61 protein-coding genes (2 of these 61 cut by a window edge) are annotated in these 57,671 nt (G+C 27.3%); 9 read left to right on the top strand and 52 right to left on the bottom strand.

Annotated features, from left to right (window positions below):
- The 6 genes from H8923_RS05805 to H8923_RS05780 all read right to left on the bottom strand — a co-directional run.
- On the bottom strand, positions 1-279 hold the 5' portion of the coding sequence (locus tag H8923_RS05805; protein ID WP_153972092.1) for a PTS sugar transporter subunit IIA. Its footprint begins 234 nt before the window's first position; 279 of the gene's 513 nt are visible here — the first part of the coding sequence; its start codon is at positions 277-279; the stop codon falls past the left edge of the window.
- 23 nt (positions 280-302) lie between these two features.
- A complete protein-coding gene (locus tag H8923_RS05800) occupies positions 303-1,268 on the bottom strand; it encodes a carbohydrate kinase family protein (RefSeq protein ID WP_153972093.1) in 966 nt (321 codons plus the stop codon).
- Positions 1,261-2,736 carry a glycoside hydrolase family 32 protein gene (locus H8923_RS05795; RefSeq protein WP_153972094.1) on the bottom strand — a complete coding sequence of 492 codons (1,476 nt, stop codon included), beginning with the start codon at positions 2,734-2,736 and terminating at the stop codon, positions 1,261-1,263. Before H8923_RS05795 ends, H8923_RS05800 begins: the two co-directional genes overlap by 8 nt.
- A 49-nt stretch (positions 2,737-2,785) precedes the next feature.
- Positions 2,786-4,168 (bottom strand): PTS transporter subunit EIIC, encoded by a 1,383-nt coding sequence (locus H8923_RS05790; protein WP_153972095.1) that lies wholly within the window; start codon positions 4,166-4,168, stop codon positions 2,786-2,788.
- Positions 4,169-4,747: 579 nt separating this feature from the next.
- Positions 4,748-5,743, bottom strand: a complete 996-nt coding sequence (locus H8923_RS05785) for a LacI family DNA-binding transcriptional regulator (protein WP_153972096.1) — start codon at positions 5,741-5,743, stop codon at positions 4,748-4,750.
- Positions 5,744-5,960: 217 nt separating this feature from the next.
- Complete coding sequence (locus H8923_RS05780; protein ID WP_153972097.1) at positions 5,961-6,662, bottom strand: M15 family metallopeptidase; 702 nt, start codon at positions 6,660-6,662, stop codon at positions 5,961-5,963.
- 288 nt (positions 6,663-6,950) lie between these two features.
- Between H8923_RS05780 and H8923_RS05775 the strand changes: the two genes are divergently transcribed.
- Positions 6,951-7,259, top strand: coding sequence for a DUF1540 domain-containing protein (locus H8923_RS05775; RefSeq protein WP_153972098.1), 309 nt, complete (start codon positions 6,951-6,953; stop codon positions 7,257-7,259).
- Between the two features lie 96 nt (positions 7,260-7,355).
- On the opposite strand, the gene H8923_RS05770 is transcribed toward H8923_RS05775, so the two are convergent.
- The 3 genes from H8923_RS05770 to galT form a co-directional block, all read right to left on the bottom strand.
- Positions 7,356-7,682: a hypothetical protein gene (locus tag H8923_RS05770; RefSeq protein WP_153972099.1), complete on the bottom strand. Its 327-nt coding sequence runs from the start codon at positions 7,680-7,682 to the stop codon at positions 7,356-7,358.
- 177 nt (positions 7,683-7,859) lie between these two features.
- Positions 7,860-8,612: an exodeoxyribonuclease III gene (locus H8923_RS05765; RefSeq protein ID WP_153972100.1), complete on the bottom strand. Its 753-nt coding sequence runs from the start codon at positions 8,610-8,612 to the stop codon at positions 7,860-7,862.
- 214 nt (positions 8,613-8,826) lie between these two features.
- Entirely contained in the window at positions 8,827-9,783 is a 957-nt protein-coding gene (gene galT / locus H8923_RS05760) for a galactose-1-phosphate uridylyltransferase (protein WP_153972101.1), read from the bottom strand.
- A gap of 248 nt (positions 9,784-10,031) precedes the next feature.
- Here galT and H8923_RS05755 point away from each other — a divergent pair, with 248 nt between their 5' ends.
- Entirely contained in the window at positions 10,032-11,267 is a 1,236-nt protein-coding gene (locus H8923_RS05755) for a pyridoxal phosphate-dependent aminotransferase (protein ID WP_153972102.1), read from the top strand.
- A gap of 184 nt (positions 11,268-11,451) precedes the next feature.
- On the opposite strand, the gene H8923_RS05750 is transcribed toward H8923_RS05755, so the two are convergent.
- From H8923_RS05750 to H8923_RS05700, 11 genes are all read right to left on the bottom strand, one after another.
- On the bottom strand, positions 11,452-11,904 hold the full coding sequence (locus H8923_RS05750) for a MarR family winged helix-turn-helix transcriptional regulator (protein WP_153972103.1): 453 nt from the start codon (positions 11,902-11,904) through the stop codon (positions 11,452-11,454).
- 188 nt (positions 11,905-12,092) lie between these two features.
- Complete coding sequence (gene yjeM, locus H8923_RS05745; protein WP_153972104.1) at positions 12,093-13,604, bottom strand: glutamate/gamma-aminobutyrate family transporter YjeM; 1,512 nt, start codon at positions 13,602-13,604, stop codon at positions 12,093-12,095.
- Positions 13,605-13,790: 186 nt separating this feature from the next.
- On the bottom strand, positions 13,791-14,555 hold the full coding sequence (locus H8923_RS05740; RefSeq protein WP_187127859.1) for an ABC transporter ATP-binding protein: 765 nt from the start codon (positions 14,553-14,555) through the stop codon (positions 13,791-13,793).
- A 5-nt stretch (positions 14,556-14,560) separates the two neighbouring features.
- Entirely contained in the window at positions 14,561-15,577 is a 1,017-nt protein-coding gene (locus H8923_RS05735) for a FecCD family ABC transporter permease (RefSeq protein ID WP_153972105.1), read from the bottom strand.
- The gene (locus H8923_RS05730) at positions 15,567-16,472 is read right to left on the bottom strand and encodes an ABC transporter substrate-binding protein (protein ID WP_243139956.1); all 906 of its coding nucleotides are present in this window, start codon (positions 16,470-16,472) and stop codon (positions 15,567-15,569) included. Before H8923_RS05730 ends, H8923_RS05735 begins: the two co-directional genes overlap by 11 nt.
- 279 nt (positions 16,473-16,751) lie before the next feature.
- The gene (locus H8923_RS05725) at positions 16,752-18,242 is read right to left on the bottom strand and encodes a hypothetical protein (RefSeq protein WP_153972107.1); all 1,491 of its coding nucleotides are present in this window, start codon (positions 18,240-18,242) and stop codon (positions 16,752-16,754) included.
- 261 nt (positions 18,243-18,503) lie between these two features.
- Positions 18,504-19,946: an adenylosuccinate lyase gene (gene purB / locus H8923_RS05720; RefSeq protein ID WP_153972108.1), complete on the bottom strand. Its 1,443-nt coding sequence runs from the start codon at positions 19,944-19,946 to the stop codon at positions 18,504-18,506.
- A gap of 217 nt (positions 19,947-20,163) precedes the next feature.
- The gene (locus tag H8923_RS05715) at positions 20,164-21,507 is read right to left on the bottom strand and encodes an MATE family efflux transporter (protein ID WP_153972109.1); all 1,344 of its coding nucleotides are present in this window, start codon (positions 21,505-21,507) and stop codon (positions 20,164-20,166) included.
- A gap of 166 nt (positions 21,508-21,673) precedes the next feature.
- Complete coding sequence (locus tag H8923_RS05710; protein WP_153972110.1) at positions 21,674-23,104, bottom strand: YfcC family protein; 1,431 nt, start codon at positions 23,102-23,104, stop codon at positions 21,674-21,676.
- Between the two features lie 235 nt (positions 23,105-23,339).
- Positions 23,340-23,732 carry an arsenic metallochaperone ArsD family protein gene (locus tag H8923_RS05705; RefSeq protein WP_153972111.1) on the bottom strand — a complete coding sequence of 131 codons (393 nt, stop codon included), beginning with the start codon at positions 23,730-23,732 and terminating at the stop codon, positions 23,340-23,342.
- Between the two features lie 619 nt (positions 23,733-24,351).
- Positions 24,352-25,260, bottom strand: a complete 909-nt coding sequence (locus tag H8923_RS05700; protein ID WP_153972112.1) for a tyrosine-type recombinase/integrase — start codon at positions 25,258-25,260, stop codon at positions 24,352-24,354.
- Between the two features lie 146 nt (positions 25,261-25,406).
- Between H8923_RS05700 and H8923_RS05695 the strand changes: the two genes are divergently transcribed.
- Positions 25,407-26,219 carry an undecaprenyl-diphosphate phosphatase gene (locus H8923_RS05695; RefSeq protein ID WP_153972113.1) on the top strand — a complete coding sequence of 271 codons (813 nt, stop codon included), beginning with the start codon at positions 25,407-25,409 and terminating at the stop codon, positions 26,217-26,219.
- 89 nt (positions 26,220-26,308) lie between these two features.
- Here the strand turns inward: H8923_RS05695 and H8923_RS05690 are convergent, their stop codons facing one another.
- The 4 genes from H8923_RS05690 to H8923_RS05675 form a co-directional block, all read right to left on the bottom strand.
- Positions 26,309-28,096 carry a UvrD-helicase domain-containing protein gene (locus H8923_RS05690; protein ID WP_187127858.1) on the bottom strand — a complete coding sequence of 596 codons (1,788 nt, stop codon included), beginning with the start codon at positions 28,094-28,096 and terminating at the stop codon, positions 26,309-26,311.
- 159 nt (positions 28,097-28,255) lie between these two features.
- Positions 28,256-28,540, bottom strand: a complete 285-nt coding sequence (locus tag H8923_RS05685) for a hypothetical protein (protein ID WP_153972114.1) — start codon at positions 28,538-28,540, stop codon at positions 28,256-28,258.
- A 203-nt stretch (positions 28,541-28,743) separates the two neighbouring features.
- Positions 28,744-29,661, bottom strand: coding sequence for a SufB/SufD family protein (locus H8923_RS05680; RefSeq protein ID WP_153972115.1), 918 nt, complete (start codon positions 29,659-29,661; stop codon positions 28,744-28,746).
- Positions 29,645-30,397 (bottom strand): ABC transporter ATP-binding protein, encoded by a 753-nt coding sequence (locus tag H8923_RS05675; RefSeq protein WP_153972116.1) that lies wholly within the window; start codon positions 30,395-30,397, stop codon positions 29,645-29,647. Before H8923_RS05675 ends, H8923_RS05680 begins: the two co-directional genes overlap by 17 nt.
- A gap of 249 nt (positions 30,398-30,646) precedes the next feature.
- Between H8923_RS05675 and H8923_RS05670 the strand changes: the two genes are divergently transcribed.
- The gene (locus H8923_RS05670; protein WP_153972117.1) at positions 30,647-30,802 is read left to right on the top strand and encodes a hypothetical protein; all 156 of its coding nucleotides are present in this window, start codon (positions 30,647-30,649) and stop codon (positions 30,800-30,802) included.
- 156 nt (positions 30,803-30,958) lie between these two features.
- Here the strand turns inward: H8923_RS05670 and H8923_RS05665 are convergent, their stop codons facing one another.
- The 9 genes from H8923_RS05665 to H8923_RS05625 form a co-directional block, all read right to left on the bottom strand.
- A complete protein-coding gene (locus H8923_RS05665; RefSeq protein ID WP_153972118.1) occupies positions 30,959-31,792 on the bottom strand; it encodes a CPBP family intramembrane glutamic endopeptidase in 834 nt (277 codons plus the stop codon).
- 33 nt (positions 31,793-31,825) lie between these two features.
- Positions 31,826-32,347, bottom strand: a complete 522-nt coding sequence (locus H8923_RS05660) for a GNAT family N-acetyltransferase (protein ID WP_153972119.1) — start codon at positions 32,345-32,347, stop codon at positions 31,826-31,828.
- 237 nt (positions 32,348-32,584) lie between these two features.
- A complete protein-coding gene (locus tag H8923_RS05655) occupies positions 32,585-33,700 on the bottom strand; it encodes a 4-hydroxybutyrate dehydrogenase (protein WP_330596617.1) in 1,116 nt (371 codons plus the stop codon).
- Positions 33,701-33,876: 176 nt separating this feature from the next.
- Positions 33,877-34,650, bottom strand: coding sequence for a YdcF family protein (locus H8923_RS05650; protein WP_153972121.1), 774 nt, complete (start codon positions 34,648-34,650; stop codon positions 33,877-33,879).
- Positions 34,651-35,180: 530 nt separating this feature from the next.
- Complete coding sequence (locus tag H8923_RS05645; protein ID WP_153972122.1) at positions 35,181-35,513, bottom strand: flavodoxin domain-containing protein; 333 nt, start codon at positions 35,511-35,513, stop codon at positions 35,181-35,183.
- Between the two features lie 149 nt (positions 35,514-35,662).
- Positions 35,663-36,130 carry a hypothetical protein gene (locus tag H8923_RS05640; protein WP_153972123.1) on the bottom strand — a complete coding sequence of 156 codons (468 nt, stop codon included), beginning with the start codon at positions 36,128-36,130 and terminating at the stop codon, positions 35,663-35,665.
- A gap of 67 nt (positions 36,131-36,197) precedes the next feature.
- A complete protein-coding gene (locus H8923_RS05635; RefSeq protein ID WP_243139957.1) occupies positions 36,198-36,953 on the bottom strand; it encodes a TatD family hydrolase in 756 nt (251 codons plus the stop codon).
- A 50-nt stretch (positions 36,954-37,003) separates the two neighbouring features.
- The gene (locus H8923_RS05630) at positions 37,004-37,666 is read right to left on the bottom strand and encodes a TIGR00266 family protein (protein WP_153972124.1); all 663 of its coding nucleotides are present in this window, start codon (positions 37,664-37,666) and stop codon (positions 37,004-37,006) included.
- 224 nt (positions 37,667-37,890) lie between these two features.
- Positions 37,891-38,649 (bottom strand): MerR family transcriptional regulator, encoded by a 759-nt coding sequence (locus H8923_RS05625; protein WP_153972125.1) that lies wholly within the window; start codon positions 38,647-38,649, stop codon positions 37,891-37,893.
- 179 nt (positions 38,650-38,828) lie between these two features.
- On the opposite strand from H8923_RS05625, the gene H8923_RS05620 reads away from it, so the two are divergent.
- Positions 38,829-39,080 carry a YdeI/OmpD-associated family protein gene (locus tag H8923_RS05620; RefSeq protein ID WP_172976736.1) on the top strand — a complete coding sequence of 84 codons (252 nt, stop codon included), beginning with the start codon at positions 38,829-38,831 and terminating at the stop codon, positions 39,078-39,080.
- Between the two features lie 268 nt (positions 39,081-39,348).
- Positions 39,349-40,140, top strand: a complete 792-nt coding sequence (locus tag H8923_RS05615; RefSeq protein WP_153972127.1) for a hypothetical protein — start codon at positions 39,349-39,351, stop codon at positions 40,138-40,140.
- Positions 40,141-40,594: 454 nt separating this feature from the next.
- Here the strand turns inward: H8923_RS05615 and H8923_RS05610 are convergent, their stop codons facing one another.
- From H8923_RS05610 to H8923_RS05575, 8 genes are all read right to left on the bottom strand, one after another.
- Complete coding sequence (locus H8923_RS05610; protein ID WP_153972128.1) at positions 40,595-43,219, bottom strand: cation-translocating P-type ATPase; 2,625 nt, start codon at positions 43,217-43,219, stop codon at positions 40,595-40,597.
- A 245-nt stretch (positions 43,220-43,464) separates the two neighbouring features.
- Entirely contained in the window at positions 43,465-43,935 is a 471-nt protein-coding gene (locus tag H8923_RS05605) for a hypothetical protein (RefSeq protein ID WP_153972129.1), read from the bottom strand.
- A 55-nt stretch (positions 43,936-43,990) separates the two neighbouring features.
- Positions 43,991-44,302: a hypothetical protein gene (locus H8923_RS05600; protein WP_153972130.1), complete on the bottom strand. Its 312-nt coding sequence runs from the start codon at positions 44,300-44,302 to the stop codon at positions 43,991-43,993.
- 75 nt (positions 44,303-44,377) lie between these two features.
- Positions 44,378-44,893 carry a hypothetical protein gene (locus tag H8923_RS05595; protein ID WP_153972131.1) on the bottom strand — a complete coding sequence of 172 codons (516 nt, stop codon included), beginning with the start codon at positions 44,891-44,893 and terminating at the stop codon, positions 44,378-44,380.
- A 31-nt stretch (positions 44,894-44,924) separates the two neighbouring features.
- Positions 44,925-45,377 (bottom strand): hypothetical protein, encoded by a 453-nt coding sequence (locus H8923_RS05590; RefSeq protein WP_153972132.1) that lies wholly within the window; start codon positions 45,375-45,377, stop codon positions 44,925-44,927.
- Between the two features lie 22 nt (positions 45,378-45,399).
- A complete protein-coding gene (locus tag H8923_RS05585; protein WP_153972133.1) occupies positions 45,400-45,612 on the bottom strand; it encodes a helix-turn-helix domain-containing protein in 213 nt (70 codons plus the stop codon).
- An 11-nt stretch (positions 45,613-45,623) separates the two neighbouring features.
- On the bottom strand, positions 45,624-46,118 hold the full coding sequence (locus H8923_RS05580; RefSeq protein WP_153972134.1) for a DUF2975 domain-containing protein: 495 nt from the start codon (positions 46,116-46,118) through the stop codon (positions 45,624-45,626).
- A 231-nt stretch (positions 46,119-46,349) separates the two neighbouring features.
- Complete coding sequence (locus H8923_RS05575) at positions 46,350-46,733, bottom strand: VOC family protein (protein WP_153972135.1); 384 nt, start codon at positions 46,731-46,733, stop codon at positions 46,350-46,352.
- Positions 46,734-47,390: 657 nt separating this feature from the next.
- Here H8923_RS05575 and H8923_RS05570 point away from each other — a divergent pair.
- Together H8923_RS05570 and H8923_RS05565 are read left to right on the top strand one after the other, a co-directional pair.
- On the top strand, positions 47,391-47,600 hold the full coding sequence (locus H8923_RS05570; protein WP_153972136.1) for a 4Fe-4S dicluster domain-containing protein: 210 nt from the start codon (positions 47,391-47,393) through the stop codon (positions 47,598-47,600).
- Positions 47,601-47,602: 2 nt separating this feature from the next.
- Positions 47,603-48,175, top strand: coding sequence for a 4Fe-4S binding protein (locus tag H8923_RS05565; RefSeq protein WP_153972137.1), 573 nt, complete (start codon positions 47,603-47,605; stop codon positions 48,173-48,175).
- A gap of 191 nt (positions 48,176-48,366) precedes the next feature.
- Here H8923_RS05565 and H8923_RS05560 read toward each other — a convergent pair whose 3' ends face one another.
- The 4 genes from H8923_RS05560 to H8923_RS17740 all read right to left on the bottom strand — a co-directional run bounded on the left by H8923_RS05560 (position 48,367) and on the right by H8923_RS17740 (position 52,001).
- Positions 48,367-48,747 (bottom strand): DUF1667 domain-containing protein, encoded by a 381-nt coding sequence (locus H8923_RS05560; RefSeq protein ID WP_153972138.1) that lies wholly within the window; start codon positions 48,745-48,747, stop codon positions 48,367-48,369.
- Between the two features lie 2 nt (positions 48,748-48,749).
- On the bottom strand, positions 48,750-49,994 hold the full coding sequence (locus tag H8923_RS05555) for an NAD(P)/FAD-dependent oxidoreductase (RefSeq protein WP_153972139.1): 1,245 nt from the start codon (positions 49,992-49,994) through the stop codon (positions 48,750-48,752).
- Positions 49,984-51,444, bottom strand: a complete 1,461-nt coding sequence (locus tag H8923_RS05550; protein ID WP_153972140.1) for an NAD(P)/FAD-dependent oxidoreductase — start codon at positions 51,442-51,444, stop codon at positions 49,984-49,986. Before H8923_RS05550 ends, H8923_RS05555 begins: the two co-directional genes overlap by 11 nt.
- Positions 51,445-51,743: 299 nt before the next feature.
- Positions 51,744-52,001 carry an MgtC/SapB family protein gene (locus tag H8923_RS17740; RefSeq protein ID WP_408639059.1) on the bottom strand — a complete coding sequence of 86 codons (258 nt, stop codon included), beginning with the start codon at positions 51,999-52,001 and terminating at the stop codon, positions 51,744-51,746.
- 457 nt (positions 52,002-52,458) lie between these two features.
- Here H8923_RS17740 and H8923_RS05540 point away from each other — a divergent pair, with 457 nt between their 5' ends.
- Positions 52,459-53,205 carry a glycerophosphodiester phosphodiesterase gene (locus tag H8923_RS05540; protein ID WP_153972141.1) on the top strand — a complete coding sequence of 249 codons (747 nt, stop codon included), beginning with the start codon at positions 52,459-52,461 and terminating at the stop codon, positions 53,203-53,205.
- Positions 53,206-53,300: 95 nt separating this feature from the next.
- Here H8923_RS05540 and H8923_RS05535 read toward each other — a convergent pair whose 3' ends face one another.
- The 7 genes from H8923_RS05535 to H8923_RS05505 form a co-directional block, all read right to left on the bottom strand.
- A complete protein-coding gene (locus H8923_RS05535) occupies positions 53,301-53,471 on the bottom strand; it encodes a hypothetical protein (RefSeq protein ID WP_153972142.1) in 171 nt (56 codons plus the stop codon).
- 115 nt (positions 53,472-53,586) lie between these two features.
- Positions 53,587-54,378, bottom strand: coding sequence for a hypothetical protein (locus tag H8923_RS05530; RefSeq protein WP_153972143.1), 792 nt, complete (start codon positions 54,376-54,378; stop codon positions 53,587-53,589).
- Positions 54,371-55,255 carry an ATP-binding cassette domain-containing protein gene (locus tag H8923_RS05525; RefSeq protein WP_153972144.1) on the bottom strand — a complete coding sequence of 295 codons (885 nt, stop codon included), beginning with the start codon at positions 55,253-55,255 and terminating at the stop codon, positions 54,371-54,373. Before H8923_RS05525 ends, H8923_RS05530 begins: the two co-directional genes overlap by 8 nt.
- A gap of 4 nt (positions 55,256-55,259) precedes the next feature.
- On the bottom strand, positions 55,260-55,625 hold the full coding sequence (locus H8923_RS05520; protein ID WP_153972145.1) for a GntR family transcriptional regulator: 366 nt from the start codon (positions 55,623-55,625) through the stop codon (positions 55,260-55,262).
- Between the two features lie 223 nt (positions 55,626-55,848).
- On the bottom strand, positions 55,849-56,673 hold the full coding sequence (locus H8923_RS05515; RefSeq protein ID WP_172976737.1) for an anti-sigma factor domain-containing protein: 825 nt from the start codon (positions 56,671-56,673) through the stop codon (positions 55,849-55,851).
- A 9-nt stretch (positions 56,674-56,682) separates the two neighbouring features.
- The gene (locus H8923_RS05510; RefSeq protein ID WP_153972147.1) at positions 56,683-57,339 is read right to left on the bottom strand and encodes an RNA polymerase subunit sigma; all 657 of its coding nucleotides are present in this window, start codon (positions 57,337-57,339) and stop codon (positions 56,683-56,685) included.
- Positions 57,340-57,423: 84 nt separating this feature from the next.
- Positions 57,424-57,671 carry the 3' portion of a hypothetical protein gene (locus H8923_RS05505; protein ID WP_153972148.1) on the bottom strand. It continues 232 nt past the right edge of the window, so 248 of the gene's 480 nt are visible here — the last part of the coding sequence; its start codon lies off the right edge, out of view; its stop codon occupies positions 57,424-57,426.

Below are 57,671 nucleotides of genomic sequence, written 5' to 3'. Positions count from 1 at the left end.
ATGTACTAGTATTTCTATATTATCATTACTTCTTAATCCTATTGCATGTTTTGTATCAAATATCATCTCTACTGTTCCACTTACTGGTGATACAAATATACCATCATTACTCTTTACAGCAAAACCATCTCCCATCATTTTTTGAGAGAACACTTCATCTGGTACTTCTGATAACTCTAAAATTTCTCCATTTGTTGGACATACTATCCCTTTTAACTCTACTTTATTACATTCTTCTACTGTTTCTTTTTTCTTTTTAAAAAAATCGAATAATCCCATAATTTTCTCTCCTATATAACATGTTATTTTATTTCATCTATTGTACACATTGCTGCGATTGCACCCTTTTTAGTTGTTGTATCTGCAGCATATTTATTACTAAAATCTAGCATTTCTTTTACTAAATTATAATCTAGATTATCTAAGTCTTCTATTATTATATTTTTTTGACTTAATTGATATAAAAATGATCCTATAAAAGAATCTCCAGCTCCCGTAGTATCTACTACATTTACCTTTAAACCTTTACTTTCTATAAATCTCATAGTCTCTTTATTCTTTGTTATAAATATTGCTCCATCTTCACCTTTTGTATAAATTACTACTTTTACATTGCCTTTGAATAAACTTTTTAAAGCATCATTTTCATCTTTTATCCCAGTTATAAACTCTAACTCTTCATCAGATATTTTAAGTATATTGGCTAGTGGTAAAAACTCTAATATTACATCCCTACAATCATTTTCATATTTCCATAGTGGTAATCTAACATTTGGGTCAAAGCTTATTATTGATTTATTTTTACTTGCATACTCAATAGCTTTTTTGTGTGTATACTTCATTGGTGATTCAACTAGATCTACAGAACAAAAATGTAGTATTCCACAATTTTCAAACCAATTTTCTTCAAGCATATTATCTTCAAGTAATAAATCTGCACTTGGATTCCTATAAAAAGAAAAATCTCTATTTCCATCTTCTTTTAAGGAAACAAACGCTAATCCTGTATTTGCCTTATCCGTCCTCATTATATAATCTGTATTAACATTAGCATCTCTTAATACATCAATGATATGGTCTCCAAAAGCATCTTCTCCTAATTGAGAAATAAAATAAGCATTACCCGATAGTTTAGCAACTGCTGCTGCAACATTAGCTGGTGCTCCTCCTGCAATTCTTTCAAATCCACTAACTTCTTTTAACTTACATCCTTTTTCATTTGGGATAAAATCTATTAATGCCTCCCCAATTGTTATTACCTTATACATATTTATATTCTCCTAGCTCATATAGATTTATTTTCACATCATCTAAATTACCTTTCATACTTATCTTATCATCAAAATCATAACAATACATACGACTTGTAAATACCTCTTCTCCATAGTTTACAAATACTTCTATACTAGATGTATCTACAAATATTCGTAAAGCCTCTAGATTTCCAATCTTTACAGCTCTTTTACATCTTCCATATCCACTTTTACCAAGATTTAATCTTAATACTTTAGCCTCTTTAGAATAGTTAATAATGCAGTCTGATTTTAAACTTAACTCAAAGTTATCTATTTCATTATTAAACTTTATTTCTAATTCATAAATACTACCTTTTAACTTATCATATTCTTTAACACTTTCTAAGTGTATAGTTAATTTATTCCTTCTTAATTTTTCAATTTCCTTTATTGGTAACTGATGTAATTTACCATTTACAAGTATCAACTGTCTAGGCATAGTTAATGCATGCATCCATCCATTTTTGTATGTTGGATTTATATAGTAATCTTCTTCAATATCTGGAAGTCCCATCCACCCTATTAATATAGTTCTTCCCTTTTCATCAACAAAACTTTGAGGTGCATAAAAATCAAATCCTCTATCTAGTTCTATAAATTCATCAAATATAAATTCACCATTTTCAAAATCCATATCACCTAAGAAATATCCGCTTTGATATATATTGTTATACTTATATCCATCTTCCTTTATACCTTGCGGTGATACTAAAAGCATATATTTAACTTCTTGTGTTTCTATATCTTTTAACTGTATTAAATCAGGACATTCCCACATATATCCAAATTTCTCTATTGTGCTAATTGTATTAACATAAATCCAATCATTTAAATCATTAGATTTATATAATAATATACAACCTTTATCACTTTTATCTCTAGCTCCTAGAATCATATAATACGTAGCATCTTTTTTTAATATTTTAGGATCTCTTACATGACATGTCATATTATCGGGATAATCAATATTTTCTAAAATAACCTTCTTCTCACTAAAACCTACCCCATCTTCACTAGTAAGCATCATGGTATTATGACCTCTTCCCGAATATATATAATCATGATTTCCTAAATGTTTTACATTACCAGTGTAAAAAAAATATACTTTATCATCTTCAACAAATGCGCTACCTGAATAAACACCATGAATGTCGAAAATTGTATCAGGAAAAATAACTGCTCCCCTATCTTCCCAGTTCACTAAATCCTTAGAAACATATAGACCCCATAATTTTAATCCTCCATTTACATCAAATGGTGAGTACTGATAAAATATATAATAGTCTCCTTTAAATTGGCAAAGACCGTTTGGATCATTTAACCAACCTATTGGAGGCATTAAATGATATTTTAGTCTATACGGATCATTATTAATTTTTTTTCCTTCTACACTTTTACAAATGTCGATCAGTCTTGTGAATTCTTTTTCAATAATGCTCATCTATAACCTCCTTTTGAATTCGTAATGAAATTTATTAATTATCTATTTCTTAACCTTCTTTTATTCCAAATACAATAGTTAGTAACAATGATACTAAAAATGCTATTGCAAATAAAATCATATATTGAATTGGTGTATGTAAAGTAAGAAGTATTCCAAATATACCTGTAACACCTGTACCTGTTGCTCCAAGCCCTACTATTGCTGCATAAAGTGATGCACATGCTGATCCAATAGCCGCTGCTACAAATGGTCGTCCATATCTTAAATTAATCCCAAATATAGCTGGTTCTGTTATTCCTAAAAGAGCACTTAAAGCCGCTGGTAAAGCTAAAGTCTTTGTTTTTGCACTTTTAGTTTTTAAGGCTACACCTAATGCTGCTCCACCTTGAGATATGTTTGCTGCACAAGCTATTGGTACAAAATAACTAAATCCAAACTGTGCTAATTGACCAAAATCGATTATATTATACATATGGTGAACTCCTGCAACAACTGTAGCACTATATATTCCACCCATAATAAATCCACCAATTCCATAAGGAACTTGTATTAGCCACTGAACTGCGTCTAATATACCATTTTCAAGCACAACGAAAACAGGTCCTATTACTGTTAGAGCTAAATATCCTGTCAAAAATACTGTAACTAATGGAGTTACAAATAAGTCTAGCATTGATGGTACTATTTTACGAAGTTTCTTTTCTATAAAGCTCATCACAAAAACAGAAATCATTATTGGTATTACATGACCTTGATAGCCTATCATTTTTATATTATAAAGACCAAACCATACTGGCTGAGTAGAAAGAACACCCTCACTTGCAACAGTCCAAGCATTCTGTAAGTTTGGATGTATCATTATCATTGCTATTACAGCACCTAAATAAACATTGCCTCCAAATACTTTTGCTGCACTAAATCCTATTAATATTGGTAAAAATGTATATGCTGCACTACTAAATAAATCTAACATCACAAATAATGAGCTTGTTATGTCTATACTTACATATCCACCTGATGATAAAAATTTAATAGCTTCAACAAATCCCATCATTAGACCACATGATACTATTGCAGGTAATATAGGAACAAATATATCCCCTAATGTACGAATTGCTCTTTGCAGTGGATTCGATTTCTTAACTGAAGCTTGCTTAACTTCTTCTTTTGTAGCTGCTTTTATATTTGCAATCTTTGCAAATTCCTCAAAAACTTTATTTACTATTCCTGTTCCAAATATTATTTGAAGCTGACCAGCTGTAATAAAAACTCCTTTAACTCCATTTATACATTGTATTGCCTCTTTATTTATTAGTTCTTCATCTTTTACTACTATGCGAAGTCTAGTTGCACAATGAGTTGCGGATTCTATATTACCTCCCCCCCCAATATTAACTAAAATATTTTTTGCTGTTTCATCATAATTCATTTTCCCCATCTCCTTTTATATATTAATTATATTTTCATATTTCAGGTATTAGTTTTTTAAGAGGTATCGTTCCCACAATAATTTTAAGGGAACGTTCCCTCATTTTTCAATTTTATTGGCTAAATTTAAAATTTTAATTAATACTTATTAAAATCTTAAATTAGCCTCAAATTCCCTAATTATAAATTATATAACACACTTTAATCTCTTGAGTTAAGAATTTTCACTTTATAAAATTATTACACTAAGAATTTTTATCTAGTGTAACCTAAAAACTCACCCCTAATTAAGCTTACCCATAAAGCTTTTAATGTTATATTCATTTATATTCCCCCATTATGTTAAAATATAATTCTTACAGCTTAAATCTGACTTATAACTTATGTAATTGAAAGGATATGTTAAGCAATAATGATTAGTTATAAATATTTAATATTAATTCAAATAGTTTATCATTTTAAGTTATTATGATACGAAAAACTTCAACTAACAACTAAATTATTTAACACTCCTATATATTTAAATTATATATTCTATAATCAATTCTGTAAACATTTTCATAAATAATAATTATATCTATTATAGCACTTTTACACTTTCTCTTTTTAAAAAGTTATATCCTAATTTTATATATTTTAAATTTTCCTTGTTACAGTTGCCTTTTAGTATATCAATTAGCATACGACTACTCTTTATTCCACTTTCTTTGTAATAATATTGAATAGTCGTAAGGGTCGGATGTATCAAGTTCGAAAACCTAGAATCACCTATAGCACATAAGCTTACATCCTCTGGTATTTTTATGTTATTTTCTCTCATGTACTCTAACACTCCCAAAGACATATTATAAGTTGCACAGAATATTGCATCTATATCATTTCTAGACTCTAACAATTCTTTTGCTTTCTCATACCCACCTTCTTGTGAAAAGTTAGCATCTTTTATTAAATTCTTATCGTATTTTAATTTATTATCTTGCAAACATTTAATGAATCCTTCTTTTCTATTAATACCTGCAGATATATCTTCATCATTAGTACCTATGTATGCAATATTTTTATGATTATTTCTTATTAAAAAGTTTGTCATTTCATATGCAGCTTCATAATCACTATGATATACACAAGGATATCCTTCTACCTTTTGGCCTACAATAACAATAGGTACCTTCATTTGTTTAATTATTTCTAGATGTTTTTCAGTTATTATAGTAGCTACAAAAATTACCCCATCAACATTTTTATTTCTAAATATTTTTAAGTATTGGATTTCTTTTTCTATACTTAAATCAGTATTACCAAGAATTATATTATAATTTTCTTTAGAAATTTCCTCGCTTACTCCATCTACAATTTTACTAATGGTTTCTGAACTTATCTTTGGAAGTATTATACCTATTAAATTAGTTTTCTTTGTACGTAAGGTTTTCCCATGATTCGATGGAACAAAACCCGTTTTATCAATTACATCTTGTATTTTTTTTCTACTTTCTTCACTTACATAACCATCATTTAAGTATCTAGATACAGTTGATTTAGATACTCCTGCAAGCTTAGCTATATCAATAATATTCATAAATACCGCTCCCTAATTACTTCTTTATTAGTTTTATTTATTATAGCATAAATAGTTTATATACTACAAAATATTCAATAAAGCTTTGTTAATAGTTTTTTATTTCATTCTTATATTTATATAAGTATTTTCTGACTTTTGCACGATATTAATTTATACAATAAATAATAAAAAAACTATTAAAAGGCTATCTCTAGTTCCTTTTAATAGTTTTTTATTATTTATCTAAACCTAAATATTCCTCTAAGGTTAAATTATTCATCGCAAAATTCCTACTATGCTCCTCACCTACATATCTATAATGCCAAGACTCATATTGGTAGCCAGTAATCTCTTCTTTCCCCTCTGGATATCTAATAATAAACCCATACTTGTACGCATTTTCATATAGCCATTTAGCTTGAATTGTATCTGTAAACCATTCACCTACAGACTTTGATGTATCACTGGTTGTAAAATCAAATGCTAGACCAGTTTGATGCTCACTGTAACCTGGTACTGCTGAATATTTATCAGCGGCTTCTTTTCCATCTCGTCTAACATAATTATTATACAAAGTAGACTGAATACTATAAGATCTGTATCCACTTCTTATTTTTATTACTATGCCATCTTCTTGAGCAGCTTTCATCATTCTATTGGCAGCATCTATTGCATCCTTTTCCAATTCTTCTGTTGCTCTATAATTTTGTGGTAATCCATATTTTTTATTCACTACTACTATATCATCTACATACAACGGTTGTATTCCTTCTATGTATTCTTTATTCTCAGATATACTATCGTCATTTTTGTAAATAGAGTTACTCATGTTAAAAGTGTTATTCTCTGCTTTAATATTATTTTTCTTAGTTACTATAAATACTGATCCAATAATAGAAAAACTTACAATAGCTAAAACTATTATTCTTTTACTCATATTTTCCCCCAATTAAGCTATTATGCTACGTTGTCATTTGATTCGAAAAATACCATGAAGTATTTTTACTATTATAATTATATTTTTATAGATATCGTAAAAATATTTAAAATTATTTTTCTTATTTTGTTATCTCATTTCTGAGTACTAAATAAGTTTAACATATTAATTAATATAATGGTATGATTTTCTAAAGTGTATATTTTATAAAATCATACCATGTTTTCCCGAATAACTTTGTTATTCTTTCACATACTATTTGTATATCATGTTCAGGAGGTATTTTTTATGGCTAATACTAATTTAGGTTGTTCTGCTATAAACTGTGTATATAATACTTCAGGTGAGTGTTATTCCGGAAGTATAAAAGTAGATGGAAGACAAGCTACTACAACTTCACATACTTGTTGTTCTACATTTAGAGATCAAGACACTTGTGGTTTTACAAATTCTGCAGATGAATGTGATTGTGTAAAAACATCAAACATAGATTGTAAAGCTTGCAACTGTAAATATAATGAAAATGAGAATTGTACTGCACCAAGTGTAAAAATAAATTCTGTCAATGCTAGCTGTGAAACATTCTGCTGTAAATAGTATATACTCATATGTAACTATCTATTAAATACACAAAGAAACTATCTTTAAATATAAAATTTATTTAAAAATAGTTTCTTTACTAAACATATAAATTTATATATTTATAAAAATCATTTTTACAAGTTCATACTGTGCAAATTCTACAGATTCTATACTCTTAATGGAACTTCTATTTATAGAGTTTTCAGAAATAAAAACTTCTATATCTCCAACAGTGGCATATATTTCATTTAATATCCCTAAAAGATTATCAACCTTTATAGTTTCTTCCTTTGATTTCAATAAAACAACACTTTTATCCTCTTGGTTCTTATATACAGAATCTATTCCAGATATAATATTATCTTCTTTTATGTACACCACTTCTCCCTCTAATAACTTACCTTTTTCTAATTTGCTTTTTAAGTCTAATAAATTCATTTATCTATCCCCCTAAAAATATATAATTATTTACATAGTTTGGTTTCAATTAATTTTATGATTATAAATTCAGTTTTATTACATATTAAATATAATAAATATTTATTATATTTAATATATAAAAATAGACTCCATTTAAGGAGTCTACTTTAAATTTTATATTATTATAATTCTTAACTATTTAATAACAAGCTCTACTGGACAGTGATCTGATCCAAGTATTTCCGTATGTATATCAGCACTAATTAATCTATCCTCTAATTTTTTTGATGCACAGAAGTAGTCAATTCTCCATCCTGCATTCTTTTCCCTCGCCTTAAATCGATATGACCACCAAGAATAAATATCTGTTTTGTCTGGATTAAAGAATCTGTAGGTATCAATGAAGCCAGAAGCTAAGAAATCAGTAAATTTGCCTCTTTCCTCATCAGTAAATCCAGCATTTTTTCTATTAGTTTTTGGATTTTTTAAATCTATCTCATTATGTGCAACATTTAAATCACCACACATTATAACAGGCTTTTTATTGTCTAACTTTAATAAGTATTCTCTAAAATCATCTTCCCACTTCATTCTATACTCTAGTCTCTTTAATTCACTCTGAGAATTCGGAGTATAAACTGTTACAAAGTAAAAATCCTCAAACTCTAAAGTTATAACTCTTCCCTCATTATCATGTTCCTCAATTCCAATACCGTAAGCTACACTTATAGGTTCTATTTTTGTAAATATTGCAGTTCCTGAATACCCTTTTTTCTGAGCATAGTTCCAATATTGATGATATCCTTCTAATTCTAAATCTATTTGACCTTCTTGAAGTTTAGTTTCTTGTAAGCAAAAAATATCCGCATCAACTTCTTTAAAAAAGTCTAAAAATCCTTTGGTTACACAGGCTCTAAGCCCATTAACATTCCAAGATATAAATTTCATTTGTACCTCCTAAGTTTTCTGCATGTTTTTTTATTTTATCATAATAATTTCTAAATAATATAAATTTATGTAAAATATATTTTATTTTTACTTTATATTATCTAAAATACCCTTATTTTTAAACTTATAATCAATTCTTTTTTCAAACTTAATAAATATATATTATATTTAAAACCTATAACATCAAAGTTATACACTATAGATCTAATTTATTTTAATCAAATCTTAATTTCTTAGCTAATTTATCAGAATTTATAGATGATACATATACATCTGTTCCTAGCTCAAATCCGCCAAAACTGTACCTTCTAGGTATTATATGAATATGAGTATGAAAATGAGAGTCTTTACTTTCTGAATTATTTACAGGATGAGTATGTATACATATATTAAATGGATTGTAACCCTGTACATCATATATTTTTTTAAATAAATTCTTAAATATCTTGGCTAATTCTTCTAACTCCCTTTCCTTCAATTCTTCAAATCTTTTATTACTTTTAAATAAAACTCTAATTTCGCCTCCATACTTTGTAATTTCCGGTACTATTACTAAATAATCTCTATGGTTATGTATAATTCTATTTTTATACTTTATTTCATCTGCTATAATAGCTTCATATAATGATTTTTTATATTTATTATAATATTTTTCAGAAATGCTAATTTCATTTTCAATTTCTGGCGGAACTATAGATAAAGAAATTATTTGAGAGTGAGGATGAAGTAACGATGCTCCTGCTCTTCTTAAAAAGTTTTTAAAAATACTAATATATTTTATCTTCTCATTTTTTGCCATGTATTCATATCTATGTTGGTACATTTTTAATAAATATAAGAATTCTTTTTCACTCATGTTATAAAAGCTTCCATTATGCCTATTGGTATCAATAATAACCTCATGTTCTCCATATATTTCATCTGATAAAGAATCTACTATAGGATATTTATTATACACAGATCTAACTAACCACCCATCTTTATCTTTAATTTCAAAAGTAGGGTTTTCTGTATGCTTTTCATTCCCTCTACAAAATGGACAGTCTTCTTTATACTCTTCTTTGATTTCTTTATCAGTTTGATATTTAACTCTATCCATTGGCCTCTTTGATCTATTTTTTGCAAGTACAACTATATCATTAGTAATAGGATCTCTCCTTAGTTCTCTCATAATTAACACCTCTTAGATTATAATAGCTTATTATTTTATTATAATTGATTTTTATTCGATCATAAATATCATAGGTAATTTTGATTGAAATATTTATACTGTTCAAAATATATTTATATATAAATATTATTTATTTATAACTTATCACTATATAATATAGTATATAACTACTTTCTAATGATTTTTATAGTTGTTTCTGATACTATAAGTCTTAAGTATAAATTTATTTAATTAAAGGGGGATTTCAGATGAAATATTCAAAAAGGGTAAGCTCTATGCAGTCATCTCCTATAAGGAAACTTGCATCTTTTGAAGAATCAGCAAAAAAAGGAGGGGTTAAAGTATATCATTTAAACATAGGACAGCCGGATATAAAAACACCTAAAGCATTTTTTAAGGCGATTAATGATTTTGATAAACAAGTGTTAGAATATTGTTCATCTAGTGGTCTGGATGATTTAATTAATTCCATGCAAAAATATTACAATACCTATAATATAAAGTTTAGTAAAGATGAGTTATTAGTAACTAATGGTGGTAGCGAAGCCTTATTATTTGCTTTAATGGCCATCTGTGATCCTGATGATAATGTTCTAGTTCCCGAACCATTTTACACGAACTATTTCGGATTTGGTCAATCAATAAACGTTAAAATAAATCCTATAACTACTAAAGCAGAGAATGGATTTCATCTTCCAAGTAAGGAAGATATAATATCTAAAATAAATCATAATACTAAAGCAATAATGATTTCTAATCCTAGTAATCCAAGTGGAACAGTCTATACGTATAATGAAATAAAAATGTTATCAGAAATTGCTTTAGAATATAACTTATGGATAATATCGGATGAGGTATATAGAGAGTTTGTATATGATAATCAAGAATATACTAGCTTTGGAAATATTCCAGAAATCTATGATAGAGTAATAATAATTGATAGTATATCTAAAAGATATAGTGCGTGCGGAGCAAGGATTGGATCCATTGCTTCCAAAAACAAAGGATTTATCGCTCAAGTATTAAAATTATGTCAAGGTAGACTATGTGTTTCAACCTTAGATCAGGTTGGAGCAGCAAAACTATATGAAACTCCAATATCCTACTTTAAAGAAGTAATAGCAGAATATGAGAAACGAAGAAACGTACTATACGACGAATTGATGAAAGTTGATGGAGTAGTATGTGAAAAACCGTCCGGAGCATTTTATATATTAGCTAAATTGCCTATTGACGATGCAGAAGACTTTGCTATTTGGATGTTAGAAGAGTTCAGTAAAAACAACGAAACAGTCATGATATGCCCAGCCCAAGGATTCTATGCTACAGAAAAACTAGGTAAAAATGAAATTCGACTTGCCTACATACTGAATGAAAAGGATCTAATAACAGCCGCTAAACTTTTAAAAGAAGGATTAGAAGAGTACCTATCATCAAAAATCAAAAGTTTTAACTACAAAAATGATGAATTAACACTAAATTAATAAGATTCAAATTTACACTTTAAATTTACACTTTATAATAATAAAAATATTTAAATTGGAGTAATTAAAGAACATTTTGTATAAATATAAAGTCATTCACATTTAAAGTATTTCCTTAATAAGGCTAAATTAAAATATAATTATACTTATGTTCTTTAATTATTAGATTCCATTTTAAAGTTTCTTAGCTTAATTCTTCTTTATTTAGAATTGCTTGTAACGTACCTATTGCTTCCATATACTTATCTTGTTCTTCTTCACTAAGTTTGAAAAGCTTTTCTTCTAAACTATTACTTAATTTCCCCATAAAATCCGCAGCAACATTTCTACCACTTTCAGTTATAGTTATTAAATATTTCCTTCTATCAGCAGTATCTTTTTCTCTAACAACATACCCTTTGTCAGTTAAATCGTCTACCATACTTGTTAAACTCCCCTTTTCGATGTTTAACTTAGCACATAAATCTGTCATACTTATTGGACCATTGTTACTAACAAAAACTAATGCTCTAAGCTGCGTCTTATTTACATCATATGCACTAGAATATTGCTTTAAATAGTCTAGATAAAAACTAGAATAAAGTGCTGGAAACGTTTTCGAGATAAATCCTATTGTATTTGATACTATACCTTTCATAATATATCACCCCAGATGTTTAGTTTATTAACTTTTTAACATTTAATAGTTTACATTAAAATTATTTAAAATACAATAGTTTTCAAGGAAATTCTTCCTAATATTAGTTTATACTACACAATTATCCCATAAAAATAAAGAACCTATAAAAATTCAATTCTAATAAGTTCTTTATTTTATACTATTTTTTATCTATCCTTGTAATTTTTTTCATAACTATTATAAAGTAAAAATGCTATTAATGAGAAAATCAATGGACCTCCTATCATCATTACGGTATCTATTGTTTTCCCAGATAAAGCTGGCTCTATTATTGAAAATATATTTGCAAAAGCAACAACTAAACTTACAATAATAGTAGCTACTAATGAAACTGTATACGTTTTATAAACTACAAAAGGTTGTGAAACTTGTCCTTTTAATTGCTTTTTCTTAAATGATGGAAATGCAGCGGCTAAAAATACATATGGTATAGTCATCGCTACATTAGTCATAGCTACTAAAAGCGAGAAAAACTCTGCAGCACCTTTTCCACCAAATGAAATAAGTAGTATTAATACAATAACTATAATTGCTTGCACCTTCATAGCTGTTAAAGGCATTCCATTTTCAATTTTAGCAAGATTACCTGGCCATATTTCCTTTGGTGAACCTTGTATTAAAGTTTTTAAAGGAGAATATGTTAACGTAAAGAAAGCTCCACTTAATGCAAGAAACATTGATAGTCCTGTAAATCTTGCTACCCATAATCCTATTGTTAATGCATTTTGTGGTGCCATACCAAATGCTATACCTAATTCAAATCCTAAATTTTGCATTAAAATATATGCTACGTTTCCCATATGCACACCTTCTATTGATAAAACGGTGTTCCAGTTTGTAAATAAACCACAAGCAAATATTCCTATAGAATATCCAACTGCTATAACTATTGCTGCTATACTTACACCTTTTGGGAAAGTCTTCTCAGCGTTTTCAGTTTGATCAACAAGACCTCCTAAGGCTTCAAGTCCTCCATAAGCAAAGATTGCAAAGGTTAAAAAAGAAAATATACTTATAGTTGTTTGATATGCTGGATTTGGTGAATTTGTAAAGCTTTTAGCTATATCTTCTATTGGCTGTGCAAGTATTCCTTTATTTAAAGCTAATACAGTTATTCCTCCTATTAATAAAACTATATTTAATAAAGCTATGGCAGAACCACCTACTGATGTTATTTTCGTAATTTGTTCTACTCCTTTTGTAGATACATATGTTACAATTATAATCCAAATTACAGCTAGAATACCTAAGCTTTGTGTTGAATTTAAACCTAATATCGACCATTCTGCTGTTTTATCATATCCAAATATAGCATTAGATAATGGTATCCATATTGAAGAGGATACATTCACCATCCAAACAATGTAAGATGCATACCACATAAAAGTTGTTATGAATGCATACTTGGCACCTACTGATTTTTCCATCCACGAATATATTCCACCCGTTTCATTTTGATACGCTGCTCCATACTCAGCCATCATAAATGCATAAGGAATAAAAAACAAAATTGCACTTAGTAGATACCATGGTATCGCTGCATATCCCATTAAGTAAAATGCTCTTGGTATATTCGCAAATCCAAAAACTGAAGTAAATATCATTAATATTAACGATAATAATGTTAATTTTTTGGTATTACTGTTATTTCCTGACATTAGTCTCCCTCCTTAGTTTTATAGGCTTACTATTTGCAGGAAATAACCTTTTGATTCATCTTTTTTGATATTAATATCTTAATCTATTCTAAAAGTTTTATATTTTAAATACTCATATATTTAAGTTTATAAATTGTTTTAATGACAGTTATTAAACAATGATTATACTTAAGACTTTATTATCTATTAAATAACTTCTTCCCATTTATTTAATACATTTACCATGAAACTTTTTATATCAATATCATAAACTTCTTTTAGTTTTTCTCCATTTAGTACATTCTTAGGATTTCCATTAGAAATTATTTCTCCATTTTGTAACATAATCACAGAATCAGCAAAATGATGAACTAAATTTAAATCATGTAATACTCCTATTATAATCTTATTTTTTGATTTTGCCCAGTTACACACATATTCTAATAACTCTATTTGATATTTAAGATCAAGATGATTGGTAGGCTCATCTAAAAGTATTATATCCGGATTTTGAGCAAATAATTTTGCTAGAAAAACTCTTTGTACTTGACCACCTGATAGCTCAGTAATCATCTTATCCTTAAACTCCATTAATCCTACCTTTGATATATTTTCTAATACAATGTTTTTTTCTTCTTTTGATAATATATCAAAAATTCCTTTTGAGTATGGATATCTTCCTAGTGACACTGTTTCATATACTGTATATGGAAAATATATTTCTGAAACTTGGCTCATTAAACCAACTCTCCTTGCTAGATTCTTTCTATCTAGAGATGAAATTTCCTTATCATCAATCTTTATGCTACCTTTGTATTCAATAATATTTGCTATAGTTTTTAATAATGTACTTTTGCCACAACCATTAGGACCTATTATAAATAAATTTTCACCCTTTTTTATACTTAAATTTATATTTTTTATTATATCTACTCCATCATAACCACTAGAAAGATTCTTTATTTCTAACACATATATCACCTTTTCTTTCTAAAATATACATATGCAAAAAATGGTGCTCCTATTAATGCAGTTACAGCCCCTACCGGTAGCTCTGAAGGTACAATTACTGTTCTAGCAATTAAATCAGATATAACCATTAAAGACCCACCAAAAATAAAGGACATTGGTATAACATATTTATGCTTTGATCCAAATACCTTTCTTACAGCATGTGGCGCAATTAAATCTATAAATCCTATAGTTCCACTCAAAGATATTGCTCCACCTGTAAGCACTGCTGCATAAACAAAAAGCTTTGTTTTTACTCTCGAAGTTTCAACACCTACTGCTTTCGCCTGCTCTTCTCCAAAGGTTATTATATCCATTTCTCTAGTAAATCGCATTACTCCTATTACTCCAATTATTGCAAATGGAATAATTAGCTTTACATAGGTCCAACCTTTCATAGCGAAACTCCCCATCTGCCAAAGAGTTATACTCTTCATATCTTCTGAAAATAATGCTGTTAATGTCGTAAGCAATGCATTTACAAATAATGAAAATACCATTCCCGATAATATAATTGTATTGTTAGACATAGTTCTATCTATTTTAGCGGAAAAAGTTATTACGATATACACTGTTAATAACCCAAATAAAAATCCAACTAAAGGAAGTGTAAAACTCCCGACTATAGGTATGACAATACCACTTATAATTATTAAACCTGCACCTAAAGATGCACCTGAAGACACTCCCAATGTATAAGGAGATGCAAGTTGATTTTTCAATATAGATTGCACTACCGCCCCACTCGTTGCTAAGCATCCTCCAACTAAAAATGCAAGCAACACTCTAGGTAATCTTAATTTCCAAACAATACCTATATTTTTAGGGTCTATTCCCTCTTTAAGAGGTATAAAAAATATTTTATTTACTAGTATTGATATAGTTTCGATTAAATTAATATTGGAACTCCCTGCAGAAGTTCCAATACCAATAATTATTAATGCTAGTAAAATACTTAATACTGCCTTTTTTTTATTGCCCATAATACTCTGGATATATAGCTTTAGCCATTTCTGTTAAAGCTTTTATTGCATTTTGTGATGGTCTAGAGGATGCATTTTTATCTACTAAATATACTGCATTTTCTTTTACTGCAGTTATATTTTCCCAAGCCTCACGAGATTTTATTTCTTCAGTTGGATCTTCAAGGTAAGATGCATTAGTTATTATTACATCTGGATTGGCATTTATTACAGATTCCTCTGTTGGAGATAACCATCCTTCTTCACCTGAAAATATATTTTTAGCTCCTATTATTTCTATCATTTCATTTAAGAAAGTATTGTTTCCAAAGCTATAAAGATATGGTGAAGGTGATATTTCAAAATACACAGTTTTTTCTTCTTCTATTTTATCACCTATAGCTTTTATTTCATCTATCTTAGATTTCATATCCTCTACTATTTTTTGTCCTTTTTCTTTTTCATTTACTACATCAGAAATGAAGTTAATGTCCTCATATATACCTTCAATACTCTCACTACTTGGTATATAAACTACTGGTATTCCAGCTTCGCTAATTGCCTTAAATGGATCTTCAGCTGAACCTGTTTTATTATGTCCTGATGCTATAACTATATCTGGTTCTAGTCCAATTATTGTTTCTGCATCTGGGTTTGAGAAATCTATTTGAGGTATTTCTTGATTTACCCCCTGTATATCAGTAGAATATTTATCTATTGCTACTAATTTATCACCTAATCCAAGTTCCATTATAACCTCTGTATTAGATGGTGCAGTTGATATTATTTTTTCTATTTTTGTTGGTATATTTACCTCTGTTCCCTCTCTATCCGTTACAGTTCTATTACTCTCATTACTGCATCCAGAAAAAATAAACATCGATAAAGTAGCTAATAATATTAATAATTTCTTCATTTTGTACCTCCTAATTTTCATTCCTACTATGTTTAGTCAGAATTTTAATACATATTTCAATGTATTTTATACTACATTTTTATCTACTTACATTATATGAACTAAATCATTCCTAATTGTGTCTTTATTGTGTCATTTTTGTGTCATAATGGGTACATTTTCGTTTTAATAAAAATACTCCTCTCCTTAATTTATACAATTATTCATATTTCTATATTTTTACGATAAGAAAACCTAGAAAAATATTCTAGGTTTCATAATTTTTAAATATAAAGTTATTTAGTTATTTCTTTTCTTAATAACAGCTGCTAATGACATTAATAACCCGCCTGTTCCAAGTAATTCTGTACTTCCTAATACAGATCCTGTTTGAGGAAGTTTTTCTTCAGAATAGTCATTATCTTTAGATACTTCTTTATCCACATCCGTATCTTCTTCTAGATTCTCTTCTTTATCTGTCTCTGTGTCGCCATATTCATCTTTATCTGTTTCAAGACCATCTTCTAATTCACTATCATTAGCTGAATCATCTTCACTAGTTGGTGGGACTATTTCTAAATCTTCATTTCCTTCATCTGCCTCTGTATCATCATCTCCTAATGTAACTTTTATGTATGTATCATGAGGACCTGCCTTTACAGTAATTATTACTTCTGAGTCAATACTATTTAATTCAACTTTGTACAACCTATCATCTTTTTTTTCATATGAAGTTTCTACTCCATCTACTGATATTCTTATATCGCTAAGCATTGAATATAATGACTCTGTGAACTCATATGTTGCATATATTTTTCCATCAATTTCTTCTATCAATGTTGACTCTGATAATGAATTTCTTACGGTTTGTTGCCCATGTTCACTTGTAGAAACACTTCCATCTGCCTTTAAAGCAGTTGTTTTATTTAATATTGTATATGATTTTACTTCTTCTTTTTCTATATGCTCTAAGTCAATTTTCATATATGTGTCATGTGGTCCTGCCTTTACTATTATAAGAACCTCCGAATCAATAGAATTCAATTCCACTCTATACTTTCTATCATCATTTTTATCATATGAAGTTTGCACTCCATCTACTGATATTCTTATATCACTGAGCATTGAATATAATGACTCTGTGAACTCATATGTTGCATATATTTTTCCACCAATTTCTTCTATTAATGTTTCATTTGATATACAATTTCTTACTGTCTGTTGTCCATGTTCACTAGTCGAGATGCTTCCATCTTCTTTCATTGCAGTTGTTTTATTTGACATTGTGTATGATTTTACTTCTTCTTTTTCTGGAAGTTCTAATTCGATTTTCATATAAGTATCATGTGGACCTGCTTTTACTATTATAAGGACCTCTGAATCAATAGAGTTTAATTCCACTCTATATTTTCTATCATCATTTTTATCATATGAAGTTTGCACTCCATCTATTGATATTCTTATGTCATCTAACATCGAATATAATGACTCCGTAAACTCATATGTTGCATATATTTTTCCATCAACTTCTTCTATTAATGTCTCATTTGCTATACAGTTTCTAACTGTTTGTTGTCCATGTTCACTTGTAGAAACACTTCCATCTTCTTTCATTGCAGTCGTTTTATTGTCTACTTTATAAGATTTATTTTCTATATTTCTTTGTATTGATGCAGATTTCGTTGATAATCCATTATATGCATATGTCACATTTGAGTTAGATGATATAATAATTCCTGCTATTGCTAATGTCGATAACATTATTTTTATTTTTTTATTTCTTAACGCCATTTTCTTTCCCCCGATATATTTTAGTATTTGATATTAATTATTATTTTCTTATTAATTATACTTTTTTTGTTCATAAAAATTATCTCTATATTTTGTTTATTTATTTTTTTTTAGATTTTTTCACAAAAAAGAGCTGTTTTAAACAGCTCTATATTATTTATATTAATTTTCTACTTATTCCATTAATAGTAAATTGTTGCAATGTCAAGAATAAAAAAGATGCCTACTTTTTCTAGGCATCTTTTTATATTAAATATTATTTTATACGTGTAAGTCTACATCTATTCCTATGCTATCCTTGAATGGCTCTATAGCAGGATCTAAAGCTTCATTTACAAAATCTACAACTTGTTCTGGAGCTCTTCCTACGAAGTTAATTGGATCCATTATAGATAATATTTCTTCTTTGTCCATATTAAATGCATTACTTTCAATTATAAGTTCTATAAGATTGTTATCTTTTCCTTCATGCTTAACTCTATATGCCGCCTTCATAGATAATTCTCTTATAACCTCATGTAACTCTTGTCTATCTCCACCTCTTTTTACAGCTTCCATAAGTATATTTTCTGTAGCCATAAAAGGAAGTTCTTCATTTATACGCTTAGCTATCATATTTTCATAAACAACTAGTCCATCAGTTACGTTTATTCCTATTTCAAGTATTGCATCTGCAGCCATAAATGCTTGTGGTATTGCAAGTCTTTTATTTGCAGAGTCATCTAAAGTTCTTTCTAACCATTGAGTAGCTTCTACTAAAGCTGGGCTTAAACTTTCACTTATTATATATTTTGATAGTGAAGCTATTCTTTCACTTCTCATTGGATTTCTCTTATACGCCATAGCTGATGAACCTATTTGATTCTTTTCAAATGGCTCTTCTAATTCTTTTAAACTTTGTAAAAGCCTTATGTCATTAGTCATTTTGTGCATACTTTGAGCTATTCCACTTAATATACTTATTACTTGATAGTCTAATTTTCTAGTGTAAGTTTGTCCACTTACTGCATATGAAGATTGGTAACCCATTTTTTTGCAAACAAGCCTATCTAATTCTTTAACCTTCTCATGATCACCTTCAAATAAACTTAAGAAACTAGCTTGTGTACCTGTAGTTCCTTTTACACCTCTAAGCTTCATATTTTCTATTCTAAAATTTAAATCTTCTAAGTCTATTAGTAAGTCTTGTGCCCATAAAGTAGCTCTCTTACCTACTGTTGTAAGTTGTGCTGCTTGGAAGTGAGTAAATCCTAATGCTGGCATATCTTTATATTTTAATGAAAATTCTTTTAGGTTATTTATTAAATTTACAAGCTTAACTCTTATAAGCTTTAAAGCTTCTGTCATTTGAATTACATCTGTATTATCTCCAACATATGCTGAAGTTGCTCCTAAATGTATTATACCTTTCGCTTTATCACATTGCATTCCATATGCTTTAACGTGGCTCATTACATCATGTCTTACTTCTTTTTCTATCTTTCTTGCTTCTTCAAAATTTATATTATCTACGTTTGCTCTTAATTCTTCTAATTGCTCTTCTGTTATATTAATTCCTAATTCATACTCACCTTCTGCAAGAGCAACCCATAACTTTCTCCATGTTGAGAATTTAAATTGTGGAGAAAATATATAACTCATATCCTTGCTACAATATCTGTCTGTTAATGGATTTGTATATGTAGTATATTTGTTATCTATCATAATTATTAGCACCGTCCTTAAGTCTTTTTTTTACAATCTAATTATACAAGATAATCCGAACAATAACAACTTTTTTTTAGTTTTAGTTCATTTATATTATATGATAAAAAGATGAACTATAAATAGCCCACCTTTTTATCATAAATTCATTGCTTTATTATTTACCTATATCTCTAGATTTATTATTTTTAATACTTTGTTTTCTTAGATTATAACTTTAAGCCGCAGTTTTGCTTGTTTTTGCAAAACTATTTTTGTTCATTAATTTAATTCCTATTATAAATGTCATTAATTCTGCAAAAGGAACTGTAAGCCATACTCCTTTTAAATTTACAACCATTGGTAAAATAAGTATTCCTATGATTATAAAAATTATCCCTCTACAAGCAGATATAATTATAGATTCCTTTGCCTTTCCTATAGCTGTGAAGTATCCTGAGTATACTATATTAAATCCATTAAAAAAGAATGCAAAAGCATATAACTTAGATCCATTAACCGCCATTTCTAATACATCTGTGTTACTACCTGTAAACATTCCAACTAAACTTCTTCCAAATAAAAATAATATTGCAAATAAAATCATACCAACTAATAATGTTACTTTATAAGATATTTTTAAAACATCATCTACTCTATCATGTTTTTGATATCCATAATTATAACTTATTATAGGTCCTATACCATCTGATATTCCAAACATTATTAATGTTCCAAATTGAGATATATAACTTATACTTGTAAATGCTGCAATACCAATTTCTCCTGCAATCTTCATAAATGCCATATTAAATACAAATGCAGTTGTAGCTATAGCAATAGCTGTAACACCTTCTGATGAACCATTATAAACAACCGGCCATATTGTAGACTTATCAAATTTTCCTTTAAATATATTTATTACTGAATTTTTGTTTAATAAAGGTACTATTGTTATTATAAGTGCCATTGAAAAAGACATTCCAGTTGCAACTGCTGCTCCTCTTATACCTAATTGTAATTTTTTTATAAGTATATAATTTAGTATTATATTTGTCATTACACTAATTATGCTACCTTTTAAATAAAGTTCTGGTTTTTCTATTACTCTATCAACAAATCCAAATAAAAACATCAATGACATTGGTATGGAGAATATTGCTAATGTTTTTATATATATTGATACACTATCTAGTAGCACTTCATTCGCTCCTAATATTACTGCTATATTCTGATTAAATATTATTCCTAAAAAAGTTATTATTAATGACACTAAAGACATAACTATCACTGATGTTTTAAAAATATTTTGTGCTTCCTTTTTTTTGCCCTCTCCTAAAGTTCTTCCTATAAAGCTAATACAACCGATACTTATTATCATACTAGTTCCTATTATTAATTGATTAAATGGTTGTACTAAGTTCACACTTGCCATTGCATTTGGACCTACAAAGTTACCTAAAAATATTCCATCTATAATAGTTTGTACTCCGTTTATAACCATAGCAATTATTGCTGGCAATGAATACTTAATAAACAAATTGGATATTTTTTCAGTTCCTAATATATTTTCTTGTTTCAAAATATCTACTCCTTTCTTATTTATACATACTATATATTAGAATAAAGCCTCCCCTAGGTGGAGTGTCAATACAAAAATAAAATATCTCTTTTCTAACTATAAAAGGCTATTGCAATATATCAAAACTTAAAAAGTTTTTATATTACAATAGCCTATTTACTTTATCTTAAAGTAACATCATACCTACAGATAATATTACAGCAGATGATATAAATATACACACAATTATCTTTGTAGCAAATTTAATCCATGTTCCATACTCAACTTTTGATATTGCAAGTCCACCCATGACTACACCTGATGTAGGTGTTATTAAGTTTACTAGACCACATCCAGCACCAAGTATCGATATTACTAACTCTGATGAGAATCCTAAAGTATGTGCCAATGCACCGAATATAGGTATAGATACACTTGCTAATCCTGATGTTGAAGGTATTAAAAATGATAAGCCAATATAAATCAAAAATGTTACATTTGTAAATAATATTGGTGACATACCACTTAAGGCGTCTGATGCATTTTGTAATACATAAGCATCTAAACCTGTGTTAGACATTATAACTGATACGCCTCTTGATATACCTATTATAAGTGCTACACCTACCATTTCCGCTGCACCTTCTATTATATAGGAAACTATTTCTTTTTCCTTAAATCCGTAAACAATACCTATTATTATAGACATTAATACAAACCACATTGCTAATTCTGAGAACCACCAATTACCAAGAGAAATTCCTGTTAAAAAATCAGTATGTTCAAATATAGTTATACCAAATCGCTCCCAAGGGATAACACCTAGTATCATAACTACAAATGATAATCCAAATAAACACATAACAATCTTTCTCTTAGTTGTAAATTTTAAAGTTTCTTCTTTTCCATCTAAAAAAGCTTCTGTTGAACTTTGTAACTCATCTTTTGATAATAAAGAATTATTCTTATCTTCTTTTACCTTTTTTGCGTATTTCATAACAAAATATATAGATATTAATAGAGCTGCTAACCATAAAGCAATACCTATTCCCATAACTATTGCTTGATTTACTTCAACTCCTACTCCCTTTAATGAATCAATACTTGTGGCCACTAAAAATGGGTTTACGGTTGAACCTAAAACTCCAACACCAGCTCCAAGTAATATAGTAGCTACTGCAGTAAGAGCATCAAATCCTGCAGCCATCATGGTAGCAGTAACTAAAGCATAAAAAGCTAAAGTCTCTTCTGCCATTCCATAACTCGTTCCGCCTAATGAAAAGACAAACATCAATATTGGTATTAGTAAAAGCTCTTTACCATTAAGTTTCTTTACTATTGAACCTATACCTGCATCAAGTGCTCCTGTCTTTGTAACAACATTTAAAAATCCTCCCATTAAAAGAACATATAAACATATATCTATTGCATCTTTTAGTCCATTCATTGGAGCCATCACAATATCTGCTACTGTAGCAGCCTTAACCCCTGGTATAAACTGACTAATAATCGCAATTATAACTATTATAGAAAATAATATTGTATATGCTGTCGGTAGTTTGAACTTTTTCTTTTTTTGAGTTTTACTATTCGCGTTATTTTCTAGTGTATATTGCATCTTGTTCTCCTTGTCTTTTTTCTTAAATTAAGCTTATTAACTATTTATACCATAAATTCAGTATATTTTAAATGGTACTTTTCTACAAATTTAGATAAAAAAAGATGATATACAGACCTACTTCATAAACAAAATCCACTATTCTAATCACTATAAATAAAAAATAGGGTAAATCTCATAACTAGAGACTTTCCCTATTTTTATTTTATCAATATTAATAATTTAAAGGTTATCATTATATACAATTAATATTAGTTTTTTCTAATTCAATCCTTTTTCTAAGCTCATCAATATTTGGATATTTTCCTGATTTTATAATTTCACCATTGACTAAAACTATTGGTAAATTTTCATTGCTTATTAGGCCTATATCTTTAGTATTTATATTAATTAGTTGGCCTATCACCTTGCTTCTTGAATTATATTCATTATCATTCTCACTTATATTTACTAAAGAACTTATATATCTTGGCTTTATAGCCATTTCATATCTCGCTACTTCTAATTCTTTAAATTCATTTTTAAGTTGTTTTAAGTCATCTCCAATTCTTAAAGACTCTTCATCCATTATTGAATTAACCAAACCTTTTACTCCATACATATTTTTTTCATATATCTCTATTTTCATATTTGCCCCTCCTGAATTTTATTTTAAAACTAACCTAACTTTTATATATCTCTATTTCCAAAGTATCCTTTTATAAATTCATTCTTCATCTCAACTTTTTTACTAAAGTTTAATTTGTTTACTGTTATATTCTTTTAATACCCTACTATTTTATTTTCTAACCATTTTTTCCATCTATTTCAAAAATAAAAATGTTCATCTCATTTAAACTTACCTGGAATAATAACTTTGAAAAATATAATAAATCGTAAAATAAATTTTGACTGTTATAGTTTTATTTATGAGTTATATACAACATTTGTAGATAACTATTCTTTCCTAAAAAGAGTGATTGTGTACTATTAAAAATAGTAAAAAGATATTTAATTCAAGAAATGAGGCACAATACTGAAAAATACGGAAACTTTTATTGATAGAATGGTTGCTGATAGTAGACAATTAGCTCTTAATCATACATCTGATCTTTCTAAGCTTAATTAAAATACTCTATATCTAAAAATGAGTAATAGGTTGACTCTATTACTCATTTTTAGATATTATTTAATATATCATTACTTAACAGTTATATTCTTTTGTTTTTTAACTTTATTAACTTTACATATATCCTAGTATAAGTACTTTACTTTTTATTAATACTTAAATGATCATTACTCATAATATAATCTACACTTTCACTATCTACAAAATTTAATACATATTTGTATCTAATAGCATAGTACTTATCACTCCACCCTAGTTGATTTTTAATATCCTCTTCATCTGCTCCAAGTCTTAAGCTTATTGCTGCAAAAGAATGTCTAAAATCCTTTGCAGAATACTGTGATAATCCTGCATAATCTAATGCTTTTTTCACTATTAATCTTACATTTCTATCTGTTATAGAATTACTTTTTTGAGTTGTGAATACAAAATCATCAGTTGGAAGTATTATTTCTGAAAGACCTGAGTAATCTCTATAGTATTCTATTAATTTAAAACAATATGGATGAAGTTTTACTACTCTTTCTTTCTTGTTCTTTCCTAATTTTACATAAGTATTATTTTTATCATCCATCATAATATCTTTCCATTTTAAATTTACAAGTTCATTAAGTAAGCACCCTGTAGTTGCTAAAAATATCATAATTACTCTATCCCTTATGTTCAACTTAGGAAGAATTTCAACAAGTTTATTTATCTCTTGAACACTTAAAACATCATCCTTAGTTTTTATTCTACTTACTTCTGGCTTTTTTACATATGTAAATGGATTTATTTCAATATAATTTTTTTTATTCATAAAGTTATAAAAACTATGTAAATAACTATAAATCTTCTCACATGTTGATTTTGCATATTTGTCCTTTACATAATCTATAAATTCGTTGCACTCATACTTTGTCACCTCTAATAAATCTTTCTCTTCTAGAAATGCTTTCATTAATACTATTTTTGACAAATAATCATGTTTTGTATTTGGATTAAGCTTTTGTGAAAACTGATTAAATAGCTCAAATTCACTATCAGTTAAAATTGTAGTATTTTCCATAGAGCCTCCTTATTATTATATATTACTATAAATATAACATTTTTTCTTTTGACTTGAATATATTTCTTATTGTTGATATACTTTTATTTAGTGTTTTTACAAATTAAAGTGTAAATTATGTATTTTTTATTTGGAGGTAATAAAATATGATTGAAATGTTAAAAGTCATTATTTTAGGTATTGTCCAAGGTATAACTGAATGGTTACCAGTAAGTAGTACAGGTCATATGATATTAGTGGATGAGTTTCTTAAACTAAATCAATCACAAGCATTTATGAGTACTTTCTTCGTGGTAATTCAGTTTGGTTCAATCCTTGCTGTACTTATGATATTCTTTAAGAAATTAAACCCTTTTGATCCATCAAAAACTAAGATCCAAAAAAATGATACTTTAAGCCTATGGGCAAAGGTAATCATCGCTATAATCCCATCTGGTTTAATAGGTGTTTTATTTGAAGACAAAATAGATGAATTATTCTTCAATTCGACTACAGTTGCCACTGCACTTATAGTTTATGGGATTATAATGATAATGCTTGAAAATAGAAATAAAAAACCTAAGGTATCTGATTTTAGTCAACTTACATATAAACTAGCACTTGGTATTGGTTTATTCCAATGCTTAGCTCTTATACCTGGTACATCTAGATCAGGTTCTACTATAATAGGTGCTGTTTTACTTGGTACATCAAGATATGTAGCTACTGAATTTTCATTCTTCTTAGCAGTTCCTACTATGCTTGGTGCTAGCGCACTAAAACTTTTAAAAGTGGGCTTTGCATTTAGTGGCTTTGAATGGTTATTATTAGCTACAGGTTCTTTAGTTGCATTTATTGTTTCTGTATTTGCAATTAAATTCTTGCTAGACTATATCAAAAAACATGACTTTAAAGTGTTCGGTTACTATAGGATTGTTCTTGGTATAATAGTTTTAGCTTATTTCTATTTCATGAAATAATATATTCTTTAAAAATAGAAACTTAATTTAGGAGTGCCATATGGCATGAATACCTAAATAAGTTTCTATTTTTTAATTTAATTAATTTTTTATTTATATTTTTTTGAATCCATTAATAATTTTATTAAATCACTACCGTCTTCATTTAATGTAGTTATTATACTTAAATATTCAGTTGCTCTATTTATTGCTAAGTATATTTTATTTAAGTCACCAACAAAATCATTTATTTGATAATCTTGTTCTTTATCACTTATTGTCTGATTATATAACATTTCTAGTTCACAGAATACCAATGCTTTATATTCTAAATTTTTAATAGAATAAATATTTGATATTGTAACCCCATTTCTAGGGCTTAGATTAGTCAATGTATCCTCTGCATATATATAAGGGATTTCCCTTTCTTCTAAAGCTTTTCTTATTAAATATTGGAAGTAAATTGTCTTTCCACTTTTTAGTTTTTTCTTATTATATGGATATACTATTGCTATATCCGAATAGTTTAGCCCCTTTTTAGTTGTAAAGTATTCAATTTCCCAAAGTATTGCACTCAATTGCTCATCTAAATCACTTACCTTAACTATATCTACTACCTTACCTTCATTTAGAATTGGTTTCGTAGTTGTAAAAATTTCTTTATTTAAATTTGGCCTTAAAGTATTAATATAGTCATTAGAGTTTTCAACAAATCTATTTGTGAAATTAATTAATTCTTTTGATTGTCTATAATTTTTATCTAAAACAACTTCTTCATTAAATTCAATATTATTAAAAGCTGGTTTAAATATATTTAAGTGATTAGAAATATTTAAACTTTCACAATAAAATACATTAAATATATATTTTGATTTATATAAGAATTCTCTAATAAAATCTACTTCATTTACCGAAAAACTTTCTACTTCATCGATAAAAATACCTTTAAACATGCTTTTAGTTTTTATAATATTCTTAGCTTGCTTGATAAGATTATTAAAAGTCTTTTCATAGTCATTTTTTAGCATATTATAATCTATAACTAAATTGTACTTTTTTGCTAATTTAAAAATAAAAGAACTAAAAGTATGCACTTCTAAATTAGTATTATCTTTATAAATTATATCTAAATGCTCTCTTAGCTCATTTCTAAGTTGCTTTGTATAAGTGAAAATTAAAAATTTATGATGTGGATACACCCTAGCTAGTTTAATAGCTCTTGAAATCATAATGGAAGTTTTTCCACTTCCTGAACCACCTTTGAACAACGTATTACCATAATTTATTGAAATAGCGTTTTCTATTTGACTATTTTCTAACATAGTTGCAGTGTACTTATATTCATCATTGTAGAAAGAAATTTTCTTAAATCTATCATTCAAATGAAGCCTATTATTTAATATATAGTACTCTGGGCAGATATCCAATAGTAATAAGTTTAAGTCAATCTCATTATTTTCTTCTTTTAAATATGTATCCATTATATTTCTGTCTAAATCTATCTGTTCTAATTTATTTCTATCTATAATATTACTATTTACGAAATCATCAAAACCGTATGTATCTTCAATTTCAACATAAGGCATAATAAAAACATAATTAAAGCTTATATTTTTATTAAGTTGAGTCATTTTTAATTTCATAGATTCATATTCTTCATTCATAACCTCAAGTAGTTCTTCTTCTAAAATAAAAAATAAATCTTCTGTAGTATCCATAAACTTTATAAATAAAATTTTATTATCTTTAATATAAAGTAAATCTGTATTAATCCCTTTAAAAGGAGTAATTTTGGGCACTGTATTAATATTATCTTTTATCTTGTAATAAAAGGTTTGTTCTATCTCTTTCAACTTTAGTGCATCTAATTGAGAGTTAATATTTACGTATTGGCTCACATTTATTCCCCCTTTATTTTATAATAATTATATCATTTTAATTTATATTTTGCTATATTGCTTATTGATAAAATTGAGTTTAGTCTTTTTATGAAGTTTACTGTTAGAAATCTATATTTAATAACACAAAAGGAGAGTAAATCTACTCCCCCATTGGATTTAAATCTTATAATTTTTCTCTACCCAAACATTCATAGCTCTTCTCACTTCATTCTCTTTTACTTCATCAAATATTGTTCCTTCATGAGTTGTGTAAGTTTGAACTAAGTTTTCTACATTTGGTGGATATTCTAAAAAATGCCCATCTTTATTTTCGAACCCAACACTCATTATATCGTATTGATCTCCATTCTCGTTTAATACTATGCCGTATTCAACTTCTTTCTTTTTGCCATTTTCTTTTACTAACTTTACATATTGATTTTTTGCCAATTTATTTAACATACAAAAGTCATCCCTTCTCTTCGTTTTATATTATTATTGCCATTTTATATAGCTAATATAATATCTACCTATTAATGAAATTTATATTTATTTTTAATACTCCAAATAATTTTCCTTCTATTAAAAATATTCTATAAAATAACCCAACTATTTTATAATAGTTAGGTTATTTTATGCTTTATAATTTATATCTTTATAGATTTCTAATTTAAAAATGCTTCAACTATAATATCTTCAGCTTCCTCTTCATCCATACCAAAAGTCTGTAGTTTTATTAGCTGATCATTATTTATTTTACCTATTGCAGCTTCATGAACCATTTGAGCATCTGTATTATTAGCAGCTATTTCTGGAACAGATCTTACTTTTGCCTTGTCCATTATTATAGAATCACATTGAACATGTGCCCTACATTTTTCGTTTCCAACTACAGTAGGGTGGAAAACTTGCTCTGAATCATTTTTTGCAACAGAACGAGATATAACTTGAACTGTTGAATCTTCTCCATTTAAGTATACTGTCATATTTGAATGAGCTATTTGATTATCATGAGTCATAAGTTTTTCTATAACTATAAGTTTTGCTCCTTTTGCAAGATAAGCTGTTGTTTCTCTAATTGTTGAATTTACTCCTTCAATTTGAACCATTTCCATTTCACAATAAGAGTTTTCCTCCATTTTTACAATTGTGGTTGGGTTAAGTTCTCTCTCACCATCTCCACTACCTTCTCCATAATGTTTTTCAATATACTTAACTTTTGCACCTTTATCTATATGAAAAAAGTGAATTCCATCATGTTGACTTTTAGCATGACCATCATTATGAATACCACATCCTGCAATTATAACTATATCTGAATTTGCTCCGATTTCAAAGTCATTATATACTAGGTCATTAATCCCCGATTCAGTTATAACAACGGGTATATGCAAACTTTCATGCTTAGTATTTGGCTTTACAGTAATATCAATTCCGGTCTTATCTTCTTTTGTTATTATTTCTATATTTTCTGAACATTGTCTTTGAATAGCTTTACCATTGCTACGTATATTAAAAGCTCCTGTAGGTGTTGATGATAAATCAGCAATAGTCTTTAGTAAATCTTTAGTATTTTGATTCATGAGTTGCTGTCACCTCTCTTCCATTACATCCACATCCTCTATTTATGTCCCCTTTAAGTATTGGAAGTATATTTTTTTTACTTCCTTGATTTTGTATCTTTCCATTTGATATAAGAACAATTCTATCAGCAAGATTTATAATACGTTCTTGATGAGAAATTATAATGATACCTTGATTATTAATTTTGCTAAAATTTTCAAAAGTATTTACTAGCATAGAGAAACTCCATAAATCTATTCCTGCCTCAGGCTCATCATATATTGCAAGTTTAGGATTTCTAGCCATAAGAGATGCTATTTCTATCCTCTTAAGCTCACCTCCTGAGAGAGATGAATCTATCTCACGATTTATATATTCTTTTGAACATAATCCAACTGATGAAAGATACCTACAGCATACTTCTTCATCTACTTTTCTTCCTGCAGCTAAATTTAAAAGTTTCTTTACAGTTAACCCTTTAAATTTAGGTGGTTGTTGAAATGCATAACCTATTCCCAACTTTGCACGTTCAGTAATGCTCATATCTGTAATGTCTACTCCATCGAATAGTATTTGTCCACTTGTTGGTTTCTCTATTCCCATTATTAACTTAGCAATAGTTGATTTCCCTCCTCCATTTGGGCCTGTAATTACTAAGATTTCTCCATCTTCCATATAAAGATTGATATCATCAACTATTTCTATTATTCCTTCTCCATTCTCAACATTAAAAGATAAGTTTTTAAGTTCAAGCATGTTAACCCCTCTTTTCTGTATTTAAAATAGTTATGCGTTTAATATTAATTATAGTCTTTAACCTTGTATTTGACAGTAATATTTTTAACTTTAAAGTGCTTATAATCGAAAAAATGTACTCAATTTACAGTACATCCTTTATATAAAATTTATGATTCCCAAATTTATCCTAATTATTTCAAAAAATCTTTTTCTATACTATTATATAAAGTCATATATTATATAAATAAGATTAAGGTGGTGAATTATATGACACTATCGTTATATGAATTTTTAGTAGCTTTAATTTTATCAGTTATGTCAACATCATCAGTTACATTTCTTAAATATACACTTGATAGTATAGTTAATATCATTAAGTTTTATTGTCATAATAAATATACAAAGCTATATATAGAAATATAAACTTCAAAAGATATACCTATATTTCATAATTTCAAAGTATATAAAATTATCTGATATTGAAATAATTTATATCAATAATTTAATAAAAAAGATAGCTTAAGGCTATCTTTTTTATTAAATTATTAAATTTTTATACTACAATTCTATGTTATTTCTCTATTTCCAAAGTACCTTTCCATTAATATTTATATTTTCTATAGATTTTATTATTAAGAATATTCCTAAGGCTATATAAGCAATTTTAATTATAATATTGTCTGGAACAGGAATAAATACAAATAAATTATTTATAAAATGGGCAAAAATAGCTAGTTTTATTGATCCTGTATAATAGTATATTCCCCCTAATATAGTACCAATTATAAAAGCATTTATTCCCTGAGGTATATTAAGATGAACAACTCCAAATATTATAGCTGAATACAATATGGCTTTCTTATGATTTTCTTTGTATCTATTTAGCAAACCATTAAGAATTATTCCTCTAAAAAAAAGCTCTTCAAATATAGGTGCTTGTATAAGCGCTTGTAACACTAATAGTATCATAACTACCCCAGCTTCTATAGATGTTGAATTTTCTATTAAGAAATTCATATCCTCATCTGTTATCGGACCATCAAAAGCTGACAAAGTCTCAAATAATAAAGCCTCTCTTATTAAGATATATCCTATCATAATAAAAAACACACATATGAAATCTTTCTTAGTGATCTTAAATTCAATATTATTATTTATAATACTATTTTTATTAGTAAATAACTTTGCCACCATCATTATTGTCAGTATCATAGATGCAATAACTACAAGCGTTCCTACTATCATAATACTCCCAAAAGACATATCTTCATCTATAAGAAGTAATAAAACTGTTGATATTAAATTTGTTATAACTGGTATTACTGTAAATATAACCATTATTAAAAATGCTTTAAAAATAGATATCTCTTTAATTTCAATTTCATTCTTATATATTGATTTTAATCTCCCCATATTTTATCTCCTAGCATCTATAAAGATATATATTTATAAATTTACCCACTCTTCTCTCAAAATCCCCATAATGATTTTATCATGGAATTTTCCATCTCTATAAAGTGCTTGTCTCATAATACCTTCGATTTTATAGTTTGCTTTTGTATAAGCTTTAACTGCGCCTATGTTTTTTTCAGATGCTGTAAGCATTATCCTATTAAGCCTTAACTCTTTAAAACCAAGTTTAGTTATTTCTTTTGTTACCCATGTCCCAACACCTTTTCCGTGATATGTTCTATCACCTATAAATATAAAATACTCTCCTGATAAATTTGTTTTGCTAATTTGAGCTATACCAGCATATCCAATCAATTTATCATTAGAACCATCTATAATAGCCTTATTAAAAGACGATTCATCTACTAATAAATTATCAAACCAGTGTGATATTTCATCCCTACTTTTCATTTTTTGAAATATTGATAAAGAGTATCTTATTACATCTTCATCATTTATCCAAGAAAAGAAATACTCTTTATCTGATAATTGTAAATCTCTTAATTTAATATCCATACAATATTCCTCCCGTACCAGTTTTAACTATGTTTATGATGTAACCTAATATAGTTATTTGTTGTTCTTAATATTTATCCTACCATAAATTGTATAATTACTCCAAGTTTAAGCAAATTTTATTAATTCTATTAAAATATTTTTTATATAAAAAGATGATGAAGCAAATAGTTCCATCATCTTAAAGTCATTTTATTATCATAAAAAGTTTTTATCAATTATATATTTAGACCTATATTAAAATAGTCCTCTATAGATATCTTCAAGTTCCTCTTTTGTAAATTTTATATATGCTTGACTAAGTAATCTTTGCTGATTTTTAATTACGCTCTCTGCAAAGTCTTCTATATCTTCCTCTTTCATCCCATATTCCTTAAGATTTTTTCGAACCATAATTTTATCTAATAATTCTTCAAGTTTAATATATACATCATTTATATCACAGTTTAATATTGTACTTAAATATTTATTTAAAACATTTATTTTTCCAGTTGGATTTTTTTCTGTATATTCTTTAAATACAGCTGTAAAAAATTGATAATTTGCTTCTCCATGAGATACATGATACTTCCCACTTAAAGGAGAAGACATAGCATGTACTGCTCCATTTCCAGCATTATTGAATGCGATTCCTGCTAAATTACTTGCAGTAAGAAATTTATCATGCATTGTTATCCTTGACTCTTTCCCATTTTGTACAATTTTTTGAAAACCTTCTAAAATCATATTAATTGCTTCTTTACTATATAGTTCAGTATATATAGTTGCTTTTGGTGACATATAAGATTCAATCGCATGAATAAGTGCATCTATAGCACTTGCTGCAAAGAATTTATCTGGCAAATCTGTTAACAATTCTGGTATAAGTACTGCATAATCTGGATATAGCTCATCTATTGCTAATCCCATTTTAGTATTAAGTTTTGTCATTTCTGTGACACTTATGTTTGATACCTCAGAACCTGTTCCACAAGTTGTTGGTATAGCAATTAAAGGTCTTACTTTTTCTAAAGGCACTCTTTTATAGAAAATATCTTCTGTAGATTTTCCATTTTTTAATACAAGAATTTTAGCCATATCAATTACAGTACCACCGCCAATTGCAATAATTCTAGTACAGTTACTATTGTTAAAATCCTCTAGTAGGTTATCCATCATTATATCAGTTGGTTCACCATTGCCATATTTATTTTTATATATCACAGTTGCTTTTAAATCTATTTGATTAAAATACTTTTCGTAAAGACCTTTACTAACTAATATAAAGTCTCCTTCTCCAATTTTAAATTCTTCGATAAACTCTTTTGTATTATTAAATTTTTTTATATCTGTTTTTTCCATAAATAAATTCACTGTCAATACACTCCTTAGTTCTGCTACTTATTATTTATTATATAATTATTATACTTTGAATTTTAATGTTATTCAAAATATTATTTCAGTTAGTAGTTTATTATAATTAACTTAACTTCTCTATACAATTTTTATACATATTATGTCTATTTTCATACCTTAAAATATCCTCTACTTCATTTGAAAAATGAATAGTAACTAGTCCTTAAAATATCTATAACCATAGTTGGATATTCTCTTATTAGATAATTTACTCTAATTTTTAAAGGCGTTTCTGATGATAATCCTTCATTTTTTACACCTAAAATGTTTGCTATAACCATTGCTCTAGTTATATGAAATTCATTTGTTACTATAAGCACTTTTTTATCTTCATAATTTAACTTCTTTAGTATCTCTTTACTATATAATATATTTTCTAATGTGGTAGTTGCTTTATCTTCTTTAATAATCTGCTCTTTATTTACTCCATTTTCTATTAAATATCTATTCATCGCTTCAGCTTCAGATATTAATTCATCTTCTCCCTGACCACCAGATACAATTATATTTACATCTTCATTTAATTTATAATACTCTATAGCTTTATCCAATCTAGATTTTAATGTTTTACCTACACTATATCCATCAAGACCAGCACCTAATACTATTACATTATCCAGTTTCTCTATATCTTTTGCTTCTTTTAGATGATTCATATTTATTATAATTATACTTTCTATCAATATCATAGATATAAAGAATATATAAACTAAGCTTTTATATATTTTAAATATTGTTTTTATTATTTTATTTGTAGTAAAGTTCTCAGTTTGATTTAAAATAATATATATGTATACTATCCATATACTAACTATTATAAATAGTGCTGAAAAATTAACTCCATTTATTGATAATATTAAGATACTGCTAAGTATAGATATTATAAAACCATATATGTTCTTACTCATTATTCTCCTCCATTATAGTCTATATTTCAAAGTTATAATTTATTTTGATATCAGTTTTAATAAAATGCTGTAAGATTATCACTTCTATAGTATCATAATATTCTATAGCCCTATAAAAGAAGATTGGAAAGTTATCTTTTTATCCTGTATTGTCATATCTGTAATATTTATGTTATCTAAGTTGCAGTTATTTTTATAATACTTAATAATTCTTCTCTATTACTCATATTATAATTTTCATATTCCACTCATCTATTTAGTTATTTTTTAGTACTTTTATACTATCATAAAAAGTATTATTCTTATAAAAAATAAAGAGTAGGTATAATATAAATTTCCTAATATTCAATAGCAAACTTTTATTATACCTACTCTAGTAATTATCTTAATATTTATTTTAAAGTAGAAGCTTTATTTATATTTTAATTATTTTGTAAAGCACAAGAGTACTTTTCCGCTAAACTTGAAAGATATTCAATTTCTTCTGATGATGGTGCTTCATTAGATATAATACTGTCTTCAATCAGTTCTCACCCACACTTTCTTATTCTTTCTTCCCAATCTTGCATCCATTCTCCATCTCCCCATCCATAAGATCCGAATAATACTATCTTTTTACCTTTTATGTCATTAGATATACTTTCCATAAAAGGTTCCATTTCAGTTTCTTCTAATACTTCATTTCCCATGGATGGACAACCTAAGAATAATATATCTGCTTCTTTTACATCATCAACATTTGCTTTGTCAACAGAGATTAATCTAACATTTTCATTTTTTGAACTTCCTTCATAAATTGATTGAGCCATAAGTTCTGTATTTCCTGTACCACTCCAATATATTATGTTTATTTTATTGTTCATAAATAATTTCCCCCTTGATATTAATTTAATATAATAATATCACTCTAATCTTCCGTTGTAAATGATATTAATTATCATTTTCTTTGCGTTTTATAATTATATTTATACAATTTATTTATTATAAAAAAGATGAGGATCATCCTCATCTTTTACTTTATTTTTTCTATAGCAGATTTAGTTATATATTCTTTATATAAAGCAAAATACTTTACTAAACCACAGTAGAAATTCTCTGATATTTTTAGTATATTTCTCATTTCTAATAAATTATTAAGAAATTCATCCTTGCTTATTAGTCCTATAATATAGCTTATTAAATTTTCTATAAATGAAGTAACTTTAGCTTCCCAATCATTTTGATTACTTAAAACAGACTGAACATAAGGTATTAAGCAAATATATGTACCTAAATTACCTAATTCTTTTTCATCATAATTATTAAGATTGTTTATAGCTTGTTTTCTATACTCATTGTCTAAATTTACTCCATTTAGTAAATCTCCTATAATATTAATAACAAATTTATTTAATGTTTCACTATCATCTTTTATAATCGAATTTACTATAATTTTATCTGCATTATTTTCTGCATAGTTTACTAACTCACTTAATTTCATAATATACCTCCACTAAACTATAGTAACTATTATACCAATATAATTTATATAAAGTATATCTTAAAATTTATAAACTCATTATACTATTATAATTATCTTCTATCAATTTATTTAATTCATGTAAACTTAAACTTTTATAATTGCATATTTTTTTAACTAGATCTTTTATAATAGATGGATAAGCATATTCTCCATTTACCCATTCTAAAGCTTCTGGTCCATCAGTTTCAACTAATAACCTTTCCATTGGAATTCTATCCAAGATCTTATTAGTTATATCACTATACCCTAAATCTACACTTATAGTAAAATAACATCCAAGATTTATATATTTATCTAAAGTTTTTAAATCACCACTATACCAATGTATAATAGCTTTACTATAATCGTATTTTTTAAGAGCATTATATATTTCATCTTCTGCCCCTTTTGTATGTAAATTTATAACTTTATTTCGCTTTACACTCTCTTCTAATATAAAGTAAAATACTTCTCTTTGTTTTGTATATGTATGACTACCTTCAGACCATATAAAATCAAGTCCGATTTCACCAATTATTTCACTTTCCTCAATATACGGTATTAAGGTAGTTAATCTATTTTTAAATTCATGAGCTTTCCATGGATGTATCCCAAAACAAGGTTTTATATATTTACTTTTCTTTGCGTATACTTTATTTTTATTATAACTTTCTATATCCATGCTCATAGCTAGTGTTAATATCTGATTATTATTTATATCTTTTATAGCCCTTTCTATATTTTTACCATAAAAATCCAAATGAGAATGTGCATCTATATACATTGATGATAATATATTCATAAAGTTTGCTCCTTTTAATCATGATAAATAACACTGTTTAATTATACAATTTAACCATTAGAAGCTACTACTATAGGCTTTCTAGTTTGAATCCAAATTTGACCTGGCCCCCTAAATCTAGCTACAAAGCCTTCTCCACTTAAGAAAGAAGATGCTAACCCTCCACCAGCTAATTCTGTAGAAAATTCCATTTCATTTTCCCATAAAACTAAGTGAGTTGAATCTACAATATACTCTTCACCTATATTAAGATTAATTTTATGTATAGATCCACAAGAGTTTACAAATAAAGTCCCTTTCCCTACTGTTCTCAATCCAAATATACCTTCTCCACTACCAAAAATTCCTTTAACCTTTGCCTTAGCCTCTAAGGTAATTCCTTCAGTACAAGCTAAAAAATTACCATTACTTATTCTGTACTGCTTACTTCCATCTAACTCCACCTTAGTAATATCTCCTGAACCTGTTGGTGCTAGTAATATTTCTCCATCAGATGTAGCTCTATATTCTTGAAGTAATGCAGACTCTCCTGACATTACTCTTCCAAACATTTTTCCTATACTTCCTGCTTTAACTTTAAGTTCAAATGTTGGAGTCATTGCCACCATTGACCCTGCCTCGACTCTAAAAAGTTCTCCTCTAGTTGCATTTATCTTTAATAATCTACTGTCTCCTTGACATAGTAATTCAAATTTTTGTTCATTTAGACTCATAATATCCCCCTCATTGTTAAGTAATAAACTTATAATATCAGTTACATCTGACTGTATCAATGAAAAAACCTTTAAATTACAATGTTGTAAACTTTTAAAATTTAACAATCTTAATAAAAAATATGAAAAAGTTGTTAACAAAATAAAAGTTGCTGGTTATCTTAACTTCCAACAACTTTTATTTTATTTATAAATTAACTGTCAATATCTCAATATATTTCTAATTATTTAGCATATTTAACTATACAATCATGTAATACTTGAGCAGCTTCTTCTCCTACTCTATCATTATAGTATTTTGCAAATCTCTCATCAGCTACATACATCATAGCTAATCCAGCATGTGCTTGTGGAGTATACTTTGGCCATGAAAAACTTAACCATTCTCTATGCTTTTCATATACTTTTCTAGCATCTTCCGAACCTAGATCTTTTGTTTTTATTACTTCACTTAATAATTTAAACATTTCATCTTCAATTGTTTGCATATTATTAAAGTCTTCTTCGCTTAAGTTTAGAAGCTTTTCATTTGACTTTTCTACAGTTTCTTTACCATACTTTTCTCTTATTTCTTCCCCATATTTGGCTTCATTTTCAGCTATTTTCTCTTTTTTGAATCCTTCAAATTTTTCTTTATTTGACATTTCTATTTCTCCTTTTTTATATGCTAATGTTCTTTCAACTGTTAAAATTAATTTCTCTATCTGATTTTTTTTAGAAATCAATTCTTTATAATGTACTTCAAGAGCCTGACAAATATCAAAATTTGGTTGATAAATTGCCTGGGAAATTTCTTCTAGCTTCATATCCATTGATTTATAAAATAAAATTTGCTGCAATAAGTCTACCTCTTTTTCGCCATAAATACGATAACCAGATGAGTTAATTCTACAAGGCTTTAACAGTCCAATTTCATCATAGTATCTTAGTGTCCTCACACTAACACCTGCCAGTTGTGCTAAACTCTTAATTGTATATTCCATATATTAACCTCCTGACAATTTAATAATAAAGGTTTACGCAACGTTAATGTCAATATAAAAATTTAATTTTATTATTTCTCATTAATAAAAAAGCATCAGTTTTACATTATATAAGTTATAATATCTTTATAAATTTAGAAATATATAATATGATTATAGGTTTCTTGGAGGAAATTAATATGAATTATACATTTGAAACTATATTAAAAAAGCATGAAGAAAAAGATGAAGAAGTAAGAGATATAGAACTTTCAAATGATTTCAAAACTAGACTAGAAGATAATATAATAGCATTCACCTTCTATAACTCTTTATCTTATTCAAGCAAAAGAAAATACTTTCAATGGATATCTAGTGCAAAGAAATCCGAAACAAGAGAAAAAAGAATTAAAGAAGCTCTTATAAAGTTAGAAGAACATATACAATTATAATATTTATAACAAGAATAGAATTAAATCATTTTCCCTTATTTTTTTCATTTTTTGAAGTTTATTTGTAATAAAATGTAAACATGTTTATGGTAAATTTTCTATTATTATAATATATAATATATTTATATATCATTAATTTATAAGTAATTAAATAAAGTATCCATATCTAAAAATACACTATTTGTAAATTACAATTCAAAAGAAAATGGATCTTAAAAAAATAGTTACTTAGAATATGCTTATATAAAATGTAATCTAAGGAGGTAAAATGAAAAAAAGAAACATAATTTTATTAGCGTTTGCAATTATAAGTATTTTTCTTATCGGATGTAATATTATAGAAAAAAAATTTATTTCTGCCTCAACTTTGACTTCTCTATCTGATACTATAGAAGTTGAAAATTATAGTGTAGATATACGCGAATCCACACTATACGAAAATTACATACTAACTAAATATACTGTTGAAACATTAGATAAATCACCACTTCCAGAGAATACAGTTACTTTAAACGTGATTTTGCATTCTAATAATTCTAATCATAAACCTTTAGATAATTATATAATAAAAGAATCATTTATTTCTGACTATAAAAAAGAGTTTCTAACGATTAATTTTTTAAACACCCCCAAAGGTTATTCCTTTGATGTAACCTATGAAGTAAAGTTAAAAGACATAAAGAAACAAAAAAAGCTTTATTCAGATGGTAAATCTAAATTAAAAAAATCTACAAACACTAATAATGGTTATCACATTCTTAATAATAAAGTAAATATAAATAACATAAATATAGATACTAAAAGTTTACTTATAAAAAATAATTATAGTTTACTTAACTTTACTACTGAAAATGGAAATTTTATTCAGGATGATTATATCATAAGGGTAAAATCTGTTAACTTTGAGGATATATTTTTTATAAATCCTATTGGTGAAAGTAATTCGTTTTATGTTCCTATAACTTATAAAGATGGAGAAATCGACTTTAACAATCTAGAAATCAATTTAGTTAATGTTAATACTAATGAAAAAGCATTAATTTATAAAAGTAATACTTAAAATACATATTATAAAATAAAGAATGACCTTGATAACAGGTCATTCTTTATTTTATAATATGTATTACTTAATAAATCTATTTATATTGTAAATAATCTAAAACATTTTAATAATTCCATATACTGTAATTAATAGTCCCATCCAAGATATTATTTCTATAAAAATTGTAAACTTCTTCAATTTTTATCTTCCCCCATCTCATTTTATTTCATAATAAATAATTTTATAATTTCTTTATACTAAGCTTGATAATTTTATCATCCCTATTTACCTCTCATATATATAGACGTTTTATCTAGTACTAAAAGTTTCAACTTTTTTATTTTTATAAAAATAAAAAAGATCTATCTTAAAATAAATTTTATATTTTAAAATAGACCTAATTCTTATAATTTTTACGTATATCAATTACTTTGTATTTTAAATTAACAATGAGTAATTTAATATGCTTTGATTAATTACTTTTAATTAATTTACTAACTTCCATGACTATCATTGCAAAAACTGCCAATCCAAAACAAGTTACAAAGCTACTTAATCCATAAGATGCTGGTATTGCAAATATATCTCTCATAAATGGAACTAATGTTAATCCAAACATGCCTAAACAAACTATTACTGAACCTAAAGCATACTTGTTACTTGTAAATCCTAATTTAAATATAGTTTCAGTGTTAGATCTTGAAGCAAATGTTTGAATTATTCTTGACAAAGTAAGTGTAGCAAATGCCATCGCTGTACCTAACTCTGGAGACTCTTTCATGCCTATATACTGAGCAAGTATTGTAACCATACCTATTATAGTACCTCTTTTTAATACACTTGTTAAAGTTCCTCCGGATAATATACTTTCATGTGGATTTCTTGGAGGATTTTTCATTATTCCCTTTTCAGGCTGTTCAAGTCCAAGTGCTATTGCTGGTAATGAATCTGTTACTAGGTTTATAAATAATAATTGCAGTGTTGTAAATGGATTATTCCAATCCGCCATTACTGCAAATAGTATTGCTATTATTCCCCCTAAGTTTCCTGAGAATAGATAAGTTATTGACTTCTTAATATTACTATAAACTGTTCTACCTATTTCAACTGCATTTACTATTGTAGAGAAATTATCATCAAGAAGTACCATCGCAGATGCATCTTTTGCAACCTCTGTACCACTTCCCATACCAATTCCTATATCCGCTTGTTTTAATGCAGGAGCATCATTAACTCCATCACCTGTCATAGCCGTTATTTTTCCTTTTCTTTGCCATGCTTTTACTATTCTTATTTTATTCTCTGGTGAAACTCTTGCGTACACTGATATATGTTCTAAATTTTTATCTAACTCTTCTTCACTTAAAGCATCTAATTCCTGTCCTGTTAGTGCTAAATCCCCATTAATCATAATTCCTATATCTTTTGCTATTGCTGATGCAGTAGTTTTATGATCACCAGTTATCATTACAGTTTTTATTCCTGATTCTTTAGCTTCTTTTACTGCATCATATACCTCTTCTCTTGGAGGATCTATCATCGCCATTAAACCTATTAAAGTTAATTCATTTTCATCTTCTATTGATGGAACAAAGTTTTCATCATCTATTTTTTTAGTAGCGAAAGCAAGTACTCTAAGTGCTTTCTTAGAAAATCCTTCATTTGCATTTTTGTAATCATTAATTATTTCTTCATTTATTGGTACTAATTCACCATCATTTAGCGCATATTTACATCTACTAAGTACAACATCTGGTGCACCTTTGGTAAACATTAATATATTATCATCAATCTTATTTACAGTAGACATGAGCTTTCTATCACTATCAAATGGTAACTCATTAAGTCTGTTATATTTTTCTCTTAGTTTTTTATAATTTATATTATTTTTGCTTACATAATCTATAAGTGCTACCTCTGTTGGATCACCTATTTCTACACCTTCACCTGTAATATCCGAATCATTGCAAAGTGTAGATGCTAGTGTTAATGTAAACTCTTGACTTGACTCTATATCAGTTAAAGCTATTTCTTGACCTCGTGTATTATCCGCTAAAGCAAGTTTTTTAACTCCATACATATAGAAATCTACCACGGTCATTTTGTTTTGAGTAAGCGTTCCTGTTTTATCAGTACATATAACACTTGTTGAACCTAAAGTTTCAACAGCTGGCAATTTTCTTATTACAGCTTGTTTTTTAGCCATAGTATTTGTTCCCATTGCTAATACAATTGTAACTATTGATGATAAAGCTTCTGGTATTGCTGCAACTGCTATAGCTATTGCAAACATAAATGAATCTACTATATTTCCACCTCTGTAAACTTGAACTCCAAATATTAAAGCTGATAATCCAACTATACCTATCCCAAGTTTTTTGCCAAATTCATCTAGCTTTTTTTGAAGTGGTGTTTCCTTGCTTTCAGCAGTATCTAGTAAGTTTGCTATTTTGCCAACTTCAGTATTCATACCACATCCAGTCACTATATATATCGCTCTACCATAAACAACCATAGAGCCACTAAATACCATATTCTTTTGATCACCTAATGCACATTCTTCATCTATCGAGTTCTCATGCTTTAGTACTGGTTCTGATTCACCAGTTAACATCCCTTCTACCACCTTAAATGTTTGTGCTTCAATAATTCTACCATCAGCAGGTACATAATCTCCAGCTTCAAGAATTACTATATCTCCTGGTACTAACTCTCTAGATGGTATTGTTATTTTTACATCATCTCTTATTACTTTCGCATTCGGAACTGATAATTGTTTTAAACTTGCTAAAGAGCCTTCTGCCTTCTTAGTTTGAACCACCCCTAGTATAGAGTTTAATATTAATACAGAAAATATTATAATTGATTCAACTACTTCACCTAAAAATATTTGAACTAATGCAGCTATTAAAAGTATTACAACTAAAGGGTCTTTAAAACTCTCTACAAAAAGTTTCCATGTTGGAGTCTTTGATTTTTCTTCTAATTCGTTATATCCATTTTCCGCTAATCTTTTTTTAGCTTTATCTTGAGACAAGCCTTCCATCTTACTATTTAGATGCCTTATTACTTCCTCACTTGTTTTTTTGTAAAACATATATATCCCTCCAAAACTTAAATTTTACAAATAAAAAAAGACCGCCAAAGTAGAAATTGTAATCTACTCTGAAGGTCTTGCTAACAAGTTTATGTACTCGCTAATCAACCGGGATTTTACTCCGATCTGACGATTGATTATCACATTTAATGTGAAAGCTACTCCCCTTCAAGGGAATTCTTTTATTTCTTATTATTATATACATCTACCTTATTTTATGCAACTAATTTTCTGATATTTTACATTTATTTAACATATCTATCATAACTACCATCGTAAATTTCAGACTCTTTATTAGCTCTTTTCATAATAAATATATTTATATCTTCATAATAATCAATTCTAGTATGATGGCCTAATCCAGCATTTACTTGTGCTATATATATACCATCTCTGTGCTCTGGTGTATATGTAAATACAACAATAAAATAACCAATGAATAGCGAAATTACAATTGTAAAACCTAATAGTATATCTAAAACTAATTTAATCCAACAATTTTTATTAGTTTTTATTCTAAGTAAAAGTACTACTAAAGTTAAAATGCTACTACATATAGCTACATAAACTACATCCACCCACGAATGATATGTATAAGTTGCTCCCATTAATACATTTCCAGTCTTGTAGAATATAATAATTAAAATATCTAATATTATCATTGATAGTATTAACTTGATTAATTTATTCTTAGTATAAAATTTTATTTCTTCCATATCTTTACCTCATCGAATAACTTATTATTTATTCTATATATTAATTATATAGTATTCACTGCCATAACTTAATTAGAGGATCTATTCCTGCCTCTGGAAGTAAGTAAATAAACGATGTAAATAATATTTGTAATAATGTTATAAATATTAATGAAAGTTTAATACCTATTTTATCTTTAAGTGATTTTATAATATAGTATATATTTAAAATTACGGTAACCGTGTTAATTGATACACATACTGAAAATCCAGTATAAACGTTCAAACTAGTAATAATGCCAATTACATTAGTTAAATATAATAAAATATAAGTAATTTGACATATACATATTAACCTTTGCACCCATCTATCATCTATATTTTTCATATTCAGTCCCTTCACTTACATAATATAAATAAGACTTTTCAGTAAAATATTAATTACTTACTTAGCTTATACTACTCACCCCATAAATGTATAATCAAATCTATAAAAAATAACGCCTTCTTCTCCTAACCAAAACTCTATTGAATAATCTTTTTCTTTATCTACATATCCTATAATATTAGTTCCTTGTTCTATACGGCTATAGTAATTATCGCCATACAATTCAATTATTTTATCATTTTTATCTCCAACTTTTATTCCTTTTTCAGTCTTTAAATTTTTATCATTAACAATAAATCTTATTATTTTATTTTCATCTTTATTCGTTGTCACTTCAATGCCTTTTCTTAAAAAGTAGTAATTATATAAACTATTATCACGACTAAAATCTGATATTTTTCTATATTTAGAAACTATTTTTTCGCTGTCAATCTCATCATTTAAATATATTCCTTCAACATTTTCTTTACTTAAATCTGTCGATTTAGTAAAAGCATGATGATAACTTCTAGAAAAGTTTGCTTTAAAAGAAAAAATGCCCAATATTACTATAGATATTATTAAAATTGAAATAATAATCTTTTTCTTCATTATAAATATTCCTTTAATTTTTCTTTACTTATTAAAATATATCTTCTGCTATAAAAATTCGGCTAGTTCCTTGTATATATAATAGATATAGATTCGAGTTATCATCTTTGCTTATAGTATAAAACTTATATTTATCCTTTATATTAGGTCTAAATTCCTTAGAAATTTCTAAATCATATATTATATCTTTAACTTTAGCATTAATTGAATTATCTCTAGAATCAATCCACTGTATCGATGAATTTATTATATCTTCTTCATTCTCATATTCAAATACATGGTACCTTTCTCCATCGCCATGAAAACTAACAGAACTACTTTCATGAAATATCTCTTTTGTAGGTATTGGTATTTGTGTATCCCAATTCTCTTTAATAACATCTATACAATTATTAAAAAAAACATCCTCACAACCAAATAATTTTGTACAAAGTATTATTATCCCTAGTAATAAAATTTTAAATCTATTTCCTATTCCAATCATTTTACCCCCTATTCATCTTGTTTTACTCTTCATCTTCTACATACTCCAAAATATCACCTGGCTGACAATCTAGAGCTTTGCATATTTCGTTTAAAGTAGTAAATCTAACAGCTTTAGCCTTATTGTTTTTTAATATTGATAGGTTTGCTAAAGTTATTCCAAGTTTTTGAGATAACTCTGTCGCACTCATTTTTCTCTTTGCCATCATTACATCTAAATTTACTATAATTGCCATAACTATCTCCTTTATATTGTTTTATCATTTTCATCTTTAATCTCTATTGCCATCTCAAATAGCTTTGAAGAAACTAAACTCATAAAGCCTATTGCTATTGAAACAAATGAAACTATAATACATGGAAATATAGTTAAAGCATATAAATACATATCATAGAAATAACATAAAAATATTGTTACACCATTGAATAATATTACTTCACTAAATGCACACATAGCTATCTTTTTTGAAATAACTGGTACTCTTGGTGAAAAAGGATTTTTATTTGCTACTAATTCACATAATTTCTTTAATAAAATCAATGCATACACATATGGTATTGCACAAATATATATTGCAGCTGTAATTACACTGACTATATTTGAATCTTCTATTAATGATTGAGTTTTAAAAAATGCAGTTAATACTAATGGAGTTCCTATAAGTAATAGTAATGTCAGAACTATACCTACCAGCACTATATTGTTTAAAATCTTTGAACTTCTATTTGTAGTTATTTTCATCTTTATTACCTCGCTTTATTATCTTAATATGTTTCTAATATTAAACTCATTTTTATTCTTTGTCAATAATTTAATATCAAAAAACAATATTTTTTTATTGTAAAACAATAAATATTTTTTATAGAATGCTAATGTTAAAGTTACGATTTTCAAGACAGTAATATCTTAAAGTAAATAAATGCAAATAAAAAATAACCTACTCTAATAGGTTATTTTTATTAAAAATTATTATTAAAATGTATCTTCCCTAAGCAAATAATCATTTCCATCTTGGTCCTTAAATGAGAACATCTTCCCATAAGGCATTGTCATTAATTCACCAACTTTAACACCATTACTTTTCATATCATTATAAGCAGATTCTATATTTTCTGTACTTAATAATATAGATGGATGCCCTACATTTGCAGAAGGGTTTTGAGCCTGCATCATTTTCTTATCATATAAAACAAAAGTAGTAAACTCATTTTCACTTGGTCCAACTTCTAACCATGTCATATTAGGACCCATTTGTCGTTCAAACTTAACCACGAAATTTAACTTTTCAGTCCAAAACTTTCTAGCTTCTTCCTGGTTATTTACATATATAGTTATTTTACCTATTTTATTTATCATATTTATTTCCTCCTAAAAATAACCTATACTTATTATACTCATATTTTATCTTCTTGTATTGTAAAAATTTGACATAATAATAAAGAAATCGTGGATAATTCTTTAGGTGCAAATCCAGTCATAGACTTTACTTTACGTTCAAATTGTCTTAATGACAAATACTGTTTCTTACAAAGCTGCTCTAAAGATATATCCTCATTCTTATATAATTTATATAGAACATCTATAAAACTATTTTTTTATATATTTTTTACAATATTCATTTAAATGTTTAATTATATAATCTTTATCTTCACTATCTAAAATATCTTTATCTAATTCATCTAATCTATATTCTTATATCTTATTTTTTATATTATTCAAATCTATGACAAAAAGTATATTTGCATCATGATTGTAGCATCTTATCCCTATAATTCTTACTTATCCATTATTTTATTTATTAATTAAAATACTATTATATTAGGTATCGATACCCATCATCTACATCTACCAACCACGCCATCATATTTTTTTCCATGTAACATATCCTATATGAATTCATTCTTATAATTTTTAATATTTATACGTAATTCACTATGTGACAATATCACTGAATAATAACTCTGAATATAATATCCTTTAAACATAAATAATATAAATTTCGGAGGTTATATCATGGCACTATTAAAAAGAAAAGCTTTTATTGACACAAGGTTTTGTGTTGCATGTGGTACTTGTTTAAAGGTATGTCCTTTCAAAATAATAAAAATAAATAAAGATATCGTTGCTGAAATAGACACTAAAAAATGTATTGCTTGTGGAAAATGCGCTAAAGCATGCCCAGCATCAATCATAGAAATTAAGCAAATGGAGGTAAATGATTAGATATGAAAAATAATAAAACGAATTTTAAAAATTATCTATGGATTTTAAGCATTTTATATTTATCTTTAGGATTATTTAATATCTTATTTGCTTGGCTGGGGCTTATATGCTTCTTAGTTCCATTGATAATATCTGCATTTAATGGTGGTAAAAAATATTGTCACTCCTATTGTGGAAGAGGTCAACTACTTAGTATCCTAGGTGATAATTTAAAATTATCTAGGTATAAGGATATGCCTAGATTTTTGGTAAGCAAACACTTTAGGTATGGATTTTTAGCCTTTTTTATGACTATGTTTATAATTATGTTATTCAATACTTATTTAGTATTCAGTGGGGCTTCAAATGTAAAGGAAGTAATAACATTATTTTGGACATTCAAACTTCCATGGAACTGGGTAAATACATCTATGACTAGTCCTTGGATCGCTCAATTTGCATTTGGTTTTTATAGTATGATGGTTACATCTACACTACTTGGCATAATCACAATGATTTTATACAAACCAAGATCATGGTGCATCTACTGTCCAATGGGAACAATGACACAACTAATATCAAAATCTAAAAATTAATCATATTTCTAATTATACATACAAAAATAAAACGTATCTTAGAATAAACACTTACAAATTGCTCAATGTGAAAATGTGAAATATAAAGTTACTGATATTTGCAGCATCTTCTCATCTGCATGTAAGAAACTTTATATTCACACTTCACCCCTTTCATCAAATAAACAATTATTCTAAAATACACCCATACACTACATTACATCCATAGTTTTTGCACTTATTACATTAACGCCTGTATCTAAAATATTTTCTACTATTACATCCCCCACTTTAACTGGAGCATTAACTATAATCTTATCTAACGCTTCCATAATATCAAATATCATTCCCTTTGGAATAGGGTCTTCTGTTTTAACTGGCAGTAACTGTAAGTATGAGTTTTCAAGCTTTACTGTCGTAGTTATAACTCTTGTAGGATTAGTAAGTTCTTGTACAGCGTACTTTTCTCCCCTTTTACAAGTATTTCCTTCTACTTTGAATCCTTCTTCTAATTGTTCTACATTTAAATGGCATCCCATAGGACAAACTATACAAGTTAGCTCTGTTTTAATTAAAGTATCTACTGCGCTCATATTTAAGCCTCCTCAACACTTACAGTTATATTACCTGTAATATTTTTCAATATATTAGTTTTTATATTAATACTTTCCATCTCTGATGGTATCATATGTAATCTTTTCTTTTCTAAAACAACTTCATCATTGCTTCTTACTACTAGCTTTTTATTTTTATAAATATTTCTTACTCTCATAAATAAGTTAATATCTTCATTACTATTTGTATCAACATTTTGAGGGACTATATATCCTATCCCTTCTCCTGCAACTGTATTTATAGTTTCATTATTTTCTAACTTGTTTAAGCAGTACTTCGCTGCATTTTTACCAGCTATTCTACTTTCTTTAGTAACAAAGTCAACTAAATCATGAACATGAACAACATTACCACAAGCAAATACCCCATCTATATTAGTTAGCATAGAATTATTCACTATTGGTCCACTAGTTCTCATATCTAACTTAACACCGGCATCAACACTAAGTTCATTTTCAGGTATTAGACCTACTGATAATAAAACTGTATCACATTCTATAAATTCATCTTCACCTTTTACAGGGTTTCTATTTTGATCTAACTTACTAAGAGTTACCCCACTTACTCTGTTCTTCCCATGTATATAACTTATAGAAGTACTTAGTTTTAATGGTATTCCAAAGTCATCTAAGCATTGTACTATATTTCTAGTAAGTCCACTTGAGTGAGGATTTATTTCTACTACAGCCTTTACTTTAGCGCCTTCTAAGGTCATACGTCTAGCCATTATTAAACCTATATCTCCAGAACCATAAATAACTATTTTTTTACCTACCATGTATCCATCCATGTTACTTAATCTTTGTGCTGCACCTGCTGTATATACTCCAGCTGGTCTGTAACCTGGTATATCTATAGCACCTCTTGTTCTCTCTCTACATCCCATAGCTAAAACTATTGCATCTGCTTGAATATTTATAAGACCTTCTTCTCCAATAGCTTCAATACTTTTATCTTCATTTATATTTAAAACCATAGTATCTAACATATAGTCTATATTTTCTTCTTTAACCATCTCTATAAATTTACCTGCATATTCAGGACCTGTTAGTTCTTCCTTAAATTCATGAAGCCCAAATCCGTTATGTATACATTGGTTAAGTATTCCACCAAGCTCTCTATCTCTTTCTATTATAAGAACATTTCCTGCACCATTTCTCTTCGCTTCAACTGCTGCACCTAGGCCAGCAGGTCCTCCACCAATAACTACAACATTATATTTCAACTAACTCACCCCTTAATTCTTTTACTTTACCTAATACTACCTCCGAATTATCATAATCCTTTAGCACTTCTTCTACAGGAATATTTAATTCTCTAGCTATTATCTCAATTACTCTTGGTCCGCAGAAACCGCCTTGGCATATTCCCATTCCTGGTCTAACTCTTCTTTTTACTCCATCAACAGTCCTTGCACCACAAGGTCTATTTATTGCATCTACAATCTCACCTTCTGTTACACTTTCACATCTACATATTATTTTCTTATACCTTTCATCACTTTTTATAAGTTCTTTTCTTTCTTCTGTTGTCATATGTGAAAATGGCTTATGTTTCTTTCTTATTGGGTTAAAGTTTTTATTTTCTTCTAACTCTAAACCTTCTTCTTTAAGTATTTCTATTACATACTCTGCTATTGCTGGTGCAGATGCTAATCCTGGAGATTCTATTCCACCTACATTTATAAAGTTTTTAGCCACTTTAGAAGCAAATATACAAAAGTCTCCTGTAGATGATGTTGCTCTAAGACCTGCAAATGATGTTATAGTCTTTCTGTAGTTTATATTTTCTATTGTTTTTCTAGATGCTTCTACTATTTCATTTATTCCATCTTTACTTGTACTCTTATCATCTTTATCTTCAACTTCATTAGCGTTAGGTCCAACTAATAAATTACCATGTACTGTTTGTGTAACAAGTACCCCTTTTCCTTTTGTAGTTGGACATTGGAATAATACATGATTTGCTATTTTACCTTCAGATTTATCAAGTATTTTGTACTCTCCTTTTCTCGCAGTTATATAGTACTCATTTCCACCTATCATGTTATTTATTTTATCAGCGTATACTCCAGCGGCATTAACTACATACTTTGCTTTTATATTACTGTTATTTGCTAATTCTATATTAAAGTATTCATTATCTTTTCTTATATCTAAAACTTCAGATTGAAGCTTTAACTCTACTCCATTGTTTATTGCATTTTCCATTAAAGCCACATTTAGATTAAATGGACATACTATTCCAGCACTTTCACAAAGTAATGCTCCTACTACATTTTTATTTACATTTGATTCTATGTTAATTACTTCTTCATGATCTAGCAACCTAAGACCCTTTACATGATTCTTTACTCCTCTATTATAAAGTTCTTCTATATGTCTTTTTTCATCTTCATCAAATGCAAGTACTAAAGAACCAATTTGCTTAAACTCTACACTTAAATCCTCGCATAAACTTGGATATAATTCATTACCTCTGACATTTAGCTTTGCTTTTAGACTTCCAATCTTTGCATCAAATCCCCCATGTACTATAGCACTATTTGCCTTCGTTGTCCCTTGGCATACTTCAACACCTTTTTCAAGTACTACAGTATTTAAATTGTATTTAGATAATTCTCTTGCAATTGAACTTCCAGTTATGCCTGCCCCTATTATTGCTATATCATACATAATTTTACCTCCAACATTTATCTTAATTTTTGGAAAAAATATAGAGAGCCCCCTATATGCATAAAATGCTTATTATATAGGAGGCTCTCTTTACTCTTAGCCTAAATATTTATTATTTTAAGATTTTGTTTTTAAACGTTTTCCCTTAAATTATACTTAATAACTTCTATAGTTGTCAATAATATTTTTATTTAGATTATAATAACCTTATCAAGTAGATTTTATAGATATACTATCATCTATATTAGATATCTGTGTTATAAATTCATTGTAATCTACACTAGATTTATTATCTAAGGTTAATTTAAACACAAATTTGTCAGATTTTTTTCTATACTTAGTATTTTATTGTCAATTTCCTTAACTACCTCCATTAAAGCTGGTATACTTTTTGTATCCTCAATGGTCAATACCATATTTTTACTTCTTTTTCCCCTATGCCACATTTCCATATATTTAAGAGCATATAAAACTATAATTAAAAATACCCATGAAACAATAGCGAGAAAATAATATCCATAGCCAATTGCAATACCTATACATGCAGTTGACCATATCCCAGCTGAAGTAGTTAACCCCTTAACTCCACTAGAAGTCTTGAGAATCGTACCTGCTCATAAAAACCTATACCTGTTACTCCTCCAACAATTAATGCTAATAGTAATCTAAAAAAATTTCTCTTTCTCCCATGAATTCGTCCTATTGATGTTTAAAAAAAATAAGGAGATGAATTAAATAATTTCATCTCCTATCTCTTACTAAGAGAATATTCCATTGTGAATCTGTTGTCAAACATTTTTATACTTAATGTAAATTCTAAGTAAAATTATTCTATATTCCATTGACAGAAAACATTTTCCATTTTATACTAAATATGCTGAATTTTATATGTATAGCGGAGATAAAGGGAGAGCTTTTAAATCAAGACTATCTTAAATATAGTCTTGATTTACATTGCTCTCTTATTTTTTGTAATTCTCTGTTATAAAACTAAACTAAAATAAGAGGTGTTGTATGAAAGTATTTGCACATAGGGGCGCCAGTGGAGATTACCCAGAAAATACTATCTTATCTTTTGAAAAAGCACTTGCCTTGCCTATTGACGGTATTGAGCTTGATGTTCATAAAAGTAAAGATGGTAAACTAATCGTTATACATGATGAAGATGTACAACGTACTTTTAAAGGAAAAGGTCTAATTAAAGACTATACTTTAGAAGAGTTACAAAAATTCAAATGTAGAAAATTTGAATTTATTAACAACAATTTATGCAAAATTCCTACTTTAGAGGATGTTTTTGAGCTTATTAAAGATAAAAACATTACTTTAAACATAGAAGCCAAAACAGATCAGATTCATTATGATTTAGAACAAGATGTACTTAATTTAGTCGACAAATATAATTTGAGAAATAATGTTCTTATTTCTAGCTTTAATCACAAATGTTTAAATATATTTAAGAACATTGATTCTGATTACAAATACGGTGCTCTTTATGAATATGAAAAAGATTATGCACCCGAAAAAAATGTTGTTAACCATGCTAAAAAATTAAATGTATATAGCATAAACATAAGCAAAGAGTTGGTGACTAAAGAAATGGTAAACTTAGCTCATAAAAATAATTTAAAGGTTTATGTTTATACAATTAATTCACCTTCACAAATGAGAAAGATGATTGACTTCGGTGTAGATGCAGTATTTAGTGATTATCCAGAATTAATGTTAGAAATCTTAGATGAAGAAAAACATCAAGTTTAATCTTAGGAGAATTATTATATTGAAAATCTTATAAACGCTATTAATGATATAGTTTGGGTTAATTATTTAGTAAGATTATTTTTAGTTGCTGGAATTTATTTTTCAATAAGAACTAGGTTCTTACAAATAAAACAAGTAAAAGAAATATCTAAGCTTGCTTTAAGTAGAGATAAATCAGAAAAAGGAATTTCTTCATTCCAAGCATTATCAGTTTCTTTAGCTAGACGTATTGGTACTTGAAATATTGCTGGTGTTGCTAGAGACAATTTAGTATTTAACCCTAAGGCTTTAGGTATTCAAAATGCTGATTTCTGGGAAAAAAGAGGATTGTATCTTAGTATCAATCCTCTTTTTCTTTACTTAAATCTATAAATTAAAATACTATATTAAATCATGTGCATACTCTTTAATTGGTGCTTTTATTAAGAATTTAGTTCCTATAAATGAAAATACTATTATTCCCATTACCTGTAAACCAATTAAAATCCCTTGATTTTGTATTATATATAACATATTACTTATAAAGTTCATCATCCAATCTAATACCATATCTTGATTCTTAAATGCTTGAGCTGATATATAACCTGCAAATAATATTGGAAGTCCTATAAATAGTATTACATTTGTTCTTACTTTTAGTCTATACGATATGGCACCTAACATATATCCTAAAGATATCATCAATGCATTTGTTAAAGTTCTAGTAATTATACTTTTTATAAACCATATCAAAGACATATCATCAACTTTAAATTCAAGATTATTTATACTAATCCAAGGCATGTCACTTATTACATATACTTCCCTTTTGGTAATTAACTCCATTAATTCCTTGCAACCAATCTCAAAAAATACACTAAATAATGATGCAAAAATTGCAATTACAATGCTCCATAATGCTATTGCTTTTAAAAATCCTAGCCTATCCCCCCTTATGCTAATTACCCCACTAAAAGTTTTAACCGTACAATTTATTCCATAGACCATACACATAATACAAGCCAACATACTTGCTTGACTAAAGAATCTAATAGGATCAATAGAACTTCTATCTAAAGCTGATATTATATTCGATATTACACTCATACCTACATTTACTGTAACTATTGATATAAGCAGAATTAATATTAATTTAACATCTCTTTTTAAAAATTTATAATATGGATTATTCATATATTGCCTCCTCCTTTTTATTCATATTTATAAATAAATCTTGTATACTCATATTTACCAATTCTATGTTTAGATTTTCTATTAATTCTAAATCTTCATCACTTATTTCTCCATAATATGAGTAAACTTCATTATTTCCAAAGGATTTAATAGGCTTTCTATCTTTTAATATAGATAATTTATTTAAATCATCTTTTTTGCCTGTTATATGATAAGATTTTTCTTTTACTTCATCTATATAATCGTCTACTTCAATTTTTCCATTCTTTATTATAATTACCTTCTCTAATAACTCTTCTACTTCATTAATTTGGTGAGTAGATATTATTATAGTTCTATTTTTTTGTGTATAAGATTCTAATAAAATACTGTAAAACTCTTGTCTATTAACTGCATCAAGACCTATTGTTGGCTCATCAAATATTGTTATTGGTGAATTTGAACAAATTCCTATAATATTAGATACTATGGTCTTCATACCTCTAGATAACTTTTTATAAATTAGTTTTTGATTAATTTCAAATCTTTTACAAAGTTTGTCTTGCAGTTTATAGTCGTAATCTTTGTAAAAGTAAGAATATGCTTTAAAAATATCTTTTACCTTATACTCTATGTCATAGAATTCTCTTTCTCTAACTACACATATATCATTAAGTACTTTATTATCTTCTTTTATATTTTTTCCAAATATCTTAACCTCTCCATTATTACATAATAGTTGATTAGTAATAATATTAATTAATGTAGTTTTACCAGCTCCATTTTTACCAAGTAACCCATAAATTTTATTTTCTTCAAAATTTATGCTCATATTATCACATATTTTTTTATCTTTAAAACTATGACTTACATTCTTAACTTCTATAGCTATACTCATATCCTCACCCCTTATAATTCTTTATCATTTCTAACAATTCCTCTTTTTCGATGTCTAATTTACTAGCCTCTTGAATTAAATCTTTTATATATACCTTTTCAAAAGCATCTTTTCTAGATTTCTTTATTACGCTCTTAGCTCCCTTACAAACAAACATACCTATACCTCTCTTTTTATATAAAACATCTTTATCTACTAATATATTTATTCCTTTTAAGACTGTAGCTGGATTTATTTTATATATCTTGGATAATTCTGTAGTAGAAGGTATTTGCATCTCTTCTTCTACACCACCACTAAGTATTTCATCTTCTATAGCCTTCGAAATTTGAATAAATATTGGATCATTATCATTCAGGATTAACTTCAATATTTCACCCCCTCTATCTTTCTAGGTAATCAGTTAGTTACTTAAGTAATTAACCATATATCTATATTATATATACTTTCCTAAAATTTACAATAGATAAAAAATTATTTTCTCATAAATTTAATTTTACTAAATAAAAAAAGTATAAATTCAATATTTACTTACAGATACAACTTCTATAAGTAAAAGAATTTATACTTCATCAAAATTCTAGATTAATATCCTAATCATTATTACTATCATCTTCTTCACGATCATCATTTTGACCCTCTTCTAGTTTATCTTCTAATTCATCTTCAATCTCATCTTTAACTTCTTCATTTAAATATACTCCACTGTTATTATTTAAAAGCTTCATTATTTCTTCAACAGACATATCCTCTATTATATCTTCAATATCATCGTCAATATCAAGCTCTGCTTCATATCTACCTAAACTTATTCCTCTTTCCTTAGCTTTTTCACAATCATCTTTTGTCCCTTTTAAATATAGCACTTTTGATTCGTTGAAATTTTTACCCATTATACCTTTTATATCTTCTTCATAATTTAAATCTTCTATCCCTCTAAGGAAGGTAAAACCTACTATCATATTATCATTTTTTAAATTATATTTTTCGCTCTCAAGCATTCCCTTCAGTTTTATTACTCCTTCTTCTATATTTAAACCTTTGATATCTTCTAAATCGATTGATTTAGCGTCAGTATTTATTGTATATATATTAATTATATTTTTATTTTCATCTAGTTCAAATTCAATACTTGGATTTATATCTAGAGAAACCAAAGCATATGCTTTTAAATTACCATTATTAATTATAGGAAGTATGCATAATACTAAAACTGCTGCTAATGCTATAAATAGTGTCATATTTTTTTTCTTTAAAGACTTTGCCTCTCTTACTTCATATATATCTTCGTCTGTAAAAATTAGCCTTTCTCCAACTTTAGGTTTATCTTTAATATCTATCTTAACTAAAGTAGAGTCTTCTCTCATAACTATCAAGTATTTATCTTTAACTTCCATTACAATACCTTTATACCACATAGTCATTTCCTACCTTTTTATCCATAATCTTATATTTCTAAGTTTTTTATCAAATATTATAATAACCGTTATAATAAATTTTTTACTCCCTTTAATTATCTTTTCTGTAACCTGATATTTTAATGATATCTTTTTTATTGGAAGTCTCTTCTTTTCGTACATAAAGCTCACAAATGGCTTATCTTGGCTTACTCTTTTAGATAGATCTATAGCATTTTCTCTAGTTTCCTTATGCTTTGGTGAATTATTTACTAAATCTTCTAATCCGAATCCAAAGTCATATAAAGTATCCTTTAATATTCTAATTTCATTTTGTAATATTTGATTATCCTCTATAGGATCTTTTATAACATCAGATACTTCGATCCCTTCTTCTCTTAGGTTATCTATTGATATAATATTTCTATGTCTATTTTCCCTTTGTAGATGATTTTTCAATCTACTTCCTATTACAAGTTGTGCAAATGGTAAAAATGGACCTCTATCATGAGTGTATCTATTTACAGCTTCATTAAATGCTAAAATGCCTACACTTAATTCTTCATCATTTTCTAATGATACATATTTTTTTGTTATCTTACTTATAGATTTTATAATAAATGGCATATTATCATTTATTAAAATATTTATGTCTGTGGATTTCAGATTATCTTCATCTAAACTCATTTTTTATATCTTCCCTCACTTCTTCTATAAAGTGTAAAATCTCTTATGCTAATATAAGACTCCATATTAACTATTTTGTCCTACTTAATCATTTTCATCATCTTTATCATGATCGTGAGCATCATCATAATCTTCTTTGTACTTATCTCCATATATTTTCTTTAACTTAATTTCAAATTTATCTTCCCAATCATCTCCATATATCTTCTCTAACAAATCATCCCAGTCATCTCCATACTTATGATCTAGTTTATCCTCCCAGTCATATGTATATTTATCTTTATTTAATATGTCATTTAAGTCATTTTCAATATCACTTATTTTGTTTTCTT

It is taken from the genome of Romboutsia faecis, from assembly GCF_014323405.1.
Classification (GTDB): domain Bacteria; phylum Bacillota; class Clostridia; order Peptostreptococcales; family Peptostreptococcaceae; genus Romboutsia_E; species Romboutsia_E faecis.
The sequence above is the reverse complement of the archived record's forward strand: the minus strand, read 5'-3'. Positions and strand labels throughout refer to the sequence as shown.

Bases quoted from the DNA above. Each gene is read 5' to 3' on its own strand.
- H8923_RS05605 (WP_153972129.1), bottom strand. From the start codon at position 43,935: ATGGAAGAAATAAAATTTTATACTAAGAATAAATTAATCAAGTTAATA.
- H8923_RS05580 (WP_153972134.1), bottom strand. From the start codon at position 46,118: ATGAAAATAACTACAAATAGAAGTTCAAAGATTTTAAACAATATAGTG.
- H8923_RS05785 (WP_153972096.1), bottom strand. From the start codon at position 5,743: ATGAATATTATTGATATAGCTAAGCTTGCAGGAGTATCTAAATCAACT.
- H8923_RS05710 (WP_153972110.1), bottom strand. From the start codon at position 23,104: ATGCAATATACACTAGAAAATAACGCGAATAGTAAAACTCAAAAAAAG.
- H8923_RS05560 (WP_153972138.1), bottom strand. From the start codon at position 48,747: ATGAGCGCAGTAGATACTTTAATTAAAACAGAGCTAACTTGTATAGTT.
- H8923_RS05530 (WP_153972143.1), bottom strand. From the start codon at position 54,378: ATGAATAATCCATATTATAAATTTTTAAAAAGAGATGTTAAATTAATA.
- H8923_RS05540 (WP_153972141.1), top strand. From the start codon at position 52,459: ATGAAAGTATTTGCACATAGGGGCGCCAGTGGAGATTACCCAGAAAAT.
- H8923_RS05660 (WP_153972119.1), bottom strand. From the start codon at position 32,347: ATGGATATTAAATTAAGAGATTTACAATTATCAGATAAAGAGTATTTC.
- purB (WP_153972108.1), bottom strand. From the start codon at position 19,946: ATGATAGATAACAAATATACTACATATACAAATCCATTAACAGACAGA.
- H8923_RS05755 (WP_153972102.1), top strand. From the start codon at position 10,032: ATGAAATATTCAAAAAGGGTAAGCTCTATGCAGTCATCTCCTATAAGG.
- H8923_RS05685 (WP_153972114.1), bottom strand. From the start codon at position 28,540: ATGTTAAATAAATTGGCAAAAAATCAATATGTAAAGTTAGTAAAAGAA.
- H8923_RS05695 (WP_153972113.1), top strand. From the start codon at position 25,407: ATGATTGAAATGTTAAAAGTCATTATTTTAGGTATTGTCCAAGGTATA.
- H8923_RS05680 (WP_153972115.1), bottom strand. From the start codon at position 29,661: ATGAATCAAAATACTAAAGATTTACTAAAGACTATTGCTGATTTATCA.
- H8923_RS05570 (WP_153972136.1), top strand. From the start codon at position 47,391: ATGGCACTATTAAAAAGAAAAGCTTTTATTGACACAAGGTTTTGTGTT.
- H8923_RS05725 (WP_153972107.1), bottom strand. From the start codon at position 18,242: ATGGCGTTAAGAAATAAAAAAATAAAAATAATGTTATCGACATTAGCA.
- H8923_RS05585 (WP_153972133.1), bottom strand. From the start codon at position 45,612: ATGGCAATTATAGTAAATTTAGATGTAATGATGGCAAAGAGAAAAATG.
- H8923_RS05550 (WP_153972140.1), bottom strand. From the start codon at position 51,444: ATGTATGATATAGCAATAATAGGGGCAGGCATAACTGGAAGTTCAATT.
- H8923_RS05735 (WP_153972105.1), bottom strand. From the start codon at position 15,577: ATGGGCAATAAAAAAAAGGCAGTATTAAGTATTTTACTAGCATTAATA.
- yjeM (WP_153972104.1), bottom strand. From the start codon at position 13,604: ATGTCAGGAAATAACAGTAATACCAAAAAATTAACATTATTATCGTTA.
- H8923_RS05640 (WP_153972123.1), bottom strand. From the start codon at position 36,130: ATGAAATTAAGTGAGTTAGTAAACTATGCAGAAAATAATGCAGATAAA.
- H8923_RS05670 (WP_153972117.1), top strand. From the start codon at position 30,647: ATGACACTATCGTTATATGAATTTTTAGTAGCTTTAATTTTATCAGTT.
- H8923_RS05630 (WP_153972124.1), bottom strand. From the start codon at position 37,666: ATGAGTCTAAATGAACAAAAATTTGAATTACTATGTCAAGGAGACAGT.
- H8923_RS05595 (WP_153972131.1), bottom strand. From the start codon at position 44,893: ATGAAGAAAAAGATTATTATTTCAATTTTAATAATATCTATAGTAATA.
- H8923_RS05800 (WP_153972093.1), bottom strand. From the start codon at position 1,268: ATGTATAAGGTAATAACAATTGGGGAGGCATTAATAGATTTTATCCCA.
- H8923_RS05610 (WP_153972128.1), bottom strand. From the start codon at position 43,219: ATGTTTTACAAAAAAACAAGTGAGGAAGTAATAAGGCATCTAAATAGT.
- H8923_RS05620 (WP_172976736.1), top strand. From the start codon at position 38,829: ATGAATTATACATTTGAAACTATATTAAAAAAGCATGAAGAAAAAGAT.
- H8923_RS05730 (WP_243139956.1), bottom strand. From the start codon at position 16,472: ATGAAGAAATTATTAATATTATTAGCTACTTTATCGATGTTTATTTTT.
- H8923_RS05650 (WP_153972121.1), bottom strand. From the start codon at position 34,650: ATGAGTAAGAACATATATGGTTTTATAATATCTATACTTAGCAGTATC.
- H8923_RS05600 (WP_153972130.1), bottom strand. From the start codon at position 44,302: ATGAAAAATATAGATGATAGATGGGTGCAAAGGTTAATATGTATATGT.
- H8923_RS05565 (WP_153972137.1), top strand. From the start codon at position 47,603: ATGAAAAATAATAAAACGAATTTTAAAAATTATCTATGGATTTTAAGC.
- H8923_RS05705 (WP_153972111.1), bottom strand. From the start codon at position 23,732: ATGAAAATAGAGATATATGAAAAAAATATGTATGGAGTAAAAGGTTTG.
- H8923_RS05590 (WP_153972132.1), bottom strand. From the start codon at position 45,377: ATGATTGGAATAGGAAATAGATTTAAAATTTTATTACTAGGGATAATA.
- H8923_RS05750 (WP_153972103.1), bottom strand. From the start codon at position 11,904: ATGAAAGGTATAGTATCAAATACAATAGGATTTATCTCGAAAACGTTT.
- H8923_RS05625 (WP_153972125.1), bottom strand. From the start codon at position 38,649: ATGGAATATACAATTAAGAGTTTAGCACAACTGGCAGGTGTTAGTGTG.
- galT (WP_153972101.1), bottom strand. From the start codon at position 9,783: ATGAGAGAACTAAGGAGAGATCCTATTACTAATGATATAGTTGTACTT.
- H8923_RS05700 (WP_153972112.1), bottom strand. From the start codon at position 25,260: ATGGAAAATACTACAATTTTAACTGATAGTGAATTTGAGCTATTTAAT.
- H8923_RS05665 (WP_153972118.1), bottom strand. From the start codon at position 31,792: ATGGGGAGATTAAAATCAATATATAAGAATGAAATTGAAATTAAAGAG.
- H8923_RS05675 (WP_153972116.1), bottom strand. From the start codon at position 30,397: ATGCTTGAACTTAAAAACTTATCTTTTAATGTTGAGAATGGAGAAGGA.
- H8923_RS05510 (WP_153972147.1), bottom strand. From the start codon at position 57,339: ATGAGTTTAGATGAAGATAATCTGAAATCCACAGACATAAATATTTTA.
- H8923_RS05795 (WP_153972094.1), bottom strand. From the start codon at position 2,736: ATGAGCATTATTGAAAAAGAATTCACAAGACTGATCGACATTTGTAAA.
- H8923_RS05790 (WP_153972095.1), bottom strand. From the start codon at position 4,168: ATGAATTATGATGAAACAGCAAAAAATATTTTAGTTAATATTGGGGGG.
- H8923_RS05635 (WP_243139957.1), bottom strand. From the start codon at position 36,953: ATGAATATATTATCATCAATGTATATAGATGCACATTCTCATTTGGAT.
- H8923_RS05645 (WP_153972122.1), bottom strand. From the start codon at position 35,513: ATGAACAATAAAATAAACATAATATATTGGAGTGGTACAGGAAATACA.
- H8923_RS05765 (WP_153972100.1), bottom strand. From the start codon at position 8,612: ATGAAATTTATATCTTGGAATGTTAATGGGCTTAGAGCCTGTGTAACC.
- H8923_RS05780 (WP_153972097.1), bottom strand. From the start codon at position 6,662: ATGAGTAAAAGAATAATAGTTTTAGCTATTGTAAGTTTTTCTATTATT.
- H8923_RS05515 (WP_172976737.1), bottom strand. From the start codon at position 56,673: ATGTGGTATAAAGGTATTGTAATGGAAGTTAAAGATAAATACTTGATA.
- H8923_RS05525 (WP_153972144.1), bottom strand. From the start codon at position 55,255: ATGAGTATAGCTATAGAAGTTAAGAATGTAAGTCATAGTTTTAAAGAT.
- H8923_RS05770 (WP_153972099.1), bottom strand. From the start codon at position 7,682: ATGAATTTATTAGACTTAAAAAGCAAATTAGAAAAAGGTAAGTTATTA.
- H8923_RS05775 (WP_153972098.1), top strand. From the start codon at position 6,951: ATGGCTAATACTAATTTAGGTTGTTCTGCTATAAACTGTGTATATAAT.
- H8923_RS05615 (WP_153972127.1), top strand. From the start codon at position 39,349: ATGAAAAAAAGAAACATAATTTTATTAGCGTTTGCAATTATAAGTATT.
- H8923_RS05575 (WP_153972135.1), bottom strand. From the start codon at position 46,733: ATGATAAATAAAATAGGTAAAATAACTATATATGTAAATAACCAGGAA.